At 48.5% G+C, this 57,671-nt stretch carries 48 protein-coding genes (1 of these 48 only partly in view); 24 read left to right on the top strand and 24 right to left on the bottom strand.

Annotation, left to right across the window (positions count from 1 at the left end; genetic code table 11):
- The 4 genes in view from ACO6VE_RS00485 to ACO6VE_RS00470 are tightly spaced (at most 19 nt apart) and all read left to right on the top strand, a layout consistent with a single transcriptional unit that may run on beyond the window.
- Nucleotides 1-889 carry the 3' portion of a hypothetical protein gene (locus ACO6VE_RS00485; RefSeq protein WP_422459121.1) on the top strand. It extends 725 nt beyond the left edge of the window, so the window shows 889 of its 1,614 coding nt (coding positions 726-1,614); the start codon falls outside the window, past its left edge; its stop codon occupies nucleotides 887-889.
- Nucleotides 890-902: 13 nt separating this feature from the next.
- Entirely contained in the window at nucleotides 903-1,337 is a 435-nt protein-coding gene (locus ACO6VE_RS00480) for a phage tail protein (protein ID WP_422459119.1), read from the top strand.
- A gap of 19 nt (nucleotides 1,338-1,356) precedes the next feature.
- Complete coding sequence (locus tag ACO6VE_RS00475) at nucleotides 1,357-1,512, top strand: hypothetical protein (protein ID WP_422459117.1); 156 nt, start codon at nucleotides 1,357-1,359, stop codon at nucleotides 1,510-1,512.
- 14 nt (nucleotides 1,513-1,526) lie between these two features.
- Nucleotides 1,527-2,537 (top strand): contractile injection system protein, VgrG/Pvc8 family, encoded by a 1,011-nt coding sequence (locus ACO6VE_RS00470; protein ID WP_422459115.1) that lies wholly within the window; start codon nucleotides 1,527-1,529, stop codon nucleotides 2,535-2,537.
- On the opposite strand, the gene ACO6VE_RS00465 is transcribed toward ACO6VE_RS00470, so the two are convergent.
- Entirely contained in the window at nucleotides 2,534-3,013 is a 480-nt protein-coding gene (locus ACO6VE_RS00465; RefSeq protein WP_422459113.1) for a hypothetical protein, read from the bottom strand. The two genes, ACO6VE_RS00470 and ACO6VE_RS00465, sit on opposite strands and share 4 nt — an antisense overlap.
- 209 nt (nucleotides 3,014-3,222) lie before the next feature.
- Here ACO6VE_RS00465 and ACO6VE_RS00460 point away from each other — a divergent pair, with 209 nt between their 5' ends.
- Together ACO6VE_RS00460 and ACO6VE_RS00455 are read left to right on the top strand one after the other, a co-directional pair.
- Nucleotides 3,223-3,438, top strand: a complete 216-nt coding sequence (locus ACO6VE_RS00460) for a hypothetical protein (RefSeq protein WP_422459111.1) — start codon at nucleotides 3,223-3,225, stop codon at nucleotides 3,436-3,438.
- A 206-nt stretch (nucleotides 3,439-3,644) separates the two neighbouring features.
- Entirely contained in the window at nucleotides 3,645-4,457 is an 813-nt protein-coding gene (locus ACO6VE_RS00455; RefSeq protein ID WP_422459109.1) for a DNA adenine methylase, read from the top strand.
- A gap of 2 nt (nucleotides 4,458-4,459) precedes the next feature.
- On the opposite strand, the gene ACO6VE_RS00450 is transcribed toward ACO6VE_RS00455, so the two are convergent.
- Both ACO6VE_RS00450 and ACO6VE_RS00445 read right to left on the bottom strand, forming a co-directional pair.
- Nucleotides 4,460-4,975 (bottom strand): hypothetical protein, encoded by a 516-nt coding sequence (locus tag ACO6VE_RS00450; RefSeq protein WP_422459107.1) that lies wholly within the window; start codon nucleotides 4,973-4,975, stop codon nucleotides 4,460-4,462.
- A gap of 621 nt (nucleotides 4,976-5,596) precedes the next feature.
- Nucleotides 5,597-5,875 carry a 4a-hydroxytetrahydrobiopterin dehydratase gene (locus tag ACO6VE_RS00445; RefSeq protein WP_422444940.1) on the bottom strand — a complete coding sequence of 93 codons (279 nt, stop codon included), beginning with the start codon at nucleotides 5,873-5,875 and terminating at the stop codon, nucleotides 5,597-5,599.
- A gap of 85 nt (nucleotides 5,876-5,960) precedes the next feature.
- Here ACO6VE_RS00445 and ACO6VE_RS00440 point away from each other — a divergent pair, with 85 nt between their 5' ends.
- Nucleotides 5,961-6,086, top strand: a complete 126-nt coding sequence (locus tag ACO6VE_RS00440) for a hypothetical protein (RefSeq protein WP_422444942.1) — start codon at nucleotides 5,961-5,963, stop codon at nucleotides 6,084-6,086.
- 34 nt (nucleotides 6,087-6,120) lie between these two features.
- Here ACO6VE_RS00440 and ACO6VE_RS00435 read toward each other — a convergent pair whose 3' ends face one another.
- Entirely contained in the window at nucleotides 6,121-6,501 is a 381-nt protein-coding gene (locus tag ACO6VE_RS00435) for a hypothetical protein (RefSeq protein WP_422459105.1), read from the bottom strand.
- Between the two features lie 389 nt (nucleotides 6,502-6,890).
- Between ACO6VE_RS00435 and aat the strand changes: the two genes are divergently transcribed.
- From aat to infA, 3 genes are all read left to right on the top strand, one after another.
- A complete protein-coding gene (gene aat / locus ACO6VE_RS00430) occupies nucleotides 6,891-7,607 on the top strand; it encodes a leucyl/phenylalanyl-tRNA--protein transferase (protein WP_422444944.1) in 717 nt (238 codons plus the stop codon).
- Nucleotides 7,607-8,314, top strand: coding sequence for an arginyltransferase (locus ACO6VE_RS00425; protein WP_422444946.1), 708 nt, complete (start codon nucleotides 7,607-7,609; stop codon nucleotides 8,312-8,314). Before aat ends, ACO6VE_RS00425 begins: the two co-directional genes overlap by 1 nt.
- Nucleotides 8,315-8,416: 102 nt before the next feature.
- The gene (gene infA, locus ACO6VE_RS00420; RefSeq protein WP_020583463.1) at nucleotides 8,417-8,635 is read left to right on the top strand and encodes a translation initiation factor IF-1; all 219 of its coding nucleotides are present in this window, start codon (nucleotides 8,417-8,419) and stop codon (nucleotides 8,633-8,635) included.
- Nucleotides 8,636-8,672: 37 nt separating this feature from the next.
- Here infA and clpA read toward each other — a convergent pair whose 3' ends face one another.
- The 3 genes from clpA to icd form a co-directional block, all read right to left on the bottom strand.
- Nucleotides 8,673-10,982, bottom strand: a complete 2,310-nt coding sequence (clpA, locus tag ACO6VE_RS00415; RefSeq protein WP_422444949.1) for an ATP-dependent Clp protease ATP-binding subunit ClpA — start codon at nucleotides 10,980-10,982, stop codon at nucleotides 8,673-8,675.
- Nucleotides 10,983-11,002: 20 nt separating this feature from the next.
- Nucleotides 11,003-11,359 carry an ATP-dependent Clp protease adapter ClpS gene (gene clpS / locus ACO6VE_RS00410; RefSeq protein ID WP_101748546.1) on the bottom strand — a complete coding sequence of 119 codons (357 nt, stop codon included), beginning with the start codon at nucleotides 11,357-11,359 and terminating at the stop codon, nucleotides 11,003-11,005.
- 388 nt (nucleotides 11,360-11,747) lie between these two features.
- Nucleotides 11,748-13,004 carry an NADP-dependent isocitrate dehydrogenase gene (gene icd / locus ACO6VE_RS00405; protein WP_422459103.1) on the bottom strand — a complete coding sequence of 419 codons (1,257 nt, stop codon included), beginning with the start codon at nucleotides 13,002-13,004 and terminating at the stop codon, nucleotides 11,748-11,750.
- Nucleotides 13,005-13,314: 310 nt separating this feature from the next.
- Here icd and mnmA point away from each other — a divergent pair, with 310 nt between their 5' ends.
- The 3 genes from mnmA to purB all read left to right on the top strand — a co-directional run bounded on the left by mnmA (nucleotide 13,315) and on the right by purB (nucleotide 16,650).
- Nucleotides 13,315-14,436, top strand: coding sequence for a tRNA 2-thiouridine(34) synthase MnmA (gene mnmA, locus ACO6VE_RS00400; protein WP_422459101.1), 1,122 nt, complete (start codon nucleotides 13,315-13,317; stop codon nucleotides 14,434-14,436).
- Nucleotides 14,437-14,493: 57 nt separating this feature from the next.
- Nucleotides 14,494-15,105, top strand: coding sequence for a high frequency lysogenization protein HflD (hflD, locus tag ACO6VE_RS00395; RefSeq protein WP_422444953.1), 612 nt, complete (start codon nucleotides 14,494-14,496; stop codon nucleotides 15,103-15,105).
- A gap of 174 nt (nucleotides 15,106-15,279) precedes the next feature.
- Entirely contained in the window at nucleotides 15,280-16,650 is a 1,371-nt protein-coding gene (gene purB / locus ACO6VE_RS00390) for an adenylosuccinate lyase (RefSeq protein ID WP_422444955.1), read from the top strand.
- 133 nt (nucleotides 16,651-16,783) lie between these two features.
- Here purB and ACO6VE_RS00385 read toward each other — a convergent pair whose 3' ends face one another.
- The 4 genes from ACO6VE_RS00385 to ACO6VE_RS00370 form a co-directional block, all read right to left on the bottom strand.
- Entirely contained in the window at nucleotides 16,784-18,967 is a 2,184-nt protein-coding gene (locus tag ACO6VE_RS00385) for a malate synthase G (protein ID WP_422459099.1), read from the bottom strand.
- Nucleotides 18,968-19,125: 158 nt separating this feature from the next.
- On the bottom strand, nucleotides 19,126-20,301 hold the full coding sequence (locus ACO6VE_RS00380) for an alpha-hydroxy acid oxidase (RefSeq protein ID WP_422444959.1): 1,176 nt from the start codon (nucleotides 20,299-20,301) through the stop codon (nucleotides 19,126-19,128).
- Between the two features lie 171 nt (nucleotides 20,302-20,472).
- Nucleotides 20,473-20,604: a hypothetical protein gene (locus ACO6VE_RS00375; RefSeq protein WP_269674385.1), complete on the bottom strand. Its 132-nt coding sequence runs from the start codon at nucleotides 20,602-20,604 to the stop codon at nucleotides 20,473-20,475.
- Between the two features lie 185 nt (nucleotides 20,605-20,789).
- Nucleotides 20,790-21,722 carry a LysR family transcriptional regulator gene (locus ACO6VE_RS00370; RefSeq protein ID WP_422444961.1) on the bottom strand — a complete coding sequence of 311 codons (933 nt, stop codon included), beginning with the start codon at nucleotides 21,720-21,722 and terminating at the stop codon, nucleotides 20,790-20,792.
- Nucleotides 21,723-21,860: 138 nt separating this feature from the next.
- Here ACO6VE_RS00370 and aceA point away from each other — a divergent pair, with 138 nt between their 5' ends.
- Nucleotides 21,861-23,177: an isocitrate lyase gene (aceA, locus tag ACO6VE_RS00365; protein WP_422444963.1), complete on the top strand. Its 1,317-nt coding sequence runs from the start codon at nucleotides 21,861-21,863 to the stop codon at nucleotides 23,175-23,177.
- Between the two features lie 42 nt (nucleotides 23,178-23,219).
- Here the strand turns inward: aceA and ACO6VE_RS00360 are convergent, their stop codons facing one another.
- Nucleotides 23,220-23,975 carry a hypothetical protein gene (locus ACO6VE_RS00360; RefSeq protein WP_422459097.1) on the bottom strand — a complete coding sequence of 252 codons (756 nt, stop codon included), beginning with the start codon at nucleotides 23,973-23,975 and terminating at the stop codon, nucleotides 23,220-23,222.
- Nucleotides 23,976-24,205: 230 nt separating this feature from the next.
- Between ACO6VE_RS00360 and ACO6VE_RS00355 the strand changes: the two genes are divergently transcribed.
- Nucleotides 24,206-25,207, top strand: a complete 1,002-nt coding sequence (locus ACO6VE_RS00355) for a threonine ammonia-lyase (RefSeq protein WP_422444967.1) — start codon at nucleotides 24,206-24,208, stop codon at nucleotides 25,205-25,207.
- Between the two features lie 133 nt (nucleotides 25,208-25,340).
- On the opposite strand, the gene pykF is transcribed toward ACO6VE_RS00355, so the two are convergent.
- Entirely contained in the window at nucleotides 25,341-26,780 is a 1,440-nt protein-coding gene (gene pykF / locus ACO6VE_RS00350; RefSeq protein WP_422459096.1) for a pyruvate kinase PykF, read from the bottom strand.
- Nucleotides 26,781-27,095: 315 nt separating this feature from the next.
- A complete protein-coding gene (rraA, locus tag ACO6VE_RS00345) occupies nucleotides 27,096-27,575 on the bottom strand; it encodes a ribonuclease E activity regulator RraA (RefSeq protein ID WP_269674391.1) in 480 nt (159 codons plus the stop codon).
- Between the two features lie 331 nt (nucleotides 27,576-27,906).
- Here rraA and ACO6VE_RS00340 point away from each other — a divergent pair, with 331 nt between their 5' ends.
- Together ACO6VE_RS00340 and ACO6VE_RS00335 are read left to right on the top strand one after the other, a co-directional pair.
- A complete protein-coding gene (locus tag ACO6VE_RS00340; RefSeq protein ID WP_422459094.1) occupies nucleotides 27,907-29,997 on the top strand; it encodes a WD40 repeat domain-containing protein in 2,091 nt (696 codons plus the stop codon).
- Between the two features lie 183 nt (nucleotides 29,998-30,180).
- A complete protein-coding gene (locus tag ACO6VE_RS00335; protein WP_422459092.1) occupies nucleotides 30,181-32,313 on the top strand; it encodes a hypothetical protein in 2,133 nt (710 codons plus the stop codon).
- On the opposite strand, the gene ppsA is transcribed toward ACO6VE_RS00335, so the two are convergent.
- Nucleotides 32,298-34,685 (bottom strand): phosphoenolpyruvate synthase, encoded by a 2,388-nt coding sequence (gene ppsA / locus ACO6VE_RS00330; protein ID WP_422444976.1) that lies wholly within the window; start codon nucleotides 34,683-34,685, stop codon nucleotides 32,298-32,300. The genes ACO6VE_RS00335 and ppsA overlap by 16 nt on opposite strands.
- Before the next feature lie 290 nt (nucleotides 34,686-34,975).
- Between ppsA and ppsR the strand changes: the two genes are divergently transcribed.
- From ppsR to ACO6VE_RS00315, 3 genes are all read left to right on the top strand, one after another.
- On the top strand, nucleotides 34,976-35,797 hold the full coding sequence (ppsR, locus tag ACO6VE_RS00325) for a posphoenolpyruvate synthetase regulatory kinase/phosphorylase PpsR (RefSeq protein ID WP_269674394.1): 822 nt from the start codon (nucleotides 34,976-34,978) through the stop codon (nucleotides 35,795-35,797).
- Between the two features lie 553 nt (nucleotides 35,798-36,350).
- The gene (locus ACO6VE_RS00320) at nucleotides 36,351-39,311 is read left to right on the top strand and encodes a hypothetical protein (RefSeq protein WP_422459090.1); all 2,961 of its coding nucleotides are present in this window, start codon (nucleotides 36,351-36,353) and stop codon (nucleotides 39,309-39,311) included.
- Between the two features lie 260 nt (nucleotides 39,312-39,571).
- Nucleotides 39,572-41,518 carry a hypothetical protein gene (locus ACO6VE_RS00315; protein WP_422459088.1) on the top strand — a complete coding sequence of 649 codons (1,947 nt, stop codon included), beginning with the start codon at nucleotides 39,572-39,574 and terminating at the stop codon, nucleotides 41,516-41,518.
- A 205-nt stretch (nucleotides 41,519-41,723) separates the two neighbouring features.
- Here the strand turns inward: ACO6VE_RS00315 and prpF are convergent, their stop codons facing one another.
- The 4 genes from prpF to ACO6VE_RS00295 all read right to left on the bottom strand — a co-directional run bounded on the left by prpF (nucleotide 41,724) and on the right by ACO6VE_RS00295 (nucleotide 47,696).
- Nucleotides 41,724-42,896 (bottom strand): 2-methylaconitate cis-trans isomerase PrpF, encoded by a 1,173-nt coding sequence (prpF, locus tag ACO6VE_RS00310; protein ID WP_422459086.1) that lies wholly within the window; start codon nucleotides 42,894-42,896, stop codon nucleotides 41,724-41,726.
- Between the two features lie 66 nt (nucleotides 42,897-42,962).
- Nucleotides 42,963-45,566 (bottom strand): Fe/S-dependent 2-methylisocitrate dehydratase AcnD, encoded by a 2,604-nt coding sequence (gene acnD, locus ACO6VE_RS00305; protein ID WP_422459084.1) that lies wholly within the window; start codon nucleotides 45,564-45,566, stop codon nucleotides 42,963-42,965.
- Between the two features lie 95 nt (nucleotides 45,567-45,661).
- Nucleotides 45,662-46,828, bottom strand: a complete 1,167-nt coding sequence (gene prpC, locus ACO6VE_RS00300; protein ID WP_422444986.1) for a bifunctional 2-methylcitrate synthase/citrate synthase — start codon at nucleotides 46,826-46,828, stop codon at nucleotides 45,662-45,664.
- Nucleotides 46,829-46,856: 28 nt separating this feature from the next.
- Complete coding sequence (locus ACO6VE_RS00295; protein WP_422444988.1) at nucleotides 46,857-47,696, bottom strand: isocitrate lyase/PEP mutase family protein; 840 nt, start codon at nucleotides 47,694-47,696, stop codon at nucleotides 46,857-46,859.
- 1,240 nt (nucleotides 47,697-48,936) lie between these two features.
- Between ACO6VE_RS00295 and pabB the strand changes: the two genes are divergently transcribed.
- Complete coding sequence (gene pabB, locus ACO6VE_RS00290) at nucleotides 48,937-50,337, top strand: aminodeoxychorismate synthase component I (RefSeq protein WP_422459082.1); 1,401 nt, start codon at nucleotides 48,937-48,939, stop codon at nucleotides 50,335-50,337.
- Nucleotides 50,338-50,345: 8 nt separating this feature from the next.
- Here pabB and ACO6VE_RS00285 read toward each other — a convergent pair whose 3' ends face one another.
- Complete coding sequence (locus tag ACO6VE_RS00285; RefSeq protein ID WP_422444994.1) at nucleotides 50,346-51,173, bottom strand: hypothetical protein; 828 nt, start codon at nucleotides 51,171-51,173, stop codon at nucleotides 50,346-50,348.
- Here ACO6VE_RS00285 and ACO6VE_RS00280 point away from each other — a divergent pair.
- Entirely contained in the window at nucleotides 51,168-51,356 is a 189-nt protein-coding gene (locus tag ACO6VE_RS00280) for a hypothetical protein (protein WP_422459080.1), read from the top strand. The genes ACO6VE_RS00285 and ACO6VE_RS00280 overlap by 6 nt on opposite strands.
- A gap of 74 nt (nucleotides 51,357-51,430) precedes the next feature.
- On the opposite strand, the gene tnpC is transcribed toward ACO6VE_RS00280, so the two are convergent.
- Genes tnpC through ACO6VE_RS00265 form a run of 3 tightly spaced genes read right to left on the bottom strand, consistent with a single transcriptional unit; the run spans nucleotide 51,431 to nucleotide 53,033 of the window.
- The gene (gene tnpC, locus ACO6VE_RS00275; RefSeq protein ID WP_422446129.1) at nucleotides 51,431-52,363 is read right to left on the bottom strand and encodes an IS66 family transposase; all 933 of its coding nucleotides are present in this window, start codon (nucleotides 52,361-52,363) and stop codon (nucleotides 51,431-51,433) included.
- A gap of 12 nt (nucleotides 52,364-52,375) precedes the next feature.
- The gene (locus ACO6VE_RS00270) at nucleotides 52,376-52,744 is read right to left on the bottom strand and encodes a hypothetical protein (RefSeq protein WP_422444998.1); all 369 of its coding nucleotides are present in this window, start codon (nucleotides 52,742-52,744) and stop codon (nucleotides 52,376-52,378) included.
- Between the two features lie 16 nt (nucleotides 52,745-52,760).
- On the bottom strand, nucleotides 52,761-53,033 hold the full coding sequence (locus ACO6VE_RS00265; protein ID WP_422445000.1) for a hypothetical protein: 273 nt from the start codon (nucleotides 53,031-53,033) through the stop codon (nucleotides 52,761-52,763).
- Nucleotides 53,034-53,182: 149 nt separating this feature from the next.
- Between ACO6VE_RS00265 and ACO6VE_RS00260 the strand changes: the two genes are divergently transcribed.
- On the top strand, nucleotides 53,183-53,494 hold the full coding sequence (locus ACO6VE_RS00260) for a hypothetical protein (RefSeq protein ID WP_422445002.1): 312 nt from the start codon (nucleotides 53,183-53,185) through the stop codon (nucleotides 53,492-53,494).
- Here ACO6VE_RS00260 and ACO6VE_RS00255 read toward each other — a convergent pair.
- Nucleotides 53,491-55,515 carry a 3'-5' exonuclease gene (locus ACO6VE_RS00255; protein WP_422445004.1) on the bottom strand — a complete coding sequence of 675 codons (2,025 nt, stop codon included), beginning with the start codon at nucleotides 55,513-55,515 and terminating at the stop codon, nucleotides 53,491-53,493. The two genes, ACO6VE_RS00260 and ACO6VE_RS00255, sit on opposite strands and share 4 nt — an antisense overlap.
- Before the next feature lie 516 nt (nucleotides 55,516-56,031).
- On the opposite strand from ACO6VE_RS00255, the gene ACO6VE_RS00250 reads away from it, so the two are divergent.
- Nucleotides 56,032-57,600 carry a hypothetical protein gene (locus ACO6VE_RS00250; RefSeq protein ID WP_422459078.1) on the top strand — a complete coding sequence of 523 codons (1,569 nt, stop codon included), beginning with the start codon at nucleotides 56,032-56,034 and terminating at the stop codon, nucleotides 57,598-57,600.
- Nucleotides 57,601-57,671 lie beyond the last annotated feature (71 nt).

Raw genomic sequence — 57,671 nt, 5'->3', positions numbered from 1 at the left:
GGCAGAAAAAATTTCCGAAGCCGCAATGCTGGGTACTGGTGAAGCGGTTGATGTATTGGCAGCTCTTAACCTGAATGCCGGTGAACTCAATAAGTTAAGCCCTGATCAACAGATTATGAAAATCGCGGATGCCATGAAGCAGGTACAGAACCAGAACGATAAACAACAGCTGGCAATTAAGCTCTGGGGAGGGTCGGCGGCCAAGATGGTCAATACCATCAAGGGTGGTTCGGAAGCATTGCAGGCACTAAGAAACGATGCAGACATTATTCCTGATCATGTTATCAGAAACTCTGAAACCTTTGGTGATGCACTGCTGGATATCAAGAATACAATTGGTGCTGTTTTTGCAATGGTAATGGGGCCTGCTTTGCCATGGCTAACGAAACGAATGGAAGAACTGAGAGGATGGATAAAAGCCAATCAGGGTAGCATCGAGGCATTCTCAAATGGAGCCGGACAACTGTTCAGCGTGCTATTCCGTATTGGCGGGCTGATTTATAAAACCATAGCTCCCGGTTTCAAATTGCTGTGGACGATTATTTCTCCTGTGATTGAAGCACTTGGAATTATGGTCGAAATGATGGTCACTGCTGCCGAGAAGGTAGTCGAGTTCAGAGATGGATTTTTAGGTAGCATTCCAGTTATTGGTGATCTTTTTGGTGGTGATGATTCTGTTGCTTCGGGCAGTGCCTTACCAGAGCGTAAACCAGTGGGTGGTAACACTACCAACTATTCCCCATCTAATTCCATGGTCATACAGACCCAACCCGGGCAGGATCCGGAGCAGATTGGCAATATCGTTATGCAGAAAATGGACGAGCGTGACCGACAGCAGGCAAGACAAAGCCGGGGTTTTATGTTTGATATGACACCGGGCATGATTTAAGGATTATTTTCCAATGATGCAGATACCCACCGCCCAACTCGGGCGGTTTGCTTTTGGACTGGATACCGCCAGTGTTGATTCTATCAACCGCAGCTGGTCTTTCAGATGGGCAAGCCAGGATCGGCTTGGGTTAAACCCTGCCAAACAGTTCACTGGTCTGGGTGATCAGACCCTGAGCCTGTCCGGCATTATCTTCCCGGGTGAAATTGGTGAAGCGTATTTTGTGGAAGAGATTGCCAAAGAAGCGGGCAAAGGTAACCCGCTGTTATTGGTCACCAATATTAAAGACGTTGGTCAGGTATTGGGGTACTGGTGCGTAACCGGTTGTCAGGAAACCAGTGGTAACCTCGATTATCGCAACCAGGCACGAACCATCAGCTTCAGTTTATCTCTCAGTTTTTACGGTGACCGCTATGGCAACAGCGCAATACAGAACGCAGTCGGGTGATTGCCTGGATTTGATCTGTTTGAAGTATTACAACCGCAATGATTCAGTCACCCTGCAAGCCTTGATCCGACACAACTACTGGCTGCGGGAACAACCTGCCATATTGCCTGCCAACTTATTGATTGAACTGCCAGACCTGCCTAAACCAGAACCGGCATCCGTGAAGCTCTGGTGAAAGAAGGCTGATTAATGACCCCCGTATATGAAATCAACGCCAACAGCGCCAGAATCACCGAGGCCATCCGCAGCCGATTCAAAAGCCTGAGTATTACCGATGCCGCCGGTTATGAATCCGACCAGTTAACGTTAGTACTGGAAGATACACCCGACCCGATCACCGGCCAATTGATTGAACTACCCACCAAGGGCGTGATGCTGGAAGTGGCACTTGGCTATCAGCAAGGCGACAAAGCCTCAGTTATTCCGGCAGGCCGCTGGATCGTGGACGAAGTAGAACCCTCTGGCGGTGTGGGTGGCAATATCATCACCATAACCGCCAATGGTGCGAACTTTACCAGCGCATTGAAAGAGAAAAAAACACGAGCGTGGAAAGATATTGACCTGCCCGGCATTCTGGAAACCATTGGCAGTGAACATAAACTGACGGTGAAAGTGCAGGAGCAGTTTAAAAAAGTCGTGTTTGATCAGCTGGATCAGACAAGCGAATCCGATATCAACCTGATCACTCGCTTGGCGAAAGATCACGATGCACTGGGTAAGATCGTCGGGGATATTCTGGTATTCAACCCTCGCAACAGTGGTAAGAACAGCAGTGGTCAAAACCTGCCAACAGTGGCGCTGGGATATCCTGGTAACGTCAGTATATGGCGACTGAATCAGCCAACCCGAACCAAGTACGGTTCTGTGGCTGCCAAGTGGTATGACGTGACCAATTCCCAATACTTCACTGAAAAAGTGGGAGAAGGTGAACCGGTGTTGAATATTGAAAAGATTCACGCCAACCAGGCACAGGCAAAAGAAGCCGCACAATCGAAACTTAAATCCAGCAAACGTAGCGATGCCACATTGAGCCTGTCAGGGCCGGTGCCATTTGGTACTTTGCTGTTGGCTGAAACGAATCTGAATGTGTTCGGTATTCGGAAGGAAGCCAATGGCCAGTGGCGGATAAACCGTTCGCAACTGACCATGACTACAGGTGGGTTTAACTATTCGCTGGAGGCGGTTAAGCCTGGTGATTAATCAGCGCCGTCATTCCATGTCACATTGTCAGTGTTGTAATCATAGACAATCCTGCCAAATGACCGGTACTGCTCGTTTCCTGTCACACTTTTTTCTTTTGTTACCAGGCGAAGGCTGATTGTAAGCTCTTCCTGCTTGGGATTTATCCCCTCACTAACTAACGCATCAATATAAGTTTGAATAGCTCCAGCCGAATAGGACTGGGAAAACTTCAGATCGTTATCAAAATTCTCTGGTGCGGTATCTGTGATGTGTATGTAGTATCGAGAAACATCCACATCACGGGTGAAACCATTTTCTGTCACGACATCTGGCAACTGTGTCAGTGCTGTCATCGTCTCTACAAGCTGCTGATTAGCGACAGCTGCCTGTTGTTCAGCCACTTTCTTCTCTTTGTTTTCCGGCAGCATGCTACCGATAAAAGACAACACCAATAGAACGGCAATGCCGATGCCCCATTTTTTTGCTTTACCCATAATGCAGATCCTGATTGATGAATATCACAGAAAATAATGCCACCTGTACTATGTACTAACAAGAACGTACAATCCCCCATCCGTTTAGCAATCTGCTCACAATCCATACGGTATAAGGGCTACACTCATTTAGCCAGCCAACCAGCCAACCAGCCAACCAGCCAACCAAGATTACTCTATTCTGATTGCTCGCCCATACGAGATAAATTATGAGCGACAATCACACCGAGCCAGAACTCTGGCCCGATCAGGACAACGATGATTTAACCAAGGTCATTGATATGCTGAAAACCATGGAAAAAGCCACAGAAGACTTTACTGCCAAAGGCGGATTCCGAACGGCCAGCCTGGCACTGGAAAGCCTGGTTAACCGAAACGAAAAGAGAAAAAAGTCACTGAAAAAAGAGGTGGAGCCGGGCGCTTAGTAAAGCCCTAATGCAGCCCCTTTGCACTTTCGCGTAAACGCTCTTGTATGGCACAAAGACACCCGGCACAGAATGCCAGTCGTCCTGAAAGATGACGTCTCCATTAGCAGGTTACTAAGCCTGATCAGGTGACAGACGCCATTATGCCACACAAGAGCGACTTCGCACTATATCGAAACCCCACCTCAAATTCATGGGCTGCCATCATGTTTAAGCCATTAATACCCTGGATTGGTGGCAAACGAAAACTTGCACCGTACATTCTGCCACTGTTCCCCGATCACACCTGTTATGTTGAACCGTTTTGTGGTGCTGCGGCCCTGTTCTTTATGAAAGAACCATCCGAAGTGGAGGTGCTGAATGATATCAATGGCGAACTGGTGAACCTCTATCGGGTGGTTAAAAACCATTTGGAAGAGTTCTACCGTCAATTTAAATGGGCATTGAGCAGCCGCCAGAATTATCAATGGTTACTGGATACCAAACCAGAAACCCTGACAGATATTCAGAGAGCCGCAAGATTTCTCTATCTGCAAAAGCTCGCTTTTGGTGGCAAGGTGAGTGGTCAGACCTTTGGCAGCAGTGCTACCTCGAGGCCGAGGTTCAACATTTTTTCTCTGGAGCAGGATCTGGCAGATACTCATTTCCGGTTATCCAATACGCATATAGAACACCTCCTCTGGGAGAAAGTTATAGACAAGTATGACCGGCCAGGCACCCTCTTCTATTGTGATCCACCGTACTGGCAAACCGAAGGGTATGGGGTTGAGTTTGATTTTGAGCACTATGAACGAATGGCAGCGCTGGCCAAAACGATGAAAGGAAGGATGATCATCAGTATCAATGACCATCCAGATATCCGGTCGGTATTTTCCAACATGTTTCTCAAAGAGATTGACTACCAATACACCGTCGGCGGAGGTGGTCGGCAAAAAGACTGCGTAGAGCTGGTGTATGGCAACTGGCAACCCAACGAGCACCTGACGGGACAGGTTAGCCAGCAGGCATTTGAGCTGTGACGTTATTCCATAATTCCTCGAGTACGCAAAGCGGTAATAGCCATTTGTACCAGGTTTGCACTACGCTTATTATCCTTACCATCCCGATACCTGAAGATAGAAAACAACAATTCCGCTTCAAATAACAATTCTTTGCTGCTGGCTCCCTCCTCTACTCGTTTTTCAAAAAAAGCCTCAATGGTATCCGATCTCAGCATTAGGAATGTTGTATCTTCCAGAGGTTTGAAATGGTCAAGCGCCGTTTTAAACACCCCGACAAACTCCCCAATGGTTCTCAAACTGCATTCGTCATCGTAGGATTCAAATCGTTGATCAAGCCGCTGGACAATCCCGTGGAGCGTTCTTTTTGTATTTTCCCGCTTCATCAATAACTCAATCTTGCCCGCCCACGCCTCGGCTTCCGGTCGGGTTTTAAACGTTTTGGACTTTGAAACCTGCTTGCCTTCTTTCCAGATCCGACACACTGCTTTTATTTTTATACTGCCATCCGCTTGAACAATATCCACAAAGGTTGCCATAACCCGCCCCCACCTGACGCAATAAATAACTGATCGGTTAGACCTTCAATCCCATGATTAAATCCCGTATCGACCAGAATTGAACTGGGCATATGTACCACGATGTGTAACAAGCGCTGATTTTTGGTACACAATGACATAACTCTGACATAAATTTCTGCCCAGAATAGGCTTAAATATACTTGTACAACCGTACAGGCATAGTCTGCAATTGCAGACATTGACACCTCTCAAGCCATTGATACATAAGAAAAAGGCAGACAAAAAGAAACCCGCGCTTCTGGGGGAAGAAGACACGGGCTAAGACCATTAGGAGTGAAACATAGGTACACAATCCAAGTACCAAGGTCATTACTGACCTAGACTGATCTGTTCGTAGGGGGAAGTCGATCAAACCAGCATCGTAAGTATGATTCAGAATCAAAATACGTCCATTGAAGATTAAGATCATTTTATAATATTAAGAGAAATTCAAAGAAATCAATAGCTCACGGCTCACACTCGCCATTTGGGCGTGTGATTTTAAGCAAGGAGAACCACTCTCAAAACATGAGGACACAGGCACCGATTCATGAACTGAGACGGAGCGAACTCTGGGCAGAATACCCAGAGCTATAAGAATCAGGAAACAGGGGTATTCATCTGTTCATATAAAGTATCGCAACGCTGTGCCAATGCCCGATCAATAGCCAGCACGCCACTGCCCTCATCGGATTGATGGGTTCCCCAGGCAATAGTTACCTTGCCCCACTCAATAACAATTCGCGGATGGTGGACATGAGATTCGGCCAGACAGGCAATGGCGTTACAGAATGCCAAAGCTCGAGAGTATTTTTTAAAGTCGAAGGATTTTTCAATATGATCAATGCTGTCATACTGACAGGAAACCCAGTCATTCATACGTGCACTCCTGTTATTGAATAAAAACCGAAATTCAGTCTAATTCAAATATAAGGGGATGGCATCAGAAATGCAGGTATGCAAATTGTCTGGTCATGCTGTGGAGAAAGTGCACAGACCCTGCGAGGCAGTCTATACCTGCAAGAAGCTTGCGGTGCCTTACCGGCAACAACCCAAAGCACGGGGTAAGCGGTTGCCGGATGCCTACTGAACTGCCAGGAGTCACCAGTAATCCAGGTTAGGAATTACGCCTTCTCAGTTTCTGCTTCAGCCTCTTCAGACTTCAGCTGCTCAAGCTCCTGAGTTGCAGTATTCAGCTGCTGGGTAAGCTGCTTTTGTTTGGTTTTCAGACCACTGTTTTCACCAGTAAGCGTGCGATTCTGTTCCTGAAGACGCTTGATCTGCTTCTTCATTCGATCAGGATTGCTGGCTCTCAGATCTTTCAGTTCATTTTCCATGTTTTTCAGCTGGGCAGCAGCTTTTTCAGCTTTCTTCTCGGCAGTTTCCAGGCGCGATTTGAGCTGGCTTACTTCCCGATTGTGTTGCTCTGTAATTTCAATAAGAGCTGCCAGGCGTTGCTGTTCAATGATATCCATTTCACTGCTTGTATCAATGCTTCCGCCCATGCTCAGGGTACCCATAGATTCGATTACCTCCGGGGAGTTTTATAAGATAGGAATTAATAAAAAGCTTCCACCAGCGCGAGAGTTACGCACTGAAGCGAGAGAAATATTAAGAAGATATGAGTTATTCTTCATTAAGCGGCTGGTTAAAAGCAGAATATCAGTAGACTAGGTGGCGGAGTCTAATACATAAAAAGACATATTGAAAGGCTTATCTGAAAAATGAACAGATAACTTTGCCTGTCCAGGGAATTTTTTACCAAATTGCAGCCATACATGGCCAACTTGCAAATTCATGGGCTAAGCCCGGGTTATAGGGTATTCTGATGGGAGCAGTAATCCTGATACCGCACCAATGCACTCAACAGCTTGATAAAACAACACGTTAGACAATGCCTGAGACAATAACACTTTTGCCGGACCATGTTATCAGCTTTCCTCCCCTTGAGCATGCGCTTAAACAGCCGGACGGGCTTTTGGCTATTGGGGGCAATCTTGCGGTGGACACTTTGGTAATGGCTTACCAGCAAGGCATTTTTCCCTGGTTTAATGAGGGCGATCCTATTTTATGGTGGTCACCCTCCCCACGAATGGTGTTGAAACCGGGAGAGCTGTATTTATCCAGATCATTACGCAAGCTGCTGCGAAAAGAGCTCTACCGGGTTACTTTTGATGACGACTTTGCAGCGGTTATAACGGCCTGCTCAAGTATCCGCAGGGACTCAGAAGGAACCTGGATTACCGATGAGATGATTGACGCCTACACAGCTTTGCATGATGCCGGGCATGCACACTCTGTTGAGGTCTGGCAAGAAGACAGGCTGGTTGGAGGGCTTTATGGGGTAGCTCAAGGGCGAATTTTTTTCGCGGAATCCATGTTCAGCCGAGAGAGCAATACTTCCAAAATCGCCATGGCAGCCCTTTCTGAACAACTTTTAGCCTGGCAGTTTGAACTGATTGATTGTCAGGTCTATTCAGACCATTTGGACTCTCTTGGGGCAAAATTGATTTCAAGATCCAGATTTGTAGATTATTTGGACCGCTATTGCTCACAGACACCTTCCTGTTCAGACTGGAAACAGGAATGGCAATGGAATGACCTTCGATAATGAGCCAGTACAAAAATATCAAATTTTATGCCACACAACCCCATGAATGCAGTTACCTGCCAGAGGAGCAGGCAACCACACTATTTATGGATCCGGAAATTCCGCTGAACAAAGAGTTGTGCAGTGATCTTGCCGACGTTGGGTTTCGACGAAGTGGCCAGCATATTTACCGCCCACACTGCAACCGCTGCAGGGCCTGCATACCGGCAAGAATCCCTGTAGATGCCTTTCAAATGAGAAGAACGCAGCGAAAGACCTGGAATCGCAACTCTGCACTCAGGGTTGCCAAGGTGTCTGCTGACTTTCAGGATGAGCATTATCTGCTCTATGAAAAGTATATCAATCAATGCCACCAGGATGGTGATATGTATCCTGCAACGATTGACCAGTACACCTCTTTTCTGGTTGAAAGCACCGAATTTACCGCATTTTATGAGTTCCGTCTGGACGGACAACTGCTTGCAGTATCGGTGGTAGATCATTTACGCAGCAGTCTTTCCGCAATTTACACCTTCTACGATCCGGATTGCTCACAACGCAGCCCTGGTCGATATTGTATTTTATGGCTTATCGATCATGCCAGAAAACTCGGGCTACCCTATCTCCATCTGGGTTATTGGATCCGGAAATGCCAGAAAATGAATTACAAAATCGAATACCGCCCTCTGGAGCTTTATGTCAGTCAGGAATGGCGACAACTGAAATAATACGACTGACAGTAAAGGGTGCTTTGCTTTACCAATTGTTTTCAGGCAGAATGCCCAACAAATTTAACCAAGCCGTACCAACCCCTTTGAGGTAGTTATTTAATGGCAAAAGAAGAGAGTCTGGAAATGGAGGGTGTCGTTATTGACACCCTTCCTAATACGATGTTTCGTGTAGAACTGGAAAATGGCCATGTTGTTACCGCGCACATCTCCGGAAAAATGCGCAAGAACTACATCCGCATTCTGACTGGCGACCGGGTAAAGGTAGAACTGACGCCATACGACCTGACGAAAGGCCGTATCACTTACCGTTCTCGCTAACAGCGGTGCTCACCCCTGAGCACCTACCCGCTGTCTTCTAACCTGCCCCACCATCAATTGCCTCCAGATCGGAAGCACGGCTTTTCGCTGCCTCAAACTTGAGGTACAACTCTCCCTTGCGAACGGTTACTTTTACATTACCACCATGCTCGGCAAGCTTTCCGAACAGAATCTGTTCCGCCATGGGCTTTTTCAAGTGTTCCTGAATAACCCGCCCCATAGGCCTTGCACCCATCTGGCGATCAAACCCTTTCTCCGCCAGCCAGCTGCGAGCCTTGTCATCAACATCCAGCTGCACGCGCCTCTCATCCAGCTGAGCCTGGAGTTCAGTGAGGAATTTATCAACCACATGCTTGATAATTTCATCATTGAGTGAGGCAAAAGGAATAATGGCGTCCAGACGATTTCTGAATTCAGGCGTGAAGGTTTTCTTAATGGCCTCATTGCCGTCAGTGGTATGATCCTGCTCAAGAAAGCCCATGGAGCTTCTGGTCATGTTTTCAGCACCGGCATTGGTGGTCATGATCAGAATCACATTTCTGAAATCAGCCTTACGACCATTGTTGTCCGTCAGGGTGCCATGATCCATAACCTGCAGTAACAGGTTAAACACATCGGAGTGGCCTTTCTCTATTTCATCGAGCAACAGCACACAGTGCGGCGTTTTATTGATGGCCTCTGTTAACAGACCGCCCTGGTCAAACCCGACATAACCCGGGGGTGCCCCTATAAGGCGTGAGACAGTGTGGGCTTCCATATACTCAGACATATCAAAGCGCACGAGCTCAATACCCAGGGCCTTTGCCAGTTGGCGACAAACTTCTGTTTTGCCGACACCGGTTGGTCCGGAAAACAGGAAGGAGCCAACGGGTTTTTCAGGTGCCTTGAGGCCTGCTCTTGAAAGCTTGATAGCAGTGGATAATGAAGTGATCGCCTCGTCCTGTCCGAACACCACCATTTTCAGATTGCGCTCAAGCTTGCCAAGCAATTCCTTGTCAGAGGAAGAGACAGACTTTGGCGGAATCCTGGCCATCTTGGCGACAATCCTTTCCACATCATCGACATCAATAACTTTTTTCCGTTCGGACTCAGGCTGAAGCCGCTGATACGCCCCTGCTTCATCAATAACATCAATGGCTTTATCGGGCATATGACGATCATTAATGTAGCGGTCTGCCAGTTCGGCCGCCGCTTTCAGGGCTTCATCCTGATACTTGATAGCATGATGCTCTTCGAATTTCTTCTTCAGTCCCAGCAGTATCTGGAAGGTGTCTTCAACGTTGGGTTCGACAATATCCACTTTCTGGAATCTTCTTGCCAGTGCCCGATCTTTTTCAAAGATCCCACGAAACTCCTGGAATGTGGTAGAACCGATACAGCGCAGCTCGCCGGAAGTCAGCATTGGCTTCAGAAGGTTTGAGGCATCCATCACTCCGCCAGAAGCTGCACCTGCACCAATGATGGTATGAATTTCATCGATAAAGAGAATCGCATGATCCAGTTTCTTGAGTTCACTCAGTAACTGCTTGAAACGCTTTTCAAAATCACCACGATACTTGGTCCCGGCCAGAAGCGAACCCAGGTCAAGGGAGTAAACAACAGCCTTGGACAAAACCTCAGGCACGTCACCATCAACAATCCGACGGGCCAGGCCTTCAGCAATGGCCGTTTTCCCTACCCCGGCCTCGCCAACCAGCAAAGGGTTGTTTTTCCGGCGACGGGTAAGAATCTGGCAGACCCGCTCTACTTCTTCAGCCCGACCAACCAGGGGATCAATTCTGCCAAGACGCGCCTGATCATTCAGATCAGTGGCATACAGTTTGAGGGGGTTCTTGCTGCTGCCACCACTGTTGCTCTCCGGCTCCATATCATCAGACAGATCATGACCAAGCTCTTCGAGCTCCTGACCCGGCGTCTTGGATATTCCGTGGGCAATAAAATTAACAACGTCTATGCGGGCCACATCTTGTTGCTTCAGGAAGTAGACAGCCTGGCTTTCCTGCTCACTGAAAATAGCGACCAGTACATTAGCACCGGTCACTTCCTTTTTACCGGAGCTTTGCACATGAAAAACAGCACGCTGCAGTACTCGCTGAAAGCCAAGTGTTGGCTGCGTTTCACGCTCATGGTCATCGCCGGGGATTAATGGGGTCGTTGAGCTGACAAACTCAGTGAGGTCCTGGCGAAGTTTATGAAGATCAATTCCGCAGGAAACCAGGACTCTGGCTGCGGATTCATTATCAAGCAAAGCAAGTAAAAGATGCTCAACCGTCATAAATTCATGACGATTATCGCGGGCGTCTTTAAATGCATTATTCAGTGTTGCTTCGAGGTCTTTGTTAAGCATATGGTGTAACCTTGAAAACGCTAATCGGCCTTTTCTGTCTTGCACAGCAGGGGATGGTCGTTTTCTCTGGAATATTCATTAACCTGCTGAGCCTTGGTTTCCGCGACATCCTTGCTGTATACACCACAAACGGCTTTTCCCTGGGTATGTACCATCAGCATAATTTGAGTCGCCTTCCCTTCTGGCATACTGAAAAACTTCTCCAGTACCTCAACAACAAAATCCATTGGTGTAAAATCATCATTCAGGAGCAAGACCTGATACATGGGAGGGGGAGCCAGTCTGGTTTTTTCCGGAACGACTGCAACGCTCAGATCACCTTCCTGTTCCTCTCCCTCTTTTTGCAAGCTTAGACGAAACAGTTCGAGATTACTCATGGTTTTATGACTGCCAACCTTCGATTTGTAACTTAACTGTCTGGTAACCAACAGCACACTCAGGGCACCGCAAGTATTTACTACTGCCAATCATAAAAGCTAATCATAAAAACAACGAGCACAAAATACTGATCGGCACGGTTTACAGACATTTGATGACAGAAGATAAATTAGTGCACACCTACTAAGAAATTGACAAATTTGCCAGGATTTCTCTTCTCATTCTAAAGATACTGGAGCAAATCACAATGACCGACTTTCGAAAATTGATCGGGCGACTCACAACAACAGGAGATAAACGTGGAAAGTACAATAAAAAAAGGGGGGATAAAATATTAAAGCCGGAAATGAATTTCCGGCTTTAACTGATGAAAAGTTAACTGAAAACTTACATGTGGTTAATTATTTCATCGGCAAACTCTGAGCACTTGACTAACGTTGCACCCTCCATCAGTCGCTCAAAATCATAGGTAACGGTCTTGGCACCGATAGCACCATCCATACCCTTGATAATGAGATCTGCCGCCTCACTCCAACCCAGGTGTCGAAGCATCATTTCAGCAGAAAGAATGACGGAACCCGGGTTTACCTTATCCTGGCCTGCATACTTTGGAGCAGTACCGTGGGTGGCTTCAAAAACGGCCGTTGGCGCACCGATATTGGCACCAGGAGCAATACCGATACCACCTACCTGGGCAGCAAGCGCATCAGAAATGTAGTCACCATTCAGGTTCAGGGTGGCAATGACATCATACTCTGCCGGGCGCAGGAGAATCTGTTGCAGGAAAGCGTCAGCAATCACATCCTTGATAACAATATCTTCACCGGTATTCGGGTTTTTGACAGTATGCCATGGACCACCATCCAGAGGCTGGCCGCCAAAGTATTCAACAGCTGTCTGATAGCCCCAATCCTTGAAGGCACCTTCCGTAAACTTCATGATATTACCCTTGTGAACCAGGGTAACGGATTTACGGTTGTTATCGATGGCAAACTGAATTGCCTGCTTCACCAGACGTTCGGTGCCCTCTTTTGAAACAGGCTTGACCCCAATACCACAATCTTGCTCAAACCGGATTTTGGTAACGCCCATGTCATTGCGCAGGAAGTTGATCAGCTTTTCGGCTTCAGCACTGCCAGCCTGCCACTCGATACCTGCATAGATATCTTCCGAGTTTTCACGGAAGATCACCATATCCGTTTTTTCCGGCTCTTTTACCGGGCTTGGCACACCCTTGAACCAGCGCACAGGACGAATGCAGGCGAACAGATCCAACTCCTGACGAAGAGCCACGTTCAGCGAGCGAATACCACCACCAACCGGCGTTGTCAGTGGGCCTTTAATGCTGACAACATACTCTTTGAGAGCCTCAAGTGTTTCTTCCGGAAGCCAGGTGTTATCGTCGTAAACCTGAGTAGCCTTCTCACCGCAGAAAACCTCCATCCACTCGATTTTGCGCTGCCCTTTGTAGGCATTCTTCACAGCAGCATCAACAACTTTCAGCATTGCTGGTGAAACGTCAGCACCAATACCGTCACCTTCAATATAAGGTATGACAGGGGTATCGGGAACATTCAGGGAGAGGTCCTCGTTGACAGTGATTTTGTCACCGTTGGCAGGCACCTTGATCTTTTGGTATCCCATTATCAACTCCGTTCTCTAATCATCGGTTTAGCCAGATCAAAGACTGGTTCAACGCTTCTTGTCGTTATTTAAAGCATGCAGCCATATCCAACAGCAGTGTCAGCAGGATAAAAGCACTGCTGACAACGGCAAGCTGACCGCACAAAAACGCGTATACCATATACCATCCTTAGCCAGGAATAAACGAAGTTTTGTTACAAAAGCGAAACCGCCATCTGCGTTTACCACTATAAATTTCCATCGGTATGGCGCTTATTTAGCGGGAAAGGTAAAATGGCCAGCTATTTTTGACAGGTGGCAGTATACCCCAGTGATAAAACATCCCTCCCAAACCAAAGTGATTGTTGGCATGTCCGGCGGTGTTGACTCGTCCGTATCCGCTTTGCTTCTGCAACAGCAGGGCTACCAGGTGGAAGGACTTTTTATGAAGAACTGGGAGGAAGATGACGGGTCTGAATACTGCACCGCAATGACCGATCTGGCCGATGCCCAGGCCGTCTGTGACAAACTTGGCATTCATTTACATAAAGCCAATTTTGCCGCTGAATACTGGGATAATGTTTTCGAACATTTTCTCAATGAATACAAAAACGGCAGAACTCCGAATCCGGATATCCTGTGCAATAAAGAGATCAAGTTCAAAGCCTTTCTGGATTACGCATTCACCCTCGGCAGCGATTACATAGCGATGGGGCATTACTGCCGTCGTGTGGATCGTGATGGTCATAGCTATCTGGTGAAAGGGGTTGATAACAGTAAAGATCAAACCTACTTCCTCCATGCGGTAAGCGAACAACAGATTGCCCGCACTCTCTTTCCGGTCGGTGACCTGGAAAAAACTGAAGTTCGACGCATTGCCGAAGAGCACGGTCTGATCACCCATAACAAAAAGGACAGCACCGGCATCTGCTTCATCGGCGAGCGCCGATTCAAGGACTTTTTGCAGCAGTACCTGCCAGCACAACCTGGCGTTATTGAAACGGAAGATGGCAAGGTGATTGGTGAACACTCGGGTTTGATGTACCACACCATTGGCCAGAGACAGGGGCTTGGGATCGGCGGACTGAAAAATGCCGATGAAGCGCCCTGGTATGTACTTGATAAAGACCTTGAAAGAAATGTGCTAATCGCTGGCCAGGGCAAGGATCACCCCCTGCTCTTCTCAGATAGCCTGACCTGCTCGCACATCGACTGGGTTTCAGGAAAAGCGCCACAGATGCCCTGTCAGCTCAAGGCAAAAGTGCGTTATCGCCAGCAGGATCAGGATTGCACGCTTACCCAGGAAGCCAGCGGTGATTACCGGGTTATCTTTGATCAGCCGCAACGGGCAGTTACCCCGGGCCAGTCGGTGGTCTTTTATGATGACCTTTATGGTGAGAATGTTTGCCTTGGCGGCGGTGTTATTGAAACACGAACACAAGCGTCAGCTTGACCTTCACGAACCTGAAAATCTTATCAACGACAACGGAAATCCCAGAGAAGAAGATTGGTGCGATATTCTACAAAGGACCAGGCGGCGGCATTATCTGGCGTGTTCCAGGCCGCAGAGTTGGTAGACAAGCTGGCCAGGACCGGGCAATGGAGTGAAGAGGCTCTGACCCCATCCATCCACAGTATTTTTGTCACCTCACCGGATGATGTCTCCCAAGTTTACGGTGGTTTCAATGGTCTGTCCAAGGGGCGAAAAACCCTGGAGTCCGTGTTAAGCAGGGACAGCTCCGCGATTCAGGGGGATGTTATCCGCTATGCCCTGGCCCTGATTCACATTGAGAAAAAGCTGAGTCGTAACCGGAAGATGCTGAACACCATCGGTGAGCGTCTCAACAGAACCAAAGAACAGGTCGAACATTTTGGCATGCTGCATGACAATGTGATTGCCAGCCTGGCCAGCATCTACCTGGATACCATCAGCACCTTTAAAACCCGGATACAGGTGGCTGGCGATATGCGTCACCTGCAGAACCCGGTTAACGCTAACCGGATCAGAGCCATCCTGCTAGCCGGTATCCGCTCTGCCGCCCTCTGGCGTCAGTGTGGTGGCAGTCGCTGGCACCTGTTCATCAGCCGAAGCAAGTTACTTGATGGCCTCAAGCGACTGTAATAGCTGAATTTCAAAGGGCACTTCCCGGTGCCTGACCCATCCACTGCATCGGAAAACTGCCTGTGATCTCCCTCCTGATCAGCATTCTGCTTCAGGCCAACCGGCCAATGATTAGAATCTGACAGAGGGATCCGTTATCATGCGCCCTTTTCCCCCGAGCTTAAGGCATAAAACATGGAGCTGAATGCACTGACCGCCGTCTCTCCCATTGATGGACGTTATGGTGATAAGACCCAATCCCTCAGAACCATTTTCAGTGAATATGGACTGATCCGCTTTCGGGTTGCGGTGGAGGTTCACTGGTTGCAATCTCTGGCCAGCCATTCTGCCATTACCGAGGTTCCGGCACTGTCTGAACCAGCCAGCCAGTTGCTGAACAGTCTGGTCAGTAGTTTCTCCATGGCCGAAGCTGAGCGGGTGAAAGAGATTGAGCGCACCACCAACCACGATGTGAAAGCGGTGGAATACCTGATCAAAGAGCGCTTTCAGGGTAATGATGAGCTGTCAGCGATCAGTGAGTTTGTCCATTTTGCCTGCACATCGGAAGATATCAATAACCTCGCCCATGGCCTGATGCTGAAAACCGGTATGAGCGAAGCCGTGCTGCCTGAGATGCGTAACATCATCACAGCCATTGAACAGCTGGCCAGGACCCATGCCGACCAGCCCATGCTGTCCAGAACCCACGGCCAGACCGCCTCCCCGACCACCCTGGGCAAAGAGATGGCCAATGTGGCTTACCGCCTGAAGCGTCAGCTGAAACACATCGAAAGCATTGTCCCCATGGGAAAAATCAATGGTGCTGTCGGCAACTACAATGCCCACCTGTCGGCCTACCCGGAAGTGGACTGGGCTGAACATGCCGAGCAGTTTGTTACCAGTCTGGGTCTGGAGTGGAACCCCTACACCACCCAAATCGAACCCCACGACTACATTGCTGAGCTTTATGATGCCATCTGTCGTTTCAACACCATTCTGATCGACTTTGACCGGGATGTCTGGGGCTATATCTCTCTGGGGTATTTCAAGCAGAAGACGGTTGCCGGTGAGGTAGGCTCTTCCACCATGCCCCACAAAGTCAACCCGATTGATTTTGAAAACTCTGAAGGTAACCTGGGCATCGCCAACGCCATTATGCAGCATCTTGCTGCCAAACTGCCGGTGTCCCGCTGGCAGCGCGATCTGACGGACTCCACCGTGCTGCGCAATATGGGCGTTGGTCTGGGTCAGAGTCTGATTGCATACGCGGCGACCCTGAAAGGCATTGGCAAGCTGGAAGCCTCCCCTGCCCGTCTTCAGCAAGACCTTGATAACGCCTGGGAAGTGCTGGCAGAACCCATTCAAACCGTCATGCGCCGCTATGGTATCGAACAGCCTTATGAAAAGCTGAAAGCACTGACCCGTGGTCAGGAAGGCATTACCAAAGCGACTCTGGCAACGTTTATTGATGGTCTGGAGCTTCCTGCCAATGTAAAGGCCGAGCTAAAAGCGCTGACACCAGCCACCTATGTTGGTAATGCGGTAGAGCAGGCTCTGGCTATTTAACACTGACAAATAGTCATCAAAAATAATGTTAAAGAAGATCAGGGAGAATCGTTGACCCAATAGAGAAAACGCTCTCAATTAACCAGCTAACCGGTTGATTGAGAGCGTTTTTATTCGCCCGGGCAGCCAGTCTTTAAGCCAAACCAGCCGCTTTAAACTCTTTCCGCCGTTGATGAAGTACAGGCTCGGTATAACCGTTAGGCTGCTCACAACCCCTGAAAACCAGGTCGCAGGCCGCAGCAAAGGCAATACTCTTATCAAAGTCTGGTGCCATGGGCCGGTAAGCGGTATCAGCGGCATTCTGTCGGTCTACAATCACAGCCATACGCTTCATGGTTGCCATTACCTGCGCTTCTGAACAGATATCATGACGAAGCCAGTTGGCAATGTGCTGACTGGAAATGCGCAGCGTGGCACGGTCTTCCATCAGACCAACGTCGTTGATATCCGGAACCTTGGAACAGCCAACACCCTGGTCAATCCAGCGCACCACATAGCCAAGAATGCCCTGGGCGTTATTGTCCAGCTCTTTCTGGATCAACTCTGCGGATAATTTACCCGGATCGGTCATTACCGGAATTTGCAGAATGTCATCAACACTGGCTTGTTGACGACGGGATAGCGCTTCCTGACGGGCCAGAACATTAACTCTGTGATAATGAACGGCATGAAGTGTTGCGCCATTGGGAGACGGCACCCAGGCGGTGTTGGCCCCTGACAGGGGGTGAGCAATCTTCTGCTCCATCATTTTGGCCATCTCATCCGGCATTGCCCACATGCCTTTACCAATCTGGGCTTTGCCGGGCAGTCCTGTATGGAGACCAATATCAACATTCTGATCTTCATAGGCCTGGATCCAGGTCGACTGCTTCATCTCCCCTTTGGGAATAACAGGTCCGGCTTCCATACTGGTGTGTATTTCATCCCCGGTACGGTCCAGGAAACCGGTGTTGATAAAGACAATACGATCTCTGGCCTCACGGATACACGCTTTCAGGTTTATGGAAGTTCTGCGCTCTTCATCCATAATGCCCACCTTCAAGGTGTTGGCAGGTAGATCAAGCGCCGCTTCGATACGTGAAAACAGCTTGCAGGTAAAGGCGACTTCTTCGGGACCATGCATCTTGGGCTTGACGATATAAATGCTGCCTTCCCGGGAGTTCTGCTGATTACCTGCTTTTTTCTTCAGGTCGTGGATGGCAATCAGGGAGGTGAACATACCATCCATAATGCCCTCCGGTATTTCATTACCCTGAGCATCAAGAATGGCATCATTGGTCATCAGGTGACCGACATTTCGGACAAACATCAGGCTTCTGCCGGGCAAGATCAGCTCACTGCCGTCTGGTGCCGTGTAAATCCGGTCAGAACTCAGCTTTCGGGTCACCGGCTTGCCACCTTTAACGAAAGTATCTTCCAGATCACCTTTCATCAGTCCAAGCCAGTTGCGATAGACCAGGGCCTTGTCGTCTGCATCCACTGCCGCCACGGAATCTTCGCAGTCCATTATGGTGGTAATGGCCGCCTCAACGATCAGATCCTGTACATCCGCAGCGTCATCCCTGCCGATCACACCTTCAGGATCCATCTGAATATCAATGTGTAACTCATTATTTTTCAACAGTATTGAGTCGGGCATTTTAGGTGTTCCGGTATAGCCACAGAACTTTTCCGGCTCTTTCAGGGATGTGATTGAACCATCCTCAAGTGAAATGGCCAGACTGTTCTCCAGCACCTGATAGCGAACGGCGTCTTTGTGGCTACCGGAAGCCAGTGGAGCCGCTGTATCCAGCAATTCACGACCAAACTCAATCACTTTTCTGCCACGAACCGGGTTATACCCTTTGCCCTTTTCTGCTCCTTCGCTGTCCGGAATAGCGTCCGTTCCATACAGCGCATCATACAGGCTGCCCCAGCGGGCATTGGCTGCATTCAAGGCAAAGCGGGCATTCATAACAGGAACTACCAGCTGGGGCCCTGCCTGACGAGCTATTTCGCTGTCGACCTTGCTGGTGGAGATGGCAAAGTCATCCCCTTCAGGCAGCAGATATCCTGTTTCCTCAAGGAAAGACCTGTACTCAGACTTAGTTTCTTCGGTATAACGGTTTTGCTGGTGCCATGCATCAATCTTCTGCTGAAGTTCATCCCGACGAGCCAGAAGCGCTTTGTTTTCAGGGGCGAGGTCATTAACCAACGCTTCGAGGGACAGCCAGAACTTCTCCGGGTCCACACCAGTTCCCGGAACAATGTCATTTACCAGTAAATCATGGAGTACCGGGGCGATTTGCAGGCCGCCTTTCTGGATGCGTTCAGTCATTTCAACCTCACTTCCTGATCATTATTATGCAACTGACGTATACATTATGCTGCAACCATGTACAAGCACAACAATCCAACTGTCAATGTTATCGAAGCGAGAAGGTATGTCCAATTAACGCCCGCAATGACGGCTATTTATCCTGTGAATGGTGGCTGTTAAATGGAAAATTGATCGGGAATAATCAAATTATGAGCGCCCAGGCTGGAGATTTTCGTCTCGCCAATCAGTGCCATGGTGGACTCAAGCTCTTTATAAATGATCTCCAGAGCACGGTTTACACCAGCTTCACCGGCAGCCCCCAGCCCATAAGCAAAGGCTCGCCCAACAAGAACCCCCTGAGCGCCAAGCGCAATCGCCTTCAGTACATCCTGGCCACTGCGCACACCACTATCCAGCAACACATCAACCTGCTGGTTTGCCGCTTTTACAAGACCTGCCACAGTTCTGATGGTTGACGGAGCACCATCCAGTTGGCGTCCACCATGGTTAGAGACCACCACGGCCTGGGCACCTGCATCAATGGTGCGATATAAGTCTTCGGCATTCAGTATTCCCTTAATGATCAAATAACCATCCCAGTGATCACGAATCCACTGTATATCGTTCCAGCTTAATGAGGCATCCAGCTGCTCTGATGTCCACATGGCAAGAGAGCTCAGATTGTTGACTCCTTTTGCGTGACCGACAATATTCCCGAAAGTATGATGTGATGAGAAAGCCATCTTCAAACACCAGACCGGGCGATTAAGGAACTGAATCAGCGATGTGGCGGTTATCCGGGGCGGGGCTGAAAGCCTGTTTTTAACATCTTTATGCCTTTGCCCCATGATGGGCAGATCCATGGTGACAACCAGTGTTTTACAACCTGCCTTTCTGGCTCGTTCCATCAGTTGCAGGGTAAAATCCCGGTCTTTAAATACATACAACTGAAACCAGAAAGGTTGATGGGTCTGCCGGGCAACGTCTTCAATTGAACAAATACTCAAGCTGGACAGTGCAAAGGGAATACCAAATGCTTCTGCAGCCCTGGCAGCCAGAATCTCACCATCAGGATACTGCATCCCTGCCAACCCAACAGGAGCCAGCGCCACCGGCATTGTCACCGGAGTCTGCGCCATAAGAGATGCGGTACTTCTCTGGGCTACATCCACCCCAACCCGCTGTCGAAACAGTAAATGGTTAAAGTCAGAGTGATTACTGTCATAAGTCCTTTCAGACCAGGCACCTGAGTCTACGTAGTCATAGAACATTTTTGGCACACGTTTTCTGGCCAGAGCCTGTAAGTCATGAATAGAGCATATTTGTGCAAGATTGGAGTGAGCGGCAAACATAGGATCTGCCCAAATTTTGTAGGAGTCTGTTAAATCTAGCGGGCAAAAACAAATGTGCAAAATCCGGGAGTTCTGTCTGGTCCGGCTTCAAATTCTGTGAAGGGAAAAAAGAAAGCCCTTTTCTTTTGGGAAAAAGAAAAGGGCTTTTTCAATAACGTCTGCTCTGGTCAATCAGTCGTCCAGGACAACACCCTGCTGCTGCTCAGAGATTAACAAGTAGTATGACTCGGCGATAAATTCCTTGCACTCTTCGGCAACATCAAACAGTGCATGCTCTGCTTCCAGATCACTCAGCCAATCCATTTTTATCTCCAATAATCCAACTGATTTTGTAGTTCTTTAACGGAGGATAATGTCTTATTTTCCTCTTCTGTTTCGCGCAAATCAGCGAAAGCAGGCAAATTAGAACACAGATAAACAAAGAATAACAGTCGCGACTGTTAGTTTATGGTGTTATTTGTTGGCCTGTGTGAAAACAAACGACAAGGTCACTTTCCCGCCACGGATTTAATAATCTGCCTCAGCCACTGATGGGCAGAGTCGTGATGCAGCAAAGGGCTCCAGGCCATGGACAGGTCAAATGATGGAATTTCAAACGGGGGCCTGACGACAGCGAGCCTGGTACTGAATCGTTCAATATCTGCAAGCCGACTGGGAAGTGTAGCGATCAGATCATTCTGGACAGACAACAGCATCGCCACCTGATAATGACGGGTAAAAACACTGATTTTACGTTTTTTGCCAACAGCGGCCAGCGCTTCATCGACCCAGCCCAGTCGCTGTACATCCTCAGGATTAACTCCTACGCCAATCCCCATTCCGGTTTTGCTGGCCCAGATATGTTGGGATTGAAGATAGGTGTCCAGGGTAAAATCAGTCAGTATCGGGTTTTCCCTGCTCATCACACAGGAAAAATCATCCTGCCAGATCCGCGACTGATAAAACGACTGAGGCAGACTGTCAAAACGGTTAATGGCCATATCCACCCAACCTTGCTCCACGTCATGAAAGCTCACATCACTGGGCGTCAGGACATCCAGCGTCACATTCGGAGCCAGTGAGCGAACCTGCTTCAACACCAGAGGGATCAGGGTTGATTCAGCATAATCAGAAGCCATGATCCGGAAAACCCGCTGACTGGTTTCAGGATCAAACTTCTCTCTTGGCTGAATCGTTTTCTCCATGGCCAGTAATGCCTCACGAATCAGTGGCTGGAGTTCAAGTGCACGCTCTGTTGGGGTCATCCCCTCGCTGGTCCGGATCAACAGAGGATCATTAAACAACTCCCGCAGTCTGCGCAGCCCATTACTCATGGCGGGCTGGGTAATTCCCAACTGTTCCGCGGCACGGGTTACGTTGCGCTCCCTGAGCAGAACATCCAGGTAAACCATCAAATTCAGATCAACGCGTGCAATATTCATTCTATAAATACCCGAGATAACTCTTATAAATTACCAGAATCTTTCTCAGGTGTTTAGGATGTGCGACGTAAATCAAACATTTGTTTGAATTTCAACAGTCGCATAACTACACCTCGCTGTCCGGGGGAGGAAAATAACATGGCTCGCTATAACCGCTCTGAAGAAATTGCCCGCATTGAAAAGGACTGGGCGGAGAACCCACGCTGGAAAAATGTCAAACGGACCTACAGTGCAGAAGACGTCGTCCGTCTGAGAGGTTCGGTGAAAATCGAAAACACCATTGCCAGACAGGGTGCCGAGAAACTCTGGGACCTGGTGTATGGCAACCAGTCTAAAAAAGGTTATGTCAACTGTCTCGGTGCCCTCACTGGCGGCCAGGCAGTACAACAGGTTAAAGCAGGTATTGAAGCGATCTACCTTTCCGGCTGGCAGGTTGCGGCAGATAATAATACCGCCAGCACCATGTATCCTGACCAGTCTCTGTACCCGGTTGACTCCGTGCCGGCAGTAGTCAAGCGCATCAACAACAGTTTCCGTCGTGCTGATCAGATTCAGTGGAAAGCCGGTAAGCAAGCGGGTGATGAAGGCTATGTTGACATGTTTGCCCCGATTGTGGCGGACGCAGAGGCAGGCTTTGGTGGTGTACTGAACGCCTATGAATTGATGAAGGGCATGATTGAAGCCGGTGCTGCCGGAGTGCACTTTGAAGACCAGCTGGCTTCCGTTAAAAAGTGTGGCCATATGGGCGGCAAGGTGCTGGTTCCCACCCAGGAAGCTGTTCAGAAGTTGATTGCGGCCCGACTGGCTGCTGACGTTGCCGATGTACCGACCATTGTTCTGGCCCGTACCGATGCCAACGCTGCTGATCTGATTACCTCTGACTGCGATCCTTACGATGCAGCATTCCTGACTGGCGAAAGAACCCCTGAAGGTTTCTTCCGGACTAAGGCCGGTATTGATCAGGCAATTGCCCGTGGTCTTGCCTATGCGCCATACGCGGATCTGCTGTGGTGTGAAACCGCCACTCCAGACCTGGATGAAGCCCGTAAATTTGCAGAAGCGATCAAAGCTGAGTACCCGGATCAGCTGCTGGCTTATAACTGCTCACCCTCCTTTAACTGGAAGAAGAACCTGGACGATGAAACCATCGCCAAATTCCAGCAGGAACTGAGTGATATGGGCTACAAGTACCAGTTCATCACCCTCGCAGGCATTCATAACATGTGGTACAACATGTTTGAACTGGCTCATAACTACGCCCAGGGCGAAGGTATGAAGCATTATGTCGAGATGGTCCAGGAGCCAGAGTTTGGTGCTGCGGAAAAAGGTTACACGTTTGTTGCCCACCAACAGGAAGTCGGAACCGGTTATTTTGATGATATGACAACGGTTATCCAGGGTGGTCAGTCTTCAGTAACAGCATTAACCGGCTCTACTGAAGAAGAGCAGTTCTAGATCGTAAATGCTTGAGCCCCTGATGGATGACGGGGCTCATTTTTAGCGATGAAACATATCTCTGGCCAGTTCAGGATGCACTCTCTTTAGCGCACTCTTAAAACTGAGAGCTGTTTTTTCCTGTGACTTCCTGAGCTTACTGGGCGTTATTAACGTATCGAGAAGTGACCTGACTTTCGCTGACTTGTTACTTTTACGCTGGATACTCTCAAGCTCAGCACTGGAAATAGTAAGTTTATGCGCCAGATTGTTGGTCAGTATTGATACCTGATGAGCAAACAGGCCATCCACCGCTTTATCATAGTTCTCCACTAATTTTTGATAGTCTGACGACTCCGAATGTGCAGTGTGGTAAACAGTAGTGCCACTTTTTGATAATTCGTTGTTCCGAAATTTAGCATTGATTAATCGACGCAGGGCGGCACCATCCCCAAGGGTTGTGTATCGGGAGCACCTGAAAGAATCGAAGTCTGTAAGGATTTCTGCTGTCTGCTGCTCTGCGTATGGCGTGCAGGGTTGTTTAGGAACAAACTTTTTACCAATGGCAGAGGGTGAAAAATTTCTTTCATGTATTGCCCTCCGAAGTGCCTGCACATCTTTGAGTGTTGACTGTGTGGAATTAATGAAGTTTTTTATATCATCAAGAATCCAGACAGCACGTTGATATGCATAAGGCGAACTGAATTTCGAGTAAAAATCCTTTGCTGTTTTTGAGCTATTTCCTTTGCTTGCACCTGAACCTTGATTAGCCCGTTCAGATGATACGAAGGCTGGTACCCCGGGAATCTTCGGAAACATTCACACAATCCTTTAGATAATTATTATAACTGCATCATTTACATAGACTTGTTCTTTATGTATAAGTTCAATTTTTAAGTGATAACTGTCACAGCCCACGCTATCCCGGTGCCCGGGAAAACCGCCCGGCACTGAACTTTTCAGACCTCACAGCCAATCTTGACTATCTTTTAAAGGCGATGGTAGCACCAAAGCCAGTTTGCCTTTAATAAGTTAAAGATGTTGAGGTTATGTCAGCAGTACCCAATGTTAACCAGCTTCCTGATTATCTGAAGTTAAACCATGCTTTTCAGCAAATAAGAAACAATGTGCGCACCACCCCGCTGTTAAAATCCGATGTCTTGAGTGAACTGATCAGCGGGGAAGTGCTGATCAAAGCCGAGTCTCTGCAAATTACCGGGGCCTTTAAATTCCGGGGGGCCTTCTACCGACTGTTAAATTTAACGGATGGCCAGAAAAAACAAGGTGTTACAGCCTATTCTTCAGGAAATTTTGCAGCAGGCCTGTCAGCCGCCGGACAGCTTCTGGACATACCGGTCAGGCTGGTAATGCCCCATGATGCACCCACATCAAAAGTCAATAATGCCAGACGTTACGGCGCAGAGATTATTCTCTGCCAATGCAATAAACCTTCCAGGGAGGAAGCTGCCAGCGCTATGGCCAGGCAAATAGCCAAAGACCACGGCGCAGTTCTGCTGCACCCTTTCGATGACCACGAGATCATCATTGGTCAGGCATCTGTAGCGCTGGAGCTGCAGGAGCAGTTGGCGATGTCCGGGAAATCCTGTGACCACATTCTTTGCCCCGTTGGTGGTGGCAGCCTGGTGGCAGGATCCAGCCTGGTGTTTGGCAGCAACACCCAGGTATGGGCCGTAGAAGTGGATGGTTACCAGGGCATGGGCATTTCCCTTGAAAACGGCAGGCGCTCTCGAGCCAAAGGTCATATCCTGTGTGACTGTGATGCTTTACTGGCCCTTGAGCCTGGCATTGCCAACCTGGACATCGTTCTGCAAACCGGTGTCAGGGGTATAACAGTCAATCCGCAAAAATCCCATGACGCCATCAGGCTCGGTTTTCAGGAGATGAACCTGGTGCTGGAACCCAGCGGTGCGGTGGCCATTGCCGCGATTATGGATAACCCGGCACTGTTTGAAAATAAAACCGTAGTGGCGATTGGCAGTGGAGGTAACGTTGATCCGGATAAGTACGCTGCAATATTAGAGGCTGTCTGAGTATCCGATTGACCGGCTGGTCGTTGGGCAGGCATAACTGGTGAAAATATATCCAATCTGTAGCAATGCCTGCCAGCCCTCCCCCGCAGTGGGAAGGACAGGCAAGAGGGTGTAATCAAAAAGAGCTCAGATATTAATCGATCACGTGCACAGAAGCAGTATTGGTAGTACCGGACTCAACCAGGGCACCGGAAACCATGACAACCAGATCACCAGACTGAACAAAGTTGTGCTTCACCGCCAGCTCTTTACCCAGCTTGTAGAATGCATCGGTGTTTTCCTGCTGTGAGACCAGGCTGGTGGTCACCCCTTTGCTCAGACTGAGTTGGTTAGCGGTCTTCTCGGAAGAAGTCAACGCCAGAATCTGGGCTTTAGGGAAGAACTTACGCAGAGAACGTGCAGACTTACCCTGCTCAGTGGCAACGATAATCAGCTTGGCAGCCAGAATATCTGCCGTCTTGACTGCTCCACGGCAGACCGCTTGCGTGATACTGCGATAGTTGTCGATCTCCGCATCGAACTCTTCAACACGCAGTTCCATGCTGCCATCCGTGCTGTTACAGATGGTTGCCATAACCGCCACAGATTCTGCCGGGTACTTACCTTTGGCACTCTCACCGGAGAGCATAACGGCATCGGTGCCGTCCAGAATAGCGTTTGCTACGTCACCGGCTTCTGCACGGGTTGGACGGGGATTCTTGATCATCGAATCCAGCATCTGGGTAGCCGTGATAACCGGCTTACGGGCATGGTTACACTTGTTGATCATCATCTTCTGGGCAAAGATCACCTGATCAACCGGGATTTCTACACCCAGGTCACCACGGGCCACCATGATGGCATCAGAAACGGCCAGAATGTCGTCGAAGTTATCAACGCCTTCCTGGTTCTCGATCTTGGAAATGATCTGGATTTCCTTACCACCGTTGGCATCCAGGAGTTCACGGATCTCGTTAACGTCGCTGGCTTTACGAATAAAGGAAGCCGCTACAAAATCAACGCCCTGCTCACAACCGAAGACCAGGTCAGCCTTATCCTTTTCTGACAGGGCTGGCAGGTTAACTTTAACACCTGGCAGGTTTACGCCTTTGTTTTCACCCAGTTCACCGTTGTTCTTGACTTCACAGACGATTTCCTGAGCCTTGACTTCTTTTACCGTCAGTTCAATCAGGCCATCGTCCAGCAGAACCGTGTTACCCGGCTTCAGGTCATCGGTCAGGCCGGCGTAGGTAACCGCTACACGCGTGCTGTCACCAATAACAGACGCGTCGGTAGTCAGAGTAAATTCCTGTCCTGCGCTCAGCATGACGTCGTCGCCACTGTGCAGTTTAACAGTTCGGATTTCAGGGCCTTTTGTGTCCAGAAGAATGGCAACACGCTTACCGGTTTCAGCCATGACTTCGCGCAGACGGGCAATACGGGCACCATGCTCGTCAAAGTCACCATGAGAGAAATTCAGTCGCATCACATTCATGCCATTGTCGACCAGTTTGGTCAGCATCTCATGGGATTCAGACTTTGGGCCGATGGTACAGACGATCTTAGTCTTTCTCACTGGAGTTTTCTCCGTCATAGGGGATTTCCGGGAGCCTGTCGGGCATAAGTCCGAGAGTCTCCCAGTGTGATTGACGGTCAGGTATACGAAGTCCCGACACTTTGGTGGGTGCGGATACTACCGCAAAAACGAAAGAAAACCTTGGCCTTTTTACAATAAATCCGTTGTTTTAGATCAGTATTTTCCGAAAATATGTTTAATTAATCACCAACCATAATAACTTATGAAAATGCTTGTGAAACAGTGACTTATTATAGAAAGATTCGTTATTTATGAAGGACTGGGATTGCCCTGCTTCCACAATGCCAGGATCGAAAGAAACAGGACCAGGCATCAAACCAGTCGTTCAGCAGAAACGACAATCCCGTTCAAATCGGCATACAGGAAATGGCCGGGAATGAAGTCCACGCCATGAAACCGAACAGGAATATCGACTTCTCCCTGCCCTTTTTTATCCGTTTTCATCGGGTGTACAGCAAGAGCCTGAACCCCCAGCGGCAGTTGTGAAATCACTTCAACGTCACGAATACAGCCATAAACAATAATACCCTGCCAGCCATTGCTTACGGCCTGTTCTGCCAGCATATCACCCAACAAGGCCCTTCTCAGGGAACCGCCGCCATCAACAACCAGCACTTTACCGTGACCGTCACTGAACACCTGCTCCCGAACTCTGGAATTATCTTCATGGCATTTAATGGTGACAATTTCGCCACCAAAAATATCCCTGCCACCAAAGCTGTTAAAACCCGGGTCAACGACCTGAAGGCTTCCCGGGAAATCATCACACAAATCGGGGGTGGTAAAACTCATTATTATTCTCCCATGACAATTCATACTGGCATGATAACCAAAAAAAACACCGGGAAAAGCTTTTCCTCTGTGAAATGCGGATTACTTCTCTGCACAATTAAATGCCACACCATAAACGTGCAATGCCCACTATCGCTCGGCATTTTCCCAGTGGTTTTATCAACCTGAACCAAAAACTCAGCGCAGGAACTTTTACCAGACTCAGCAATCTACAATTCAGTTCCTGAATGCTCAGACAGTTAATAGCAGGATGGGACAAGGATCCAGAAGGTGCTACTTAACAATGGTCGTATAAATAAACCATCTATGAGCCAATCAGGCAGGAGTTATCATGCAACCAATAGCGCAGAGTAGTCTCAGAAGTGTAGATGGAAGCGGTTTGAAAAAAGACGAAGAGGCGTTAATAAAGGGCCTGAAGCCAATATCCGGGTTAGTGGCCAGCTACAATAAACGTATCAGAGAAGCCTCTGAACAGGGTCAGGATCAATCGTTCAAACGACTGAAACAGCATTTACCATCCGAATGGACGACCAGCATAGATATTGAGCATCGTAAGCTGGAAATTGTCGGGCTGCATCTTTCCACGAATCGTTTATCACCAGGCACCACATCGCAACAGACTGCTATCAGTACGATACAGTGCGATAATCGTATTGAACCGGGCAATATTGCCCCAGCGAAGAGTGAAATTTTTCAATGCCAGGCCAATAATCTTGAATTCATAACGATGGCCAGCTTCGGTGGTTATATTCTTGATGCCTGTTTCAGCCCGACAGGAAAGACCCTCTTGATCAGTGGTTGCGACAGTTTGAATGATCATAGCCCGGTAACCTGTCGGCAAGGTGCCGATGGCAACTGGTCGGAGAAGAGCAGGAGTAAGGTCGAAGCTTCCGAGGAGATTCTTTTCCAGCTCAACCGGTTAGAAAATACGCTCTTGAGTATCACCCCTGAAGGCCATCTCAATGTGAGTACGCTAAATAGTTATGACCATTGGAAAAAAACGAGGGTGCTTGAGCCCCCCCCACTTGAAGATGGCGATGAGCAGGTGAAGGCAAGATTCAGTCCGTTGCAGGACAAGATTATGTCCTGCAATCCGCTCACCGGCAAAATCAACGTATTGCACGTGGATGGTAACAGCCAGTGGACCCTGCTAAACCCGCTGGGGGATATCAGGCAAGTTGGGCTAACAGCACCGGAATTCAATGCCACGAATAATTATTTAATAACTTACAATGGCACAAAAGTGACCATCTGGGGATGTGATGATCAGAGCAACTGCCTTGAGAATAAATTTGAAAAAAATTACGACAGTTCAATTGAAGATTGCCAGATGAGTGATGATGAGCAGCACGCTCTTATCTTCCCCCGGGGCAACCAGGTTTTTTTCCTGGCTTGCGATGTCGACGGCCACTGGTCGCAGGTCGGAGAGGTTCGTCATTCCGCGCAGATAGTAAATCACTGCAACGAAAATGTTTGCAACCGTATTTGTAAAGCCTACCTCAATAACTCAGGGCAGTATGCACTGACCCATGATTTAGCTAAGAAATGTATAATTTCCGGTCATGACGATAATGGTGCATGGGTAGAAAAAAGAGAGATTCCGAGTTGTGATCTTGTCAGCTTCAGCATCTCCGGGCGCAAAGTACTGGCCAGACTCGGCAGAGGCTCTTTTAAAATCTGGGGTTGCCATAGCGGTAACCGTCTGGACAAAGGTCAGCCCCTTGAGCACATCGGCAGTGACAGAGCCTGTTTCAGTCCCTCAGAGAATCTGCTCCTGAGTTTTGGCAATCTGACGAATTACGCTTGCATTTGGGGTGATGACGAAGACGGTAACCTGATTGAGAAAGCAAGGATCTGTCATCAGAGGGGGATTAACTTTGCTCGCTTCAATGGTCAGGAGGACAGTGTGCTGAGCATCAGCCGTGATTGCACTGTGAAAGTCCAATGGCTTGACAGAGATGGCAAATGGCAGGGACAGCTGATGGTTCAACATCAAAAAAGAATCGATTTTGCCGATTTTTCCATCTCCGGTCGCCTTGCCTTTACCGTTAGCATGGACGGCACCGCCTGCATCCTGGGGCGTGACGATAATAGCGAATGGACGCTACAGGCCATAACAAGGCATGATGGCTATGTGATCCAGGGCGCTCTGTTTAATAAATTGGATAACCATTTTCTGACTTTTGGTTGCAGTGACAAAGATCATGACAAGTCGGGTTTTGTCCAATTCTGGAGCATTGGTAATGATGGCAAATGGGCAGAAAAAGAACTGATAACACTGGCTCATCCCGTTGAAATTGCCAAATTCAGCCCTGATAGTGATCATATAATGATCCACTGCCAGAATAATTCCGGGAGTGCCACCTTACCCAGAGGTGCTACCGCGCTACTCTGGAAGATTCCTGCCAGCCTCTCAGCATGAAAAAATAGCCAGTTCTACTTAAACAAACCTTAGAGCAGGAACTTTTGCCAAATTCAATAATCTACAGCTCAGTTCCTGAATGTTTAGACAGGTAATAGCAGGATGAGACCAAGACCCAAAGGATGCTAATGATCAATGGTCGTATAAATTAACCATCTATGTACCAATAAGGCAGGAGTAACCATGCAACCAATAGCGCAGAGTTGTCTCACAAGTTTAGATGGAAGCGGCTTGAAAAAAGATGAAGAGGCGTTAATTAACGGCCTGAAGCCAATATCCGGGTTAGTGGCTAACTTTAATAAACGTATCAGAGAAGCCTCTGAACAGGGTCAGGATCAATCGCTCAAACGACTGAAACAGCATTTACCCTCCGAATGGACGACCAGCATAGATATAGATATTGAGCATCGTAAGCTGGAAATTGTCGGGCTGCATTTGTCCACGAATCGTTTATCACCAGGCAGCACATCGCAACAGCCTGGTATCAGTACGATACAGTGCGATAGTCGTATTGAGCCGGGCAATATTGACCCGGCGACGAGTGAAATTTTCCAGTGCCAGACCAATTATCTTACGTTCCAAAAGAAGGCCCACTTCAGTTGTTATATTGTTCAAACCTACTTCAGCCCTTCGGGTAAGCACCTCTTCATCAGCGGTTGCGACAGTTTGAAAGATCATAGCCTGGTAAGCTGGCGACAAGACGCGGATGGTAACTGGTTGGAGAACAGCAGGAGCAGGGTTGGGGCCCAGCAGATTATTCCCCAGCTTAACCGGTCGGAAAACACGCTTCTGACTTGCTGCAGCGAGGATGGCAAGGTCAAGGTGAGTACACTCAATAGTGATGGCCATTGGGTGGAGTCGCGGGTGCTTGAGCACTCGCCACTTGAAGATGGCTACGAACCAGTGATGGCAAGCTTCAACCCGGTGCAGGACAAGATTATGACCTACGATCAGTGCGCCGGCAGCATCAATGTTTTGCGATTGGATGGCAGCCGGTGGACTCTGCTAGACCAGCCAGTAAAGATCAGACAATGTGGGCCAAGAGCACTGAACTTCGTCCCCACGAATACTTTTTTAATGACTCACAATGTTGAAAAAGCGACCATCTGGCACCTTAATGAGCAGCGCAACTGTATTGCTCGTGTATTTGTCAAGGCTTGCGACCGTGTAATTTCTGATTGTCAGTTGAGTTGGGATGAGAGCCATGCCCTTGTCCTCCTGGATAACCGGGTTTTCTTTCTGGCTCACGATGCCTACGGCAAATGGTCGCAGGTCGGAGAGGTCCATCATTCTGAGCAACCCGTAGAAATTAACCAGGGCGTTAGAGGGACCAACCGTATTTGCTCAGCCTCCTTCAATCCCTCAGCGACATTTGCACTTACCCGTGATTTAGCCAGAAAAACAAAAATTTCCGGTTATAACGCTAATGTTGACTGGGTAGAAAAAATAGAGATCCCGAGTTGTGATAATGCCACCTTCAGCACCTCGGGGTACAAAGTACTGGCCGACTTCGGTGGTGGCTCTTTTAAAATCTGGGATTGCGGTTCAGGCAATCTGAACAAACCCCAAATCCTTGAGCACCCCGGCAGTGACAGAGCTATCTTCAGTCGTTCAGAAAAACAGCTCCTGAGCTATGGCAATGAAACAAATTACGCTTGCATTTGGGGTGATGACAGGGAAGGTAACCTGATTGAGAAAGCACGGGCATGTCATCAGGGAGGGATTATCATTGCTCACTTCAATCTTAAGGAAGACAGTGTACTGACCGTCGGTCATGATTGCACTGTGAAAATTCAGGGGCTTGACACAGACGATGAATGGCTGGAGCAGCTGGAGGTTAAGCATCAAAAACCAATTGATGTTGCCCAATTTTCCCGATCAGGCCGTCTGGCATTTTCCGTTAGCCAGGACAGTACCGCCGGCATCATGGGGCGAGACGACAAGGGCAAATGGACACAACAGGCATTGACAAAACCCGGTCCCTATTTGATCAAATGCGCCCAGTTTAATAAATGGGAGAACCATTTCCTGATCTTTGGCAAAGATTACAAAGATCATGACAAGCCGGGCTTTGTGCAACTCTGGAGTATCGGTGATGATGGAAAATGGGCAGAAAGAGAGATGATAAAACTGGATCATCCCGTTAAAGTGGCCGATTTTAGCCCCGATGGTGGTCATTTAATAATCCACTGCAAAAAGAACCCCGGGGGGGTACCCAAAGGGGACACAGTACTTCTCTGGAAGATTCCTGTCAGCCCCCCAGGGCAATCTTTGCACAACCCTACACAGGGACTATCAAGTCATTCCGCCAGATAGAGCCAGGTTTCCAGAACCGAATCGGGGTTCAGGGAAACGGTATTAATACCCTCTTCCATCAACCAGCGGGCAAAGTCAGGATGATCACTGGGCCCCTGGCCGCAAATACCGATGTATTTCCCCTGTCGGCGACAGGCCTGAATCGCCATGGACAACAACTGCTTGACGGCGGCATTACGCTCATCAAAAAGGTGAGCAATCAAGCCGGAATCCCGATCAAGCCCCAGGGCCAGCTGAGTCATATCGTTGGAACCAATGGAGAAGCCATCAAAATATTCCAGGAACTCATCAGCCAGCAGCGCATTGGATGGCAGTTCGCACATCATAATAATCTTCAGGCCATGTTCACCACGACGAAGTCCAAAGTCAGACATAATGTTGATGACCTGACGGGCTTCATCCGGCGTTCGGACGAATGGCACCATCAATTCAACATTGGTCAGGCCGAACTCCTCCCTGACCCGCTTCATCGCCCGGCATTCAAGCTCAAAACAGTCCCTGAAGGATTCCGAGATATAGCGGGAAGCGCCACGAAAGCCCAGCATCGGGTTCTCTTCATGGGGCTCATAGATCTTGCCGCCAATCAGGTTGGCATATTCGTTAGACTTGAAGTCTGAGAGTCGGACAATAACTTTTTCCGGGGCAAAAGCGGCAGCAATAGAAGCGACGCCTTCAACCAGTTTTTCAACGTAAAAGTCGACAGGATTGCCGTAGCCCGCCATTCGCTCATCAATCTGCTGTCTGACAGCATCGGGGACGCTGTCCGGATTAGTTTGATAGTTCAGCAAAGCCTTGGGATGAACACCGATCATCTTGTTGATAATAAATTCCAGTCGAGCAAGCCCCACACCCGAATTGGGCAGTCGGGAGAAACTGAAAGCCCGGTCAGGATTCCCCACATTCATCATAATCCTGAAGGGCAACTCAGGCATTTGATCCAGATCTTTCTTCTGGTGCTCAAACGGCAACTCACCCTGATAAATAAAGCCGGTATCCCCTTCGGCACAGGAAACCGTTACCGCCTGACCATCTTTCAGTCGGCGGGTAGCGTCACCACACCCGACCACTGCTGGAATACCCAGCTCTCGGGCGATAATAGCGGCGTGACAGGTACGCCCACCCCGGTTGGTGACAATGGCTGAAGCCCGTTTCATAACCGGCTCCCAGTCCGGATCAGTCATATCGGTAACCAGCACATCGCCATCCTGAACCCGGTCCATATCCGCCAGATCATCCACCAGACAGACACGCCCCTGACCAATGCGCTGGCCAATACTGCGGCCTTCTGCCAGAACATTACCCTGTTGCAACAGGCGATAACGTTCCAGCGTCCTGGACTCAGTTCGACTTTGTACTGTCTCAGGCCGGGCCTGAACCACATAGAGCTGCTGGTCATCGCCATCTTTGGCCCACTCGATGTCCATGGGTCGGCCGTAATGGGCTTCAATGGCCATGGCCTGACGGGCCAGTTCCAGCACATCGGCATCATTGATGGAGAACTGCTGGCGCTTTTTAAGGTCAACGTCCACGGTTTGCACCGATCTTCCGGTCTCTGGAGCATCACCGTAAACCATCTGAATCGCCTTGCTGCCCATATTCCGCCTGAGAATGGCAGAGCGCCCTGCTTCAAGTGCGGGCTTGTAAACATAAAATTCATCCGGGTTTACTGCCCCCTGAACCACGGTCTCTCCCAGGCCATAGGAGGAGGTGATAAATACCGCATCGCGGAAACCCGACTCGGTATCCAGAGTAAACATCACCCCGGCAGCCCCAGTTTCACTGCGCACCATCCGCTGAATTCCGGCCGACAGCGCCACATCCCGATGGTCAAAGCCCTGATGCTCACGGTATGAAATGGCACGATCATTAAAGAGAGAGGCAAAGACTTCCCGAACCGCTCGCAGAACATTCTGTGCACCACGGATATTCAGAAAGGTTTCCTGCTGCCCGGCAAAGGAGGCATCGGGCAAGTCTTCCGCCGTTGCCGATGACCGCACTGCCACAGCCAGATCCTCCTGATCACCACAGAGTTCACGGTAGCTGTTGACAATGGCCTGTTCAAATTCCGGTCGAAATGGCTCATCCATAATCCATTGACGAATATTGGCACCCGCCCGGGTGAGCTGTTGAATATCATCAATATTCAGTTCATCTAGCAGGGTATGAATTCGATCATATAACCCTGAGCCATCCAGAAAGTCTCGATAGGCCTCTGCCGTGGTGGCAAAGCCACCGGGTACACGAACCCCTGCCCTGCCAAGGTGGCTGAGCATTTCTCCCAGCGAGGCGTTCTTGCCACCAACCCTCTCCACATCACTATTGCCCAGGGCATCCAGGCCCACAACAAACTCTGGTAAAGATGAACTGTTCAAGCCACTCTCCTGCCTGTACTCCAAAGGATTACCATGGGTTTCACCGCTGAGAATTCACCGACCGTGCTGTCAGAGTTCCACTCTGCCAAGGCCATAAATAAAGCTGTCATAGTACTGCCAATAAGACGACACCGGTTACCTCACCGGGAAGATTTCGGTATAGTTTGTTTGAAAATGTTATTGATTGGAAGAGTTTTTTACTTTGGATCACATCATTTTGATCTACCTGTACCAGAAACAGGTGATCTCAAGCTATTACCCCCTGAATTTATGCTGCTGGAGTCGATAAAATGGAGCGATCGGTATTTTTTATCTCTGATGGTACTGGCATTACCGCTGAATCCTTTGGCCAAAGTCTGCTGGCCCAGTTCTCGGGGCCTACATTCCGTCACCACACCCTGCCCTATATTGATACCCCCGAAAAAGCCGTTCGGGCACTGACCCTGATTAAAGAGACTCATCAGCATGAGGTGATTCAACCTATCCTCTTTATGACGGTGTTGAATGAAGAGGTCAGCAAACTGCTGCACACCAGCGGGGCTTATATTATTGACCTCTTTGCTACCTTCCTTCCCGGCCTGGAGATGGAGTTAGGCTCACACCCGTTGTATACCGTTGGCAAGAAGCGTTCCACAACCAGCAGTGCCAGCTATCACCGTCGCATCGAAGCGGTGCAGTTTGCCCTTGATAATGATGATGGTGCCCGCATCCGACACTATGAAAAGGCCGATATTATCGTGCTGGGTGCCTCCCGTTCGGGCAAAACACCCACCTGCATCTATCTTGGTTTACAGTTTGGTATCTATGCCGCCAATTACCCCATTACCGAGGATGATTTTGATAAGGGCATCAAGCTGCCTGATTTTCTTCGCCCGCACAAAGAACGTCTTTTTGGTTTGACCATCAATCCGGCCCGGCTCTCAGGCATCAGAAATGAGCGCCGTCCAAACAGCCGCTACTCATCAGTCAGGCAATGTCAATATGAAATACAGATGGTTGAACAGATCTATAACCAGGAGCAGATCAGCTATATCGATACCACTGAATTTTCTGTCGAAGAGATTGCAACACGGATCATGGATCAGGCCAATCTGACAAGAAGGCTGAAATAACCATCATTCAAAATTCATCAGGCCCTGAGGACTGCCCTTTATTAAATTGTTGCATAACAGTTATTTTTTCCTTGTGGCCCGCGGAATTGAATTTTTTTTCCTTCCCCTTGTCGAATGGTTGGAAAGGCATCTTTGACAAGAGGAAGAAAACGTGGATGTAACAGGCATAAAAACCGATACGACTAATGCATCAGACTTAACTTCAGAAGCCAGCTGTTGCGACGAGACAGGAAATTATAAATCTCTGACAGTGCGACAAACTGAAGACAAGGAGGTACACCTCAACCCTGTCAATTCTGGCTCCGACAACACTGGAGAATCTGAAACCAGTGCAGCAGGTTCTAACAGGTTGTTTACCCTTACTGGCAGCAAAGTCAGTCATTCTGAACCTTGTGGTCCGAAAGCTACTGGAAGCTTTACAGGAAGTTCTACAGGAAGCACCGAAGGCAGTCAGAATGTGACTTCCAGCGCTGGCCTTCACTTGGTAAACCAAACGGGTTTGCAGGCATTGCTCACCTTAAAAGATGTTGAAAAACAATATGTTAAGGAAGAATTGAAGAAACTTGTTCAACAGCTTGATGAATTACACGTCGGTGTCAGTTTAAGGGGTAAAGTCTATAACCTTAAAAGAAATATCTGGCAATACATTGATGAGGACTTAATCCTTGTGGGTAAACGTTTTTACTCAAAGGATATTCAATTAAGAAAAATAATAGCGGATGGCATTCAAGGAGTACTTCGGGATATCGCTATTTGGGCAGGGATCAACACCAGCAACCTGAAAGTACTGACCTATATTATTGAACAAGGGTTTCCCATCATTAACGGCCCTGCCTGGATGGATCCGAATCCTGAATCTATCGTTTACCTCCCTTTTGATACAATGATGAAACTGGTAGACAACTGCAACCCGTATTGCCCGGACCTATTATTTGTTAAGGCTATTTTCGCTGGTGCGGACCCTCAATTTGACGTTCTTACCCAGACGATTTTAACTCGACGCATGAATGATGGACTGTTTCAGGAAACAATCGCTAAATCAATACCAACCGTTTCACATACAAGGTTAATGGTGTTCTTCAATTACCTCCGTCAAAAATGTAATGCCAGAGATATGATTGAAGACTTATTTAGGCATAAGTTCAGCAACCACCGAACTTCAAATCTTCGCGAGATTTATAGATACAAAGACAGCATAATATTGCTTTTTGTTCTTGAAGCCATTGCACAACAATCACCGGATAAAGCCCGTACCCTTATTTGTTCATTTTCTCAGCGTGAACAGCAAGTGATGGCAATGACAGCTCTTTTGGGAGGACTGCATCAATCTACCGAATTATTATGTGGAATGGGTATTACCGTCGCCAGCAAGCCGTTTAAGGAAGCATCCGTTAATTTAAAAAATTCTCCTTTTCTTATGGCCAAAGAGGCTGGATTGACCAATGAACGATTATTTATCAATACAGTAAATCGGGTAGCTCCATTTTTATGGACCTTGCCCGATAATGATGGGCTACAGTGGTACAAGGATACAATTTTTCCCAATAAGAAAGGACATTCGTTTATCCATCTTGCCATGAAGCAAGCGTCCATTTACCAGGAGGGAAATCATGAATCGAAAAAATGGTCAGGCCCGGATCATACCAAACATTTGCGTCTGGGCGATGTAAGCCTGTGGGCGACAAAAATTTTTACGGTATTGGATGATACTATTTCTACCAACATTACGGGGCTTTTACAGAAAGATCCTCGTTATTGTGAGGCATGGAACATCCTGATCAGCAGGGCTAAATGCTGTAATGGCCTTACCCATCCTGATGATTTTATGAAATTCATGGACTGGCTGTTGATCGATGGCCTGTCACTGGTTCGAATGGAGCCGGAATACCGGAAGGAAGAGGCAGCCTTTACCACTCGCCAAAAAAGTTATCGCCCGGATCTGTGGCCGGATCCACATAGTCAGGTTCCAATAGATGAGCGACTGGCCTACTCAGCATCAGATGAGCTACTGGTAGCCTATAGCAAAGTCGTCACAACATTACATTTTGACATCATTGAATCATTTCTACGCCTTGCCCCTCCCGGCCATCGAATACATGTGCTGAATCACTGGTTAACTGATCCTGATTGTGCAAAACAGCGGGAAACCTTATTTCGCCAGACTGTTTACCCCCTTAATAATTTGGAAAGTCCTAACATTTGGCAGTTGTTGCTATCACTGGATAAAGATTATCAACCACCGGAAAATCAGTTTGATAATGACTGGAAAAAACCGGGCAATCCGCAACAGTGGACAGCGCCGCCCCCGACAGTATCATTAACGGGAGAATCTACCGAGGTGCACGGACGTACGTTTGCCATTCAGCGTACGGATGATGGCTGGGATTACCTGGAGTTTCTCAGCGATACGGAAAAACCGGAAGAGCTGGCAAAAACGGGTAATAAAATCAGCCTGTTGGCATCCATAGCCAGTCAGTATGGCTTGAAAAGCTCGATTCCCCAAGTTGTCGGCAGATATCACTGGAGCAATGCGCCAATTGATTCGACAACAGTTACGCCTCCAGCCAAAAGGTCAAAATCCGGGGAGAAGTGTCGCGATATTGAAGGCAAGGCAGGTTATTGCCTTCACCTGAAATCAACCAAAGATTCACCTTTTCATTTATACCCCTGCGATCTCGATCCCGTAACACAGGCGGATCAGATTTTCGCGGGACTCTGTAACTTTGCCCATGATTGCGGTGTTTTATTCAGTTGCGGATTGTATGCTCCAGCAGTAATAACAGCAGACCGTGATTCCATGACTAGCAGAAAACACCATGTCCTTTCATCTTATGTGGATGCCCCTTTCGAGGGGATGATGCTTCAGTGGAAAAAAGCGTCAGAACATCCCAGTGCAGGTCCCGCAGGCATACGAAATGCGGGTGATACGAAAAGTATGATTGAGCTGGGTGAAGATTACTTTTTCTCCAAAAGATGTCAGAAGTTTCTTGATTTTGAACAATCAGAGGACCGGGCCAAGGTGGCATTTTCAGAACTGGCCAACAATGCCCAGGGACTGGTATTGCAATATGCCCGCTGTTTTCAACAACAGTTCGATCCTGACGACAGGGAGTCCATGCTGAATCATGAGCGTAAAATAAAGACAATTCTGACCACGCTGTTTCACAAGGCCTTTCCCCAATTCACAGAAGAGTGCGTGAATCAGGCCATGGATGAAAATGAGCTGCTGTCACAGGCTGTCAGAGAGGTCATCTACTGGTGTGGTCATGACGCCAGATTCATTAACGATATAAAACAAAACATAATTCCGAAATCCATATATCCGGGTTGTTCAGAAAGTACCAATATTGCTGATTTCAGTATATTGAAACGTCGTGAGCTGATTCCCAACGTTGGTTTTGTTACATGGGATAACCAGCCAGACCTTGGCGTTCAATATGGCGTAAATCCATTGGTTGCTCTGAATGCCGTGATCGTCAAGCTACTGGCCTTAGGAGCCCTGACCTCTTTGTGAGTTAAATCTCTCATGATCGCTTTGTTGGCATTTATCATCTCTTGCGGCCGGGAATTGTTACTGCGAGACATAATTCACCCTCTATACTTCGGATCGAAGGTATATCCGGGTGCGGAACTGACAACAATTTGCAGTCTTCCGAACGAGATCGGTCAATGCGTCATCATTGATGTATTCGCCAGCTCCCGGACCAGGCTTCTAAACGGGCAATATGCGCCAGGATAAATACGGCCTCTTGCCCGGATATGGGAGGGGATTAATTGCCGCTTGCCAAACCGTTAAATACTGAGACTGCTGTTACTCAGGCAGTGGGTAATGAAATCAGGCCTGAAATAGTCCGGGATCCTGTCTGCTTCCATCGCTGGTGGGTTACCTTGCCGACGTTACCATTCGAGAACATCACCAGCTATTTATCAATTGAAGATATAAGCGCGTTCGCCCAAACATGCAAGGCAGTGGCCAGCCGATTGGTGGCCTGCGGACTGGAAGAAGTCCGCTACTTCCTCTCCTTACCAAAGGACAAACAGAATTCGTGTCAGACAATCATTCATTCTAACCGGCAACTCCTTCAGTACCTCAGGACGTTATCGATATTTTCCAGGCGCCACTTCCCTGTGCAGCTGAGCCCGGCCTTTTATGCCTGTTATACCCGGCATGTACGCCAGCAGATTATTGATGCAAAGGCACTTACCCTGAAACCCGTTGGCAGTTTGAATATGGATAGCTATGACAGGCATTATCATGATCTTGAGCTGTGCATCATTGCCGCAACCAGAGTGGATGGGTTCATTGATATTCTGACTCCGGATCGTCATGGTCACTGGTGCCGATCGGCTGAAATCAAATCCAATGAAATTTGCTATTTTGATCAGCAACGCGCTAACCATATTTTATTTATCCCACAGAAGGTGTCGAAAAGCCTGGTGGGAGAACCACCGCACAACAAAAACATCGGCAAAGACCACTTATTGTCCGTTTATGAATGTCACGATGATTCCTGGGTTGAGCAACAGCAATTGACCATCGGTGAGGTGTTTCCTCAAATCAGGACAATATTGAAGAATGACGTTTATCTGTATCCTATGAATGACTTCTATCTGTCACCGGATGCCAGCGCACTGGTCTGTGCGTACCAGTTGCGTGAAGTTGCCATTCTGGGTCGGGAAGCGGAAGGTCAGTGGGTTAATAAAGGCAGCATTACAACCCGTATTCGTAACTTGTTGTTCAGTGGTGACAGCCGTCATGTCGCGCTTTGGGACGGTTCATACATCGCGCTAATGGGCAAGTCAGACGATGGAGCCTGGTCACAAACCGGTAAAATCATTGTTACAGACACGGATATTGACATGAACTTAATCACCGGTGCTGGTAGTGAGTCTGAAGATGAGTTTGAACTCGAGGTACTATTCAGCCCGGATAATCAGCATTTTGTCACATGGTTTGATAATGCTGGTGTTGATGCTCATCGAGATAATTTCTTTGTCGTCATCGCATCCCTTGGTCCGCACGGAAAATGGCGTGAAAAGCAGAGAATTGTCAAAACCTGTGAGCCTCCGACAACGTATTACCCCCTGGAACCTGCTTTTGGTCCCGATGGTCGGCTGCTGATTATCACCACCGATGACGGTGTTGAAATCTGGGAATTAAACAGTGAGGATCAATGGCTTCCCGCTGTTCAGGAGCAGCCCCATTGCGGTAAAGGCAGTGTTCATTTTTCTGTGCACCCGGATGAATTTATCAGCATAAACTGGCGTAATATATCAGTCTGGCGCAAGGCGGTGTCCGGAACCTGGGGCAAAGCCCAAACATTTTCGGCTGGATCTCTGACCAGAGTCAGTCCTGACGGTGGCACCATTGTCTGTAATGAACCGTCAGCCCATACCGATATCCACCAACGCCAACCTTCTGGTGAGTGGATCAGTCAACGTATCGAATTTTCCATCAGGGATGGGTGTTTTAATAATGAGAGCTGCCTGCTTGCCGTTGTACCACCCCTTGAAACCGAAACCGACCACCTGATTTTGCTGGGGGTGAACGCAGACGGGATCTGGCAGGAAAAGGACCGGTTGCCATCAGAACACAGAATTCATGCATTTTGTTTTAGCCCGTGCAGCCGCAGCATACAGATCGAAAGTGATCGCGGTGGCAATGGTGTCAGAATACAAAGTTTTTTTTCTTTCTGGAGGATCGTCCCGGACCAATGTTAACGCTTTTCTGCGCTAGTACATGGTTTCAATGAGTTTGACGGGTTGTCGTGTCTCCGCACTCCGTTCGTCCTGAGCCTGTCGAAGGGCGGAAACTCCGGACTCTGATAGATCGTGCCAAGCACCCTTCGACTCCGCTCAGGGTGAACGGAGATTGTACACTTCAAACTCATTGAAACCATGCACTAGAACTGATTTCCCCGCAGTTTCATTGGACGGGCAAACAAACCCAGCCCTCCATCAAAACCCTGGCACTGCGGCTCATAATGGCTTTGGTCACTGACCATTGCCCATTATTCAGCACTGCTTCTGCCCCCACTTTCAAGGTACCCGAGGGGTGGCCAAAACGGACCGGGTTTCGTTCACCACCACCGGCAGCGAGGTTAACCAGGGTGCCCGGAATGGCGGCCGCAGTGCCAATGGCCACGGCAGCGGTGCCCATCATGGCATGATGCAGTTTACCCATGGAGAGTGCCCTGACCAGCAGGTCGATCTCATCTTCAGAGACCTCCTTGCCGCTGGATGAGAGGTAACTTTTCGGTTCAGCAACAAAAGCAACTTTCGGCGTATGCTGTCGGGTTGCGGCTTCTTCCAGGCTGCTGATCAACCCCATCTGCAGTGCGCCATAAGCCCGAATGTTCTCAAACATGGCCAGTGCCTGCTTATCGCCGTTGATCACTTCCTGTAGTTCAGTCCCCTGGTAACCAATGTCTGCTGCATTGATAAAAATGGTGGGAATGCCGGCATTGATCAGGGTTGCCTTTAACGTCCCAACGCCGGGTACTTCAAGATCATCCACCAGGTGGCCTGTCGGGAACATGGCACCTTCACCATCAGCAGGATCGAGAAACTCAACCTGAACCTCGGCCGCCGGGAAAGTCACACCGTCCAGGACAAAATCACCCGTTTCCTGAACCGCACCATTGGTCATTGGCACATGGGCAATAATGGTTTTTTTGATATTGGCCTGCCAGATCCTTACCGTTGCGATGCCATTGTCGGGTATCCGTTGCTTATCAACCAGACCGCTGGTGATGGCAAAGGCCCCGACAGCCGCCGTCAGGTTGCCGCAGTTACCACTCCAGTCCACGACAGGTTGATCAATGGCTACCTGACCAAAGAGATAATCGACATCATGGTCAGGCTGACTGCTTTGCGACAGGATCACCGTTTTGCTGGTACTGGACGTGGCACCCCCCATACCATCAATCTGCTTACCATAGGGGTCCGGACTGCCAATCACTCGAAGAAGCAGAGCATCACGGGCCTTACCCGGAACCTGTGCAGCTGGCGGAAGATCGGTGAGATTAAAAAAAACGCCCTTGCTGGTTCCGCCTCGCATATAAGTAGCAGGAACCTTGATTTGTGGAGGATGAGCCATGGAGAACAGCTCCTTCTGTTATAGGATTGTTGTGCTGGCCCTGATCAAGGGCCAGCGTGAGAGCCGTCAGGCAGCTGCTTCGGATTCCAGGAAGTCCCTGGCAAAACGTTGCAGTACACCACCGGCATCGTATACGGATACTTCTTCAGCGGTATCCAGGCGACAGGTTACCGGGACCTCAACAGCTTCTCCGCTGGTACGGTGAATCAACAGGCTCAGTGTTGCTCCGGGCGTCCGCTCACCGATAACATCGTAGGTTTCGCTGCCATCAAGACCCAGTGTCTTGCGGGTTGTGCCAGCCTTGAATTCCAGAGGCAGCACACCCATACCCACCAGGTTAGTCCGGTGAATACGCTCGAACCCTTCTGCCACAATGGCCTCCACACCGGCAAGCCGAACCCCTTTGGCAGCCCAGTCACGGGATGATCCCTGCCCATAATCCGCACCGGCTACAATAATCAGCGGCTGGCGACGCTCCATATAGGTCTCAATGGCTTCCCACATCCGTGTTTCTTTGCCTTCGGGCTCAATTCTGGCCAAAGAGCCCTGCCTGACTTCGCCATTAGCATCCAGACACATCTCATTGAGCAGCTTTGGGTTGGCAAAGGTGGCCCGTTGCGCGGTCAGATGGTCACCACGGTGGGTGGCATAGGAGTTAAAGTCTTCTTCCGGCAGCCCCATTTTCGCCAGATATTCCCCCGCCGCACTGCTGGCCAGAATCGCATTGGAAGGCGACAGGTGATCGGTGGTGATGTTATCGCCCAGAATCGCCAGAGGGCGCATGCCTTTCAGGGTGCGCTCACCAGCCAGAGCCCCTTCCCAATAGGGAGGACGGCGAATGTAGGTACTCATGGAGCGCCAGTGGTAGAGAGGACTTTCGGCCTGCTCCGCCTTGCCCAGATCAAACATGGGAATATAAACCTGGTTAAACTGCTCTGGTTTTACGGATTCAGCAACAATGGCGTCAATCTCTTCATCGCTGGGCCAGATGTCTTTCAAGGTGATGGGGTTGCCATCCTGATCAGTACCCAATGCATCCTTTTCAATATCAAAGCGCACCGTACCGGCAATCGCATAAGCCACCACCAACGGTGGCGAGGCGAGGAAGGCCTGCCTGGCGTAGGGATGAATCCGTCCATCAAAGTTACGGTTGCCAGAGAGAACGGCCGTTGCATAAAGATCCCGATCTATGACTTCCTGTTGAATTTCCGGATCAAGAGCCCCACTCATACCGTTACAGGTGGTACAGGCGTAGGCGACAATGCCAAAGCCCAGTTTCTCCATTTCAGAAAGAAGACCTGCTTCCTCAAGATAGAGCCTGGCGACTTTGGAACCTGGTGCGAAAGATGACTTCACCCAGGGTTTCCGGACAAGCCCCAGCTCATTAGCCTTTCGGGCCACCAGACCGGCGGCAACCACGTTACGGGGATTACTGGTATTGGTACAGCTGGTGATAGCCGCAATGATGATGGCACCATCGGGCATTAAGCCTTCTTGCTCATCTTCTTTTTTATAAGGCCCCGCAACGCCACGACTTGCCAGCTCAGAGGTCGGCAAACGACGGTGTGGGTTGGATGGCCCTGCCATATTCCGGCAAACCGCAGAGAGATCAAAGGTCAGCACCCTCTCATAGTCAGCGGTTTTCAGATCATCAGCCCACAGTCCGGTGGTTTTGGCGTAATTCTCCACCAGGGCCACCTGTTCAGGCTCCCGACCGGTCAACTTAAGATAATCAATGGTCTGTTCATCGATATAGAACATCCCGGCGGAAGCACCAAACTCCGGGGTCATATTGGCAATGGTGGCACGATCACCAATGGTAAGATTGGCAGCCCCCTCGCCAAAGAACTCCAAATAAGATGAAACCACTCGCTCATTTCTCAGGAATTCAGTCAGGGCCAGTACGATGTCGGTGGCGGTAATGCCCGGCTGACGCTGCCCTGTCAGCTCAACACCGACGATATCAGGAAGGCGCATCATGGAAGGACGACCCAGCATCACCGTTTCCGCTTCCAGGCCACCAACACCAATTGCGATAACGCCAAGGGCATCGACATGGGGCGTATGGCTGTCGGTACCGACACAGGTATCAGGATAGGCGACACCATCGCGGGCCTGGATAACCGGAGACATTTTCTCCAGGTTGATCTGATGCATGATGCCATTACCCGCAGGAATCACATCAACATTCTCAAAGGCGGTTTTGCTCCACTCGATAAAGTGGAAACGGTCTTCATTGCGACGATCTTCAATAGCCCGGTTCTTTGCCAATGCCTCCGGATCAAAACCGCCATATTCAACGGCCAGAGAGTGGTCAACAATCAACTGGGTTGGCACAACCGGGTTAACTCTGGCAGGATCACCGCCCTGCCCGGCGATAGCGTCTCGCAATCCGGCAAGATCCACCAGGGCGGTCTGGCCAAGAATGTCATGGCAGACAACACGGGCCGGATACCAGGGGAAATCCAGGTCACGCTTACGCTCAATGATCTGCTTCAGGGAGTCAGTCAGAGTAGCCGGGTCACAGCGGCGAACCAGCTGCTCGGCCAGCACTCTGGCGGTATAGGGTAAGGTGTTATAGGTGCCCGGCTGAATCGCTTCCACGGCTGCACGGGTATCATAATAGTCCAGCTGGGTGCCGGGTAAGGGTTTACGAAAATCAGTGTTCATACGTCGAACGTCCACCGGGCAAATAATTTGTTTTTATAAACTACGCAGACCACAAAGAACACAAAGACAGCTTTTTTCTCTGGTGGTCTTTGTGGTTAATCGCGATCTTCAATAGCCACCCATTCTGCGCTTTCCGGTCCGGTGTAGTCGGCAGATGGTCGGATAATGCGGTTGTTAGCACGCTGCTCCATAACGTGAGCGGTCCAGCCAGCCACCCGCGAACAAACAAAGATCGGGGTAAACAACCTGGTAGGAATACCCATAAAGTTGTAGGCCGAAGCGTGGAAGAAGTCGGCATTACAGAACAGCTTCTTCTCCCGCCACATGACCGCCTCAACACGCTCGGAAACGGCATACAGATACTGATCGCCCACCTGCTCAGACAACTTCCGCGACCACTGTTTGATGATGGCATTACGGGGATCAGACTCACGATAAATGGCATGGCCAAAGCCCATAATCTTATCCTTGCGGGCCAGCATGCCCATGATCTTCTCTTCGGCCTCCTCTGGGGAGCGCCAGTTCTCGATCATTGCCATAGCCGCTTCGTTAGCGCCACCGTGGAGCGGGCCACGCAGTGAGCCGATGGCACCGGTCACACAACTGTGAATATCAGAAAGGGTGGAAGCACAAACACGACCGGTAAAGGTTGAAGCATTGAACTCATGCTCGGCATAAAGCACCAGGGAAGCGTGCATCACCTGAACATGGAGTGGCTCAGGCTTTTTGTTGTGCAGAGTCCAGAGAAACTGCTCGGCGATGGAGTCAGCATCGGTATCAACATCGACCCGAACACCGTTGTGGCTGAAGTTGTACCAGTAGTTGATCATGCCGGGGAAAATGGCCAGCATGCGGTCAATATGATCGTTCTGCTGTGAGAAATCCTGTTCGGTTTCCAGGTTACCCAGCATTGAACAACCGGTACGCATTACATCCATTGGGTGAGCTTCCGCAGGAATCTGTTCGAGTACCGTTTTCAGAGCATCGGGCAGAGAGCGAAGGCCTTTCAGTCTGGTTTTGTAGGCGTCCAGTTCAGCCTGGTTTGGCAGTTTGCCATAAAGCAGAAGATACGCGACTTCTTCAAACTGGGCATTGTCGGCCAGCTCTTTGATATCGTAACCACGGTAAGTGAGGCCCGAACCGGTTTTGCCAACGGTACAGAGCGCGGTTTCACCGGCTGACTGACCACGCAGACCAGCACCACTTATTTTTTTTTCAGCCCCAGAGTTCGATTTTTTTTCTGTCCCAGAGTTCGTCGACATAATACTTCTCCGTTTTTTTTATTTCGTTTTATGGGTTAAGGAACTCTTTGGTTCTCACCAGCTGTTCACGCTCCTGGAAGGTCATCATGCCATCGGCGATAGCGCCACTGTTACCGTCACGCCTGATCACCTCCAATACTTCCCGCATCGCGGTCACTGCAGCCCGCTGCAGGTCAGAAGGAATAATGATCAGCTGATAGCCCATCGCTTTCAGGTCTTCAGTAGGTACCAGTGGTGTTTTACCGCTGTAGAACATATTAATCAGCTTGGGACCGGGAGCCTGTTTGGCAATGGCTTCAATCTGCCCAATGGTCTGTGGTGCCTCAACAAACAGCATATCCGCCCCTGCTTCGACATAAGCCCTGGCACGATCCAAAGCATCGTCAAAACCGGTAACGGCAATAGCATCAGTACGGGCAATCACGGTGACATCGTCGGCATACTTTCTGGCCACCGAGACTTTCTTACACATCTCGTCAACAGATACCAGAGACTTGCCGTCCAGATGCCCGCAGCGCTTGGGAAACTCCTGGTCTTCCAGATGAAAAGCACTGACGCCCGCATTGGCAAAAAGCTCCACAGTGCGTTTGACATTCACCTCATTGCCAAAACCGGTATCCGCATCCGCAATGACTGGCAGAGAGGTGGCTGCCACGATCTGACGAACCCGGTCAACCACTTCCGTCAGTGTCAGCAGACCAATATCAGGCACACCGGTGCTGCGGGCAATGGCACCACCACTGGCGTATAACGCTGAGAAACCGGCTTCTTCACCGAGCCGGGCCGAAATACCATCGTAAACACCGGGAGCGGTGACAATGCCCTGCTCAGCGATCAATCGACTCAAGGCATTATTCTTTTGATTCATGGCGTTACCTCTGATTCTTAATTCTTGATATAAAGAGTGTTAACAACAGCATTATCTATGTTGCGGACCCTGTCGACGTCATAGACACCAAAGAACATGTTTGACAATATTTTAAACCGAGATATTTATACCGAACTTTACTCAGCACTTCTACCTGCATTGAAAACAACATATAACTAAATCAGTGACATATAGATCACAATCGCTTATTCAAAAAACATCTCAGAAAAGCTGCATTGTGTTGAAATAAAAGGCTATGCTTGCGCCGCAGGAGAGTTTCAACACACTCTGCTCTTGATGGCCGGTAACGGCGAGAAGAGTCAGACTGAAAACTGTTTGAGTGTTCCTTGTTGATCGCACGGAACTGAAGTTAACTCTAATTAACTCTAATTAACGCTAAGGAGTCATATCTTGGATACAACGATAAAAAATGCATCTTATGCATCAATACCTATGCAACCTCTAAACGAGGATCAAAAAGCATCAAGTGAAAATACAGAAGGATCTGTTAATACCAGCAATGGAAGGTGTTGCGTTATTGGTCTCGGTGTGGTCATTATCGGAGGCGTGGCATTAGGGCTAGGGCTTCGATTGACGGGCGGTAAGCAATTAAGTGCCAGTACGTCCGTGTCTGGACTTGGAAATACTCAGGGTTTCGATACCCGTGGGGCTCCAACTAGAACTGTCAGCAGCACCCCCGAGTCATTTATAACCAGATGCATATCATGCCCCCCTAATACCGAAGTAACTACTCCAAGCACTCCCTGGGCACCTCAAACAGCTACGTCGCCAGCACGCACTTATCCTCAGGGAACAACACCACCTACAACTTCCAACAACGCCCCCCAGCAGCCTTCCGCCAGCACAACAATCCCCCATAAACCCTTGGCAAGTACTAAACAATCTCTCTCGCTATCTCCATCAACTACTATAGTGCCAACATCTTCTAATCCTAATTCTACATCTTCAAACACTCCCGACTGAGAGATGAGATGATGTCCCCATCGGCTTTGATGTTACTGCTACTACATCAAGGCTGCCGGGGTTGATGGTTACTTTATCAGTTGAGATACTATCTACGGTTTTAAGTGCAATTGTTCTCAGGGAAGTTATACAGCTAACCATCGCGATCGCAATATCTGATGATAATTAGCACTTGATGGCTGGTTCGTGGATTGTAGACGATGGCATAGTGCCCCGGCTCCAGTTAAAATGCCGACTGTTTTGTTCGGACACCTGTATGAAGACGCTGACAATTCTGGAACTGGAATATAAAGACGATACCAGTCTCTACTTTGAACATTTTATTCACCTCCCTTATCCCTGTTTTCTGGATAGCTCGGTATTCGATGGAAAGCAGGCAGTCTATAAAGATCATTCCAGCCGTTATGACATTATGACTGCAGCTCCAGAAATGCACTTCACCTTCACCCCGGAAGGTGATTTGATGATTGAAGATCTTATTCAACAAAAAACAGAAACTGTTTCTGGAGCTGAACCTTTTTCGCCATTGCCAAAACGGCTTAATGCCATGAGCAAAGTCGACAATGTCGGCTTGCCTTTTGTTGGTGGCATGGTTGGTTACTGGGGATATGAACTGTGTGAACACCTTGAGCCGGACCGAATAGCCCATCGAGACAGTTCAACACCGCTGATGTCCGTCGGGCTCTATCAGTGGGCGCTGATCTGTGATCATAAGGAACGACGGGCCTGTCTGGTGTTTCATCCTGATATACCCGAATCATTGAAAACTGAAATTCTGCAAGCTATTGACCATAAAGTCAGGAAGTCAGACCGTTCACCATTCAAACTGCTCGACAGGTTCACCCCGACACAAACCCCGGCTGAATACCAGTGTGCATTTCAGCAAATTCAGGACTATATTGTGGCGGGAGATTGCTATGAGGTGAATCTTACCCAGCGTTTTACTGCGCCCTATAGCGGCGATTCCTGGGAAGCATTTAAAAAGCTCAGAACCATCACCAAAGCGCCCTACTCTGCGTTTATTTCGCGTCCTGACCTGAGCATTCTCAGCCATTCTCCGGAGCAGTTTATCCGGCTGAAAAACGGTCATGTTGCCACCAAGCCCATCAAGGGTACCCGTCCCAGGGGCCACTCTCCTGAAGAAGACCGTGCCATTGCTGAGGAGCTACAACATAGCCAGAAGGATCAATCGGAAAACCTGATGATTGTCGATCTGCTGAGAAACGATCTTGGTAAGGTCTGCAAGACAGGTACCGTGTCAGTACCCCGATTATTTGCCCTGGAAAGTTATGCCAACGTGCATCACCTGGTCAGTACAGTGAAAGGCCAACTGATGGACGATTATGATGCATTTAACCTGCTGGGAAGCACATTCCCCGGCGGTTCGATTACCGGAGCGCCAAAAATACGATCCATGGAGATTATCAGGGAGCTGGAACCGGTAGCCCGCACTGTTTACTGTGGCTCCATCGGCTATATCAGCTGTGATGGCAATATGGATACCAGTATCACCATACGGACGATTCTGGCCAAAGATGGCGAATTACACTGCTGGGGAGGTGGGGCGATTGTTGCTGACTCTGACTGTGAATCGGAATACCAGGAGTCCATAACTAAAGTAAAAAATCTGATGAGTACTCTGGAAAGGTTTCTGTAACAGAGTTCTTAGCGGATACACTCAGGCGGTGTGCTTAAAAGTTCTGGCCACTGCCTGATCCAGCCGATCAGATGATCCGCTTCTATCTGAAGGATATTAATGCAGGATTGATCTGCCAATGTCCGGGCATAATGCTGACTGACCTCAACAGGAACAATATCATCTCTGGACCCGACAAAATGAATTTGGGGGATATCGGATAAATGACTGCTAAAAGACTCAGGATTCAGAGCTGTCGGCATGTCTGAAACACCGTGATAGTGATTAAGGTAGCGGGGAGCAAGATTACCCGCTACGGTTCTGACAGAAATCACATCGTTCCTGTTAGCGGCCAGCAGTAGAGCAATGCTTCCGCCTCCGGAGTAACCGATCAGTTCAAGCTGACGGTAACCGCCGTTTTCTTTAAGGGATGACACCACAGAGTTCATAGTCTCAACCACCTTTTTGCTGTAACGCCCAAACGTCCATACCCTGCTATTGCAGTGGCCATTCATCTTGTACTGGCAAGGTTGTCCGAGATAAGCAATATCCGGTGATGCATCTTTCAGCATCAAGTGATGAACCAGTCGATTCGTCGGCGTAGGATCCAAGGATGGACGGTTAGATCTCAACCATGCCCGGCCATCCCCTTCAATATAGATGCGTAATGTGTCGCTCAACGGCTGTGACGGAGCCAGGGTGTAAACCGGCCAATAGAACTGATCATAAATGGTGGCAATCAACCCCTGGCGAAACGCATCCGGGCTGACTTCAGGAATTTGCTGGCGAGTCTCACAGCCAAAAATCAAACAGGCTACGAGAACGGAAACGATATTTCTTAAGTTTGTTTCATGCATTCAATATCAGATAGGGATATTCATAATACGGTGGGTTGTGAGATCAACGACACCATTCGGCTGAATGAAGGTGCCACCGACGGTGGTAACGTTATCAACGATGGTTCCGTTGACCAAATTATGCTGGACGGTGCCACCGTTGAGGCCCCCAGCCTGCAAAATTTTACGGTAACTATTCAGTGAACCCACCAAACCAGCTTACCAGACTGGTAAGGAATACCTGCCTTATAAGGGCTACGGATTTGGATGAGCTTTTTTCAGCCAGGTGGGTCATGGATTCGCAATTCTTTGAGACGACTTTCATCCATCTGCCAAGGTAGCCACTGGCTTAAATCTTCTGGTGGCTTCCGGTCATTAGCAATGCAAGCCTCAAGATAGCCCTTCAACCACAGCTTCTGATTGATCTTCCAGATCTTCAGGCTTGTCAGCACCGTAAAGAACCAGGCCGCCAGCTCCATACTCCAGTCGCTCCCGCTGCCGTAGTAGTTTTTCCGGCCAACCACGAGACCTCGCAACGTCTGTTCAGCAATATTGTTATCCATCGGAATTTCCGGATTTTGAATAAACCGGCAGAGCCCTTCCCAATGGTTCACAAGGCTCTCAAGTATCTTTTGCGCTTTTTCAGCCAGCCGTGGTCGTACCAGTTCTTTATCTCGCTGAGAGGCTATGCGTTCAACATGTTTTTCCAGTCTCAACTGGCGGGTCGGCCACTGCTTTGGGTCTTCCCGTACAAGAAGTCGTTGCTCGTTTAAATAATATAAACGAGCAATTCTATCTACCCAGGCAATGCTCCATTTTTCCAAATCCGGGTCACCACGACTGGCAGCAATAAAGTCTCGCCTGACATGAGCCCAGCAGAAGGCCAGAACAATCAATGGATGGTCTTTGGCCAGTTTCTTGTAGGCAGAATACCGGTCGCAGACAAGGGTTCCCTCGCTATCTCCAATAACTGATTCAGGGACAGAGACAGCGCGACTATTACTGATGCTGAAGTAGGCTGCCTCATCGGAAACAAATACCCAGAGCCAATGTTTCTGGCTGCCCTCTGAATCATCACACCACTGCAACCATCGGGTTTCATCGGCATGCATTCGATCACTGTGGCAAACCCGCTCTCTGCAAGCTTCCACGACCGGTTCTATGAGAGCAGGCAGTGTTTGTATTCCCGAAGTAGTGGTTCCTGCAGCCAGATCGAGCCCATGCTATTTGTACGACTGAAGCTGTCTGTTAACCGGAATAACAAAAGCATATTTGTTGATAATTAAATCAACCCAGACAGAAACTCCCAATGTTCCTCTGTTAATCAAACGTGCTGGAGATGGGGCGGTGATAATTGCGGGTGTTTCAGGACATTGGCAAGTCTTGCGATATCGCTTGCGATGGTAACGCCTCTTGTGTGGCCTGACCTCAATTTCTACAACATCACAATGATCACAGCCAGGAAACGGGTCGAAGGGCAAGCGACAGATGGCACAACACTTCTCGTTATCGGGTAGGTCAACGCCCTGATCAACCACCGGCGTTCTCATGTTTTCTCCGACCATGGCTTGGGGAACCAGGTTGCTGGCCACGCTTACGAGTCGTCGGTTATCGTGTGGTATTTTTGCTTTGCTTTTCCTGACTGGGTTTTGAGCGATTTTTCTTTTCAGTAGAACGGCCAAAGACCATGTGTTTCATATGACTCAGCTGAGAATCGCGTTCTTTGATGGTCGCCTTGAGTTGATCGACTTCAGCCTTATTATCCTTTTTCATCAAGGCAATGGTGTCCAGTAATTCCTGCTCACGAACCCGGGTCCGTTTCCACAGACCCCGGTAGTGGTTGACCTGCCATTTGAGTTCAATGAACTCCTGCCTAGTCAAAGTGACTTGAACAAGGCTGAAAGGAGTACAGGATTGTTCTGAAGTGCATTCAGGCTTAATGATTTCAAGAATCTATCAAGGATAGCTGAGCAGGGCTATTTATGCTTGAATAATTGATTTAGCGAATGGTTACGTAGAAGTTGTAAATTATGTCAGATCTAACTGATTACATGGACGCCATGGGTGTTTGTCCCAGTGATGCTGAAGCTTGGGAAAATCACCTGAGCAATATTTCTGAGCCAGATGACTCAACGGTAATCACTTATGAAAGGCTGGAAGCTCAAAACAGGCAGTTGAAAGAGTGTGCTGCACGCTATGGTGCAGAGGTTGAAGCCTGCACCATCAAAATCATGGAAGAACTGAAAGCCTTAAACCAGATCATAAGATCATCGGCTCTTTATGGCATTAAAGAACAGCATGACCAGTTAGCTGTTCTGGCCAACCGATTAAAAAACACCTAATCACCAACCTGCCAGTGCTGTGAATGTGTACTGGCAAGAAACTCACAAGGATTATCAGTGTCTTCAATGACCCAGAGCTTTCGGCAGGCTCTGGATAATGCCACATAGAGTAACCGCTGCTCCATTAAACGTACTTCTTCTTCGTCGCCCTTATCTTTGGCATTATCGATTTTACGGATGTCCGGGTAGCTGTGACTTGAAATATCCGGAACAATGACAAAGGGAAACTCAAGCCCTTTGGCAGAGTGCGCTGTAATAATGTTTACGCATCCATCTCTCAGAACCAGCCCCTGTTGTTTATTAAACACTTCAGCCTGAAGGCCTTCCGCATTTAACAGTCGGCAGTATTTTGCTGCCGAGTCCCAGTCTTTCGTGATAATGCCAATCTGGTTGGCGTTAACGCCGGAAGTGACTTGGTCCATCACAATTTCAACAACAACTTCAGGGTGTTCCTCCAATGGTCGCTTGATCAAGCTCGGTTTGTCACCTTCAACAACTGCGTCAGACAAGCCCGTTCTGTCCTCTGGGCGACTCATGGTTTCATTTCTCAGCGGTGCCAACGCAGTCAGGATCTGGCGAGTCATACGATAAGAGTTTTTCAGTGTGTGACTATTAGCTCTATTGAATCGAAAATTCTTATGCACATTTGTCCCTACCGGAGATTTGCTATAAATGGATTGCCCCCCATCGAGGCAAAGCATCACAAAACCTGGATCATCCAACATATGCATCAGAATTCGCAAGCTGACAACAGAAAGATCCTGCGCTTCATCAATAAATAATGCATTGAACCTCTCAGGCATAATGTTGAGCCCTTCTTCAAACGCTCTGAGAACTTCAAGCCTTTTACGACTGAAAGAGGTGTAGTTATATTGTTTTAGTAGTTCTTCATACACTGCATAAACCTGCCATATTTTGGCTCTGGCAGATCGGAGTAACGGTGTTTTCCTGCCCACGCGCTTAAAAGCCAGATACTCTGCTTCTGTCTTTAGGTTGTTTGCTTCAATTACTCCTTCAATTTCGTCATAAACAAAGTCCAGTCCTTTGGTTTCATCCAGGCTGGTGACGACAGCAACATCCAGACTAGGGTCTTGAGAAAAACAGACAGATATTTTATTTTTAAAAAAATGAACCAAACCGTTTGGAATAACAGGTTCCCGTACTTTTCTGATGGCACATAGGCTTTGAAAAAGTACATAAATATTACGATCAAAGGTCGTGAACGATAAATTAATACCTTCCATATTGCCTGGGTGAATAGCATCAAACAGTAACTTGTTCGTTTTAACCAGCGAATGCGTATACGTTATAAACCCTATGTTCTGGCCGGTACTCCATAAGAACTCTGTGGCTCGCTCCTCAACCAGCTTCTTCATTCGATACAAGGCAATCAGCGTTTTTCCTGTTCCCGGACCTCCAGTGACTTTGAAAGATCCACTATTGAGAGGCTTATCAATGATCTCCTGCTGCCTGCGATCAAGTTTTAAAAGAAAGTTCTCAAGTGGCTGTAGGGCTATATCCTTGAGAGTCTGGGTAGCCCCCAGACTGTAGAGCTTACCTATATGATTGAGCTGCGGCGCGGTTATATAGTCCTGCAACCGAGCATTGATATCTTCCGGTAACTTGTCGGATGCAAAGAGACTATGGCGTGAATTTTCCAAAATGATTTGATGGTATTCATCCGGAATATGGATCAAATCCAGTTCGAACTTTTCTATCTCGAAGAAATCATCAACCTCTGGTGTTTTTTCAGAGACCTGAGTTTGAGGAAGTACCTTACTCTTCTTAACGGTGTAAACCTTCTTGCGCGGTTTCTGTGGAACAGATAGGCCTTCAGGAAGAGGCTGTTGAACTGCGTCTTTCTGCTCTTTTGGCAGTTCACCGACGGGTACAGTTGAGACACTGTCCAGTACTCGATAGCTGTTTTCAGTACGCTTAAAGAAGGCCAGTAAGACAATGTTTTTGTCTTTTTGGTTTATGAAGAATGGCAGACGATAATCGCCCAGACGAACCCTGTGCATGCCATTTCGACCTGTCAGAGTCTTCAGGTTATTGTTCTTTGCAAATGGGTTTGCGCAGATCGTATCAAGGTGGCGCTGAGCCTTATGCTGTTCAGAGGGTGGAATTTTTTTCAGATCGTGATGGTATTGTTCATTGAAAAGAATAGGCCAGGCCATGACGGGAAAACACTCGGGCATGATAGAGACAGGTACTGTACGACATACGACTTTTAAAGAAAATGGTGGAATTTACGGCTGCAAGTGATGTGAGAAGTAAGCATTACTTGTGTCAGTCCGTAAGACTTACCTTGACTAATGCCTTGTTACTTACCCATGATGAAATCCCTGCTTTCCAACAATGAACAGGTTACTCAGAACTCCGTAAATTAAGGCGTTATACTTACTTACAAATAGCAGTGATTTTGTCAGATTTCTTCTTTTTTTATTAAAGCCCGCCAAAAGTGAAAATGAGTGTAAAACGTCAAGTTGTTCACTTTGGCCTAGGTTGTTGGGTCTTTATCCGGAGTAATTGCCAGAGTGTTTGAGATTCTAATTTTCACTGCTGTTTTCTGTGCCGGCATCATTTTTGAGAGGATTCGCAAGCAGAAAAAATCAGCATCGACAGTCCCCCCCCAAAAAAAAGAAGCTCAGAAAAGCAAAGATGCTGTACCAGCAACATCAGTCACCAGAAAAAGTTCTCCTTCAAACAGGGTAGTGATACCTGAACCGAGGGTATCGGTACAAAAAACTGCGTCTTTTGAAGATGAATCTGTACCTGACTGTGTTCGGGAAAGTCGTACCCGTAGCCAATACCTAAAAGAAAAATACAAAGATATTTATAAAAAGAAGTCGATTGCCACAGCAGGTCAGCTTGACTCGTTAGCTGTAACTATGGTTGAAGGTAGCAGCACTGAGCTTGAGAAAGATGGCATCTCAATCAAAACTGCAGCGCCTGAATCAGTTGAGACAGTCGCAAAACCTGTAAATATTGAAAGCGACTCGATACCCGGTTGCGTTCGTGAAAGTCGGGCTCGCAGCCAATACCTGAAAGAAAAATATAAGAATTTGTCTCAGGTTGAAAAAGTCACATCCACCAATCAGACAAAGCAGACTGCAAGCTCTTATAACTCGGAATATGGAGCTGAATCAGAGAAACCATCAACAAAGAAAGCAAGTCAAAAAGAAAGCAAACAGGCTGCTTCTGTTGTTTCAAAAGCATCTGTTTATAAATCAGAGTTGTTGAAAAATATCGGCAATGATTTTCCTGTCAGTATGCTGACTGTCGGTATGGTTGCTGTTTATCATGATACTCTTGGGGCAGGGAAACTGCAGTCGGTTAGAACCAGAGAAAATGCTTCTCCTTTGTATGAAGTTTTGTACGCTTCAAAAACCTGTACCCACAATACCGATATTTTTCACGCTGATGGTTTGATTACCAGAATAATGCTGGCTCCGTCCATTGAGGACAAATTATTCATGGTACTGGGAAATGATATTTCTGGTAATAAACTGAAATACCTGTTTGATCCGAAGAACAGGTACCTGCCAGAAAATCAGAAAAAGAAAACCAGTGTCAGTATATCAGCATCTTTTAGCAGCCGTGATAACAGAAAGGAAATCTCACTCAGTAAGACAAGAACTAAACAGGTGCATACCCGAACTGGCAGCAGTTACTACAATGGCTCCGACCATACTCCAGCAGGGCTGGTGAGCAGCAGCTTCAAGAGTACCTTGCAAACAAGATCTAACAAGCATCGTCAAACGCACTGTTATGCGTGCAAGACTTCATTGAGTTCAAACTCTCATGCTAAGTGCAGTAAGTGCAATGGCCTGATCTGTGAATGTGGAGCTTGCTTCTGTAGAGTTAGCGATAGTAACAAGTCCGACTTAAATACTACACCAGTCGTCAGTAAGGGGGCCGACTACAAGACTGACCCGCAGCGCTCAGATACAGAAAATGAAACTCTCGCAGAGGAATACTTTGACCCAGGGCCAATATATTTCGGGCCAGAGTTCGATCATTGTGACCAGGAATATTACGACCACCTATCTGATGCCAGTCCTGATTTTGGTTATGCAGAAGATTTGGAGTGGGATGAACGGTGAAGATGAAATTACACAAGGCTATATCTGATGTATGAAGAAATCTCGCCAGAGTCATATGGACAGTCAGAGTT

It is taken from the genome of Endozoicomonas sp. ALB115 (assembly GCF_049310245.1).
In the GTDB taxonomy this organism is placed as follows: domain Bacteria; phylum Pseudomonadota; class Gammaproteobacteria; order Pseudomonadales; family Endozoicomonadaceae; genus Endozoicomonas.
This window is presented reverse-complemented; position numbering and strand designations above follow the sequence as displayed.

What these genes read in the sequence shown, in the direction of transcription:
- ACO6VE_RS00385 (WP_422459099.1), bottom strand. Translation starts at nt 18,967, where the DNA reads ATGACTGAACGCATCCAGAAAGGCGGCCTGCAAATCGCCCCGGTACTC.
- ACO6VE_RS00435 (WP_422459105.1), bottom strand. Translation starts at nt 6,501, where the DNA reads ATGGGCGGAAGCATTGATACAAGCAGTGAAATGGATATCATTGAACAG.
- ACO6VE_RS00470 (WP_422459115.1), top strand. Translation starts at nt 1,527, where the DNA reads ATGACCCCCGTATATGAAATCAACGCCAACAGCGCCAGAATCACCGAG.
- ACO6VE_RS00335 (WP_422459092.1), top strand. Translation starts at nt 30,181, where the DNA reads ATGCAACCAATAGCGCAGAGTTGTCTCACAAGTTTAGATGGAAGCGGC.
- pykF (WP_422459096.1), bottom strand. Translation starts at nt 26,780, where the DNA reads ATGACGGAGAAAACTCCAGTGAGAAAGACTAAGATCGTCTGTACCATC.
- ACO6VE_RS00450 (WP_422459107.1), bottom strand. Translation starts at nt 4,975, where the DNA reads ATGGCAACCTTTGTGGATATTGTTCAAGCGGATGGCAGTATAAAAATA.
- ACO6VE_RS00380 (WP_422444959.1), bottom strand. Translation starts at nt 20,301, where the DNA reads ATGTTTGCCGCTCACTCCAATCTTGCACAAATATGCTCTATTCATGAC.
- acnD (WP_422459084.1), bottom strand. Translation starts at nt 45,566, where the DNA reads ATGAACACTGATTTTCGTAAACCCTTACCCGGCACCCAGCTGGACTAT.
- aat (WP_422444944.1), top strand. Translation starts at nt 6,891, where the DNA reads ATGCCTGAGACAATAACACTTTTGCCGGACCATGTTATCAGCTTTCCT.
- icd (WP_422459103.1), bottom strand. Translation starts at nt 13,004, where the DNA reads ATGGGATACCAAAAGATCAAGGTGCCTGCCAACGGTGACAAAATCACT.
- ACO6VE_RS00465 (WP_422459113.1), bottom strand. Translation starts at nt 3,013, where the DNA reads ATGGGTAAAGCAAAAAAATGGGGCATCGGCATTGCCGTTCTATTGGTG.
- aceA (WP_422444963.1), top strand. Translation starts at nt 21,861, where the DNA reads ATGGCTCGCTATAACCGCTCTGAAGAAATTGCCCGCATTGAAAAGGAC.
- purB (WP_422444955.1), top strand. Translation starts at nt 15,280, where the DNA reads ATGGAGCTGAATGCACTGACCGCCGTCTCTCCCATTGATGGACGTTAT.
- ACO6VE_RS00295 (WP_422444988.1), bottom strand. Translation starts at nt 47,696, where the DNA reads ATGAATCAAAAGAATAATGCCTTGAGTCGATTGATCGCTGAGCAGGGC.
- ACO6VE_RS00340 (WP_422459094.1), top strand. Translation starts at nt 27,907, where the DNA reads ATGCAACCAATAGCGCAGAGTAGTCTCAGAAGTGTAGATGGAAGCGGT.
- clpA (WP_422444949.1), bottom strand. Translation starts at nt 10,982, where the DNA reads ATGCTTAACAAAGACCTCGAAGCAACACTGAATAATGCATTTAAAGAC.
- ACO6VE_RS00445 (WP_422444940.1), bottom strand. Translation starts at nt 5,875, where the DNA reads ATGAATGACTGGGTTTCCTGTCAGTATGACAGCATTGATCATATTGAA.
- ACO6VE_RS00455 (WP_422459109.1), top strand. Translation starts at nt 3,645, where the DNA reads ATGTTTAAGCCATTAATACCCTGGATTGGTGGCAAACGAAAACTTGCA.
- ACO6VE_RS00285 (WP_422444994.1), bottom strand. Translation starts at nt 51,173, where the DNA reads ATGCATGAAACAAACTTAAGAAATATCGTTTCCGTTCTCGTAGCCTGT.
- prpC (WP_422444986.1), bottom strand. Translation starts at nt 46,828, where the DNA reads ATGTCGACGAACTCTGGGACAGAAAAAAAATCGAACTCTGGGGCTGAA.
- ACO6VE_RS00370 (WP_422444961.1), bottom strand. Translation starts at nt 21,722, where the DNA reads ATGAATATTGCACGCGTTGATCTGAATTTGATGGTTTACCTGGATGTT.
- infA (WP_020583463.1), top strand. Translation starts at nt 8,417, where the DNA reads ATGGCAAAAGAAGAGAGTCTGGAAATGGAGGGTGTCGTTATTGACACC.
- ACO6VE_RS00360 (WP_422459097.1), bottom strand. Translation starts at nt 23,975, where the DNA reads ATGTTTCCGAAGATTCCCGGGGTACCAGCCTTCGTATCATCTGAACGG.
- ACO6VE_RS00355 (WP_422444967.1), top strand. Translation starts at nt 24,206, where the DNA reads ATGTCAGCAGTACCCAATGTTAACCAGCTTCCTGATTATCTGAAGTTA.
- ACO6VE_RS00255 (WP_422445004.1), bottom strand. Translation starts at nt 55,515, where the DNA reads ATGCACAGGGTTCGTCTGGGCGATTATCGTCTGCCATTCTTCATAAAC.
- ACO6VE_RS00280 (WP_422459080.1), top strand. Translation starts at nt 51,168, where the DNA reads ATGCATTCAATATCAGATAGGGATATTCATAATACGGTGGGTTGTGAG.
- ACO6VE_RS00375 (WP_269674385.1), bottom strand. Translation starts at nt 20,604, where the DNA reads ATGGATTGGCTGAGTGATCTGGAAGCAGAGCATGCACTGTTTGATGTT.
- ACO6VE_RS00480 (WP_422459119.1), top strand. Translation starts at nt 903, where the DNA reads ATGATGCAGATACCCACCGCCCAACTCGGGCGGTTTGCTTTTGGACTG.
- ACO6VE_RS00460 (WP_422459111.1), top strand. Translation starts at nt 3,223, where the DNA reads ATGAGCGACAATCACACCGAGCCAGAACTCTGGCCCGATCAGGACAAC.
- clpS (WP_101748546.1), bottom strand. Translation starts at nt 11,359, where the DNA reads ATGAGTAATCTCGAACTGTTTCGTCTAAGCTTGCAAAAAGAGGGAGAG.
- prpF (WP_422459086.1), bottom strand. Translation starts at nt 42,896, where the DNA reads ATGGCTCATCCTCCACAAATCAAGGTTCCTGCTACTTATATGCGAGGC.
- rraA (WP_269674391.1), bottom strand. Translation starts at nt 27,575, where the DNA reads ATGAGTTTTACCACCCCCGATTTGTGTGATGATTTCCCGGGAAGCCTT.
- ppsR (WP_269674394.1), top strand. Translation starts at nt 34,976, where the DNA reads ATGGAGCGATCGGTATTTTTTATCTCTGATGGTACTGGCATTACCGCT.
- ACO6VE_RS00260 (WP_422445002.1), top strand. Translation starts at nt 53,183, where the DNA reads ATGTCAGATCTAACTGATTACATGGACGCCATGGGTGTTTGTCCCAGT.
- pabB (WP_422459082.1), top strand. Translation starts at nt 48,937, where the DNA reads ATGAAGACGCTGACAATTCTGGAACTGGAATATAAAGACGATACCAGT.
- ACO6VE_RS00425 (WP_422444946.1), top strand. Translation starts at nt 7,607, where the DNA reads ATGAGCCAGTACAAAAATATCAAATTTTATGCCACACAACCCCATGAA.